Origin of the sequence: Nonomuraea mangrovi, from assembly GCF_042681425.1 — a bacterium.
In the GTDB taxonomy this organism is placed as follows: Bacteria; Actinomycetota; Actinomycetes; order Streptosporangiales; family Streptosporangiaceae; genus Nonomuraea; species Nonomuraea mangrovi.
In genome coordinates, this window is record NZ_JBHUFV010000015.1 from 1 (window position 1) to 54,167 (window position 54,167).

Consider the following 54,167-nt stretch of genomic DNA (forward strand, 5'->3'; position numbering starts at 1 on the left):
GGACGTCTTCAGGGCGGCCGAGGAGCTCGGTATCGATCTGTCGCGGCGCGAGCCGAGCAGCGTGGAAGAAGTCTGAGGGGGAGATAGCACATGCTGGACGTCAACTTCTTCGACGAGCTCCGGATCGGCCTTGCCACGGCCGACGACATCCGCCAGTGGTCGCACGGCGAGGTGAAGAAGCCCGAGACCATCAACTACCGGACTCTCAAGCCGGAAAAGGACGGACTCTTCTGCGAGAAGATCTTCGGCCCGACCCGCGACTGGGAGTGCTACTGCGGTAAGTACAAGCGCGTCCGCTTCAAGGGCATCATCTGTGAGCGCTGCGGCGTCGAGGTCACTCGCGCCAAGGTGCGTCGTGAGCGGATGGGCCACATCGAGCTGGCCGCGCCTGTCACTCACATCTGGTACTTCAAGGGCGTTCCCTCGCGCCTCGGCTACCTGCTCGACCTGGCCCCGAAGGACCTGGAGAAGGTCATCTACTTCGCGGCCTACATGATCACGCATGTCGAGACCGAACTGCGTGACCGTGACCTGCCGTCGCTGGAGGCGAAGATCTCCGTCGAGCGGCAGCACATCGAGCAGCGCCGTGACGCCGACATCGAGGCCAGGCAGAAGAAGCTCGAGGGCGACCTGGCCGAGCTCGAGGCCGCGGGTGCCAAGGGTGACCAGCGTCGTAAGGTCCGCGAGGGTGCCGAGCGCGAGATGCGTCAGCTTCGCGACAGGGCCCAGCGCGAGCTGGACCGTCTCGACGAGGTGTGGAGCCGCTTCAAGAACCTCAAGGTCCAGGACCTCGAGGGCGACGAGATGCTCTACCGCGAGATGCGCGACCGCTTCGGCCGCTACTTCAAGGGCGGCATGGGCGCGCAGGCGATCCAGGAGCGCCTGATCAGCTTCGACCTCGACGCCGAGGCCGAGAACCTGCGCGAGACCATCCGCAGCGGCAAGGGCCAGAAGAAGGCCCGTGCCCTCAAGCGGCTCAAGGTCGTGTCGGCGTTCCTCAACACGACCAACTCGCCGCGCGGCATGGTCCTCGACTGCATCCCTGTCATCCCGCCGGACCTGCGCCCGATGGTGCAGCTCGACGGTGGCAGGTTCGCGACCTCCGACCTCAACGACCTCTACCGTCGTGTGATCAACAGGAACAACCGCCTCAAGCGACTTCTCGACCTCGGCGCGCCCGAGATCATCGTGAACAACGAGAAGCGGATGCTCCAGGAGGCCGTCGACGCGCTGTTCGACAACGGCCGCCGCGGTCGTCCCGTCACGGGCCCCGGCAACCGTCCGCTGAAGTCCCTCAGCGACATGCTGAAGGGCAAGCAGGGCCGCTTCCGCCAGAACCTGCTGGGCAAGCGAGTCGACTACTCCGGCCGTTCGGTCATCGTCGTCGGCCCGCAGCTCAAGCTGCACCAGTGCGGTCTGCCCAAGCAGATGGCGCTGGAGCTGTTCAAGCCGTTCGTGATGAAGCGACTGGTCGATCTCAACCACGCCCAGAACATCAAGTCGGCGAAGCGCATGGTCGAGCGCGCCCGCCCCGTGGTGTGGGACGTGCTCGAAGAGGTCATCACCGAGCACCCGGTGCTGCTCAACCGTGCGCCCACGCTCCACCGTCTGGGTATCCAGGCGTTCGAGCCGCAGCTGGTCGAGGGCAAGGCCATCCAGATCCACCCGCTCGTCTGCACCGCGTTCAACGCGGACTTCGACGGCGACCAGATGGCCGTGCACCTGCCGCTGTCGGCTGAGGCCCAGGCCGAGGCTCGCATCCTGATGCTCTCGACCAACAACATCCTCAAGCCGGCCGACGGCAAGCCCGTGACGATGCCCACCCAGGACATGGTCATCGGCCTCTACTGGCTGACCACGCAGAAGGAAGGCGCGCAGGGCGAAGGCAGGGTCTTCGGCTCGGTGGCCGAGGCGCAGATGGCCTTCGACCGCAGCGAGCTGGAGATCCAGGCGAAGATCCAGATCCGGCTCGCCGGCGACGTCCAGCCGCCGCGCGGCTGGGCCGCTCCCGAGGGCTGGGAGCCGGGCGACACCATCCGCCTGGAGACGACCTTCGGCCGGTGCCTGTTCAACCAGACGCTCCCGGCGAACTACCCGTTCGTCAACTTCCAGGTCGGCAAGAAGCAGCTGTCCGCGATCGTCAACGAGCTGGCCGAGACCTACCCCAAGGTCGAAGTCGCCAACTCGCTCGACGCGCTCAAGGACGCGGGCTTCCGCTGGGCGACCCGCTCCGGCGTCACGATCTCCATCGACGACGTCGTCGCGCCGCCCAACAAGGCCGAGATCATGGAGAACTACGAGCGCAGGGCCGACAAGGTCCAGCGTGAGTACGAGCGCGGTCTGATCACCGACGAGGAGCGCCGTCAGGAGCTCATCGAGATCTGGACCCACGCCACGGCGGACGTCGAGACCGACATGGTCAACGCCTTCCCCGCGACGAACCCGGTCTGGATGATGGTCAACTCCGGCGCCCGCGGTAACAAGATGCAGGTGCGTCAGATCGCCGGTATCCGTGGCCTGGTGTCCAACACCAAGGGTGAGACGATCCCCCGGCCGATCAAGGCCTCCTTCCGTGAGGGCCTGTCGGTTCTGGAGTACTTCATCTCCACCCACGGTCAGCGGAAGGGTCTGGCCGACACCGCCCTGCGTACCGCCGACTCGGGTTACCTGACCCGTCGTCTGGTGGACGTCGCGCAGGACGTCATCGTGCGCGAGATCGACTGCGGCACCGACCGCGCGGTCCCGCTGCACGTCGGTGAGCGCGACTCGGCCGGCAACCTGGTCAAGGCGGAGAACGCCGAGTCCAACGTCCACGGCCGCATCCTGGCCGAGGACGTCGAGGTCGACGGCAAGGTCATCGCCTCGGCGGGTGTCGACATCAACGACAACCACGTCACGGCGCTGGTCGAGGCCGGCATCGAGACGGTCCGCACCCGCAGCGCGCTGGTGTGCGAGGCCAAGATCGGTGTCTGCGCGACCTGCTACGGCCGCTCGCTGGCCACCGGCAAGCTCGTCGACGTCGGCGAGGCGGTCGGCATCATCGCCGCCCAGTCGATCGGTGAGCCCGGCACCCAGCTGACGATGCGTACCTTCCACACCGGTGGTGTGGCGGGCGCCGACATCACCCACGGTCTGCCCCGTGTCCAGGAGCTGTTCGAGGCCCGCATCCCCAAGGGTGTCGCCCCGATCTCCGAGGCCGAGGGCAGGGTCCGCATCGACGAGACCGACAAGACCCGCAAGATCGTGATCGTCCCCGACGACGGGTCGGAGGAGGTCGCCTACCCGGTGTCGATGCGTTCGCGCCTGCTCGTGCAGGACGGCCAGCACGTGTCGGTGGGCACCCAGCTCATCGCCGGTGCGGTCAACCCGAACGAGGTGCTGCGCATCCTCGGCCCGCGTGCGGTGCAGCTGCACCTGGTGGCCGAGGTCCAGCAGGTCTACCGCTCGCAGGGTGTGTCGATCCACGACAAGCACATCGAGATCATCGTTCGGCAGATGCTCAAGCGCGTCAACGTGCTCGAGTCCGGCGAGACCGACCTGCTGCCCGGTGAGCTCGTCGAGCGTCCGCGCTTCGAGCAGATGAACCGCGAGACCGTCGCCGAGGGTGGCAGCCCCGCCTCCGGCCGTCCGGTCCTCATGGGCATCACGAAGGCCTCGCTCGCCACCGAGTCGTGGCTGTCGGCGGCCTCCTTCCAGGAGACGACCAGGGTCCTGACGGACGCGGCGATCCACGCCAAGTCCGACTCGCTCCTGGGCCTGAAGGAGAACGTCATCATCGGTAAGCTCATCCCGGCCGGTACGGGCATGCCCCAGTACCGCAACATCAGGGTCGAGCCGACCGAGGAGGCCAAGGCCGCGATGTACACCGTCGGCGGGTACGACGGCTCGGCCGCGGACTACACCTTCGGCACCGGCAGCGGCGAGGCCGTGCCGCTGGAGGAGTACGACTTCGGTCAGTACAACCGGTAGGCGATCAGCTCGTCGGAGCGCCCCGCGTCCTGTCTCACGACAGGGTGCGGGGCGCTCCCGTTTTTCCCGTCAGTTTCCGCAAGCGTCACCTGCGCCGTGAACGTTCCCGAAGATGTCACCGGCGGCTGATCCGCTGTCCGGTCCGTACGGCACGCCCCGCCACGCCCCACCCGAGGCGCGTGGCAGGGCTCCGTCCAGGGATACGCGTCACCGAGCGCGCGTGGCCGGCCGCCGAAACGGTAGGCCACGACGCGGGCTTGCCGTACAGAAGGGGAAATCGTGTGGCGCAGAAGGGCCGGAGAACTCGGGGGATGCGGGTAAGCTAGACGAGGGTCTGATAGGACCACGGCACGAATGTACGGTCGCATCAACAGTGACCGGGTCGCAGTCGTTTTGACGTGCTGCGCTGGGCTGGGTAGTCTTGCCCTTCGTGCCCGTGTGTTCACGGGCCCTCATGCATGCGCTCCGACAGGCGGCGCGGCATGGTCCCTCTCCGGCGTGCGACTGCGCAGGGGCTCGTGGCTCGGTAGAGCGCGACACGCCCGACCGCGTGGGTCGGCGGGAGGGGAAAACTAGCAGGTCATGACACCGGCAGCACCTGCGAAACGCTCAACCTGACGTATCACCGGCCAAGGCACGAACGGAGTGGCAGTGCCCACTATTCAGCAGTTGGTCCGCAAGGGCCGGCAGGACAAGGTCACCAAGACCAAGACTCCTGCCCTCAAGGGGAGCCCGCAGCGCCGCGGCACTTGCCAGCGCGTCTACACCACGACTCCCAAGAAGCCCAACTCGGCACTGCGCAAGGTGGCCCGTGTTCGGCTCACCAACGGCATCGAGGTCACGGCCTACATCCCCGGTGTGGGTCACAACCTGCAGGAGCACTCCATCGTGCTCGTGCGTGGCGGTCGTGTGAAGGACCTGCCGGGTGTTCGCTACAAGATCATCCGTGGCTCGCTCGACACCCAGGGCGTCCGTAACCGCAAGCAGGCCCGCAGCCGCTACGGCACGAAGAGGGAGAAGTAACCATGCCTCGCAAGGGTTCTCCTGGCCGTCGTCAGCTCATGGCTGACCCGGTTTACAGCTCGCCGCTGGTGACCGCTCTGATCAACAAGGTCCTCCTGGACGGCAAGCGCTCCATCGCGCAGTCGATCGTCTACGGGGCCCTCGAGGGCTGCAAGGACAAGACGGGCAACGACCCCGTCGTCACGCTGAAGCGCGCCCTCGACAACGTCAAGCCCACTCTCGAGGTCCGCAGCCGCCGTGTCGGTGGCGCGACCTACCAGGTGCCGGTCGAGGTGCGCGCCGCGCGCAGCACCACCCTGGCCCTGCGGTGGCTGGTGCAGTACTCCCGCGCCCGCCGCGAGAAGACCATGACCGAGCGCCTCATGAACGAGCTCCTGGACGCCAGCAACGGCCTCGGGGCGAGTGTCAAGAAGCGCGAGGACACCCACAAGATGGCCGAGTCCAACAAGGCCTTCGCCCACTACCGCTGGTAACAGCGGGTTCGACGAGACGACGAGGACGCGAGAGAAGTGGCCACCACGACCGCTCTTGACCTGGCCAAGATCCGCAATATCGGGATCATGGCCCACATCGACGCGGGCAAGACCACCACGACCGAGCGCATCCTGTTCTACACCGGCATCAACTACAAGATCGGTGAAGTCCACGAGGGCGCTGCCACGATGGACTGGATGGAGCAGGAGCAGGAGCGCGGCATCACGATCACGTCTGCCGCGACGACCTGTGAGTGGCTCGACCACACCATCAACATCATCGACACTCCTGGTCACGTCGACTTCACCATCGAGGTGGAGCGCTCGCTCCGCGTCCTCGACGGTGCCGTCGCCGTGTTCGACGGTGTCGCCGGTGTCGAGCCGCAGTCGGAGACGGTGTGGCGCCAGGCTGACCGCTATGGCGTGCCGCGCATCTGCTTCGTGAACAAGATGGACCGCGTCGGCGCGGAGTTCCACCGCTGCGTCGACATGATGATCAGCCGCCTGGGCGCGACCCCGGCTGTCATCCAGCTTCCCTGGGGCGTCGAGTCCGGTTTCAAGGGCGTCATCGACCTGGTGAAGATGAAGGGTCTGCTCTGGAGCGAAGAGGCTGCCAAGGGCGAGATGTACGACACCGTCGACATCCCGGCCGAGTACGCCGACGCTGCTCGTGAGTGGCGCGAGAAGCTGGTCGAGACCGTCGCCGAGAACGACGACGAGCTGATGGAGCTCTTCCTCGAGGGCAACGAGCCCACCGAGGAGCAGCTGGTCGCGGCCATCCGCCGCGCCACGCTGTCCAGCGCCATCAACCCGGTCCTGACCGGCACCGCGTTCAAGAACAAGGGCGTTCAGCCCCTGCTCGACGCGATCGTGGCCTACCTCCCCGCCCCGACCGACATCCCGGCCTTCAAGGGCCACGCGGTCAACAACGAGGACGAGGTCGTCGAGCGTCACGCGGACGTCTCGGAGCCTTTCTCCGCGCTCGCCTTCAAGATCATGAGCGACCAGCACCTGGGTCGTCTGACCTACATCCGCATCTACTCGGGCACGCTCGAGACCGGCACCGGTGTCATCAACTCGGTGAAGGGCAAGAAGGAGCGGATCGGCAAGATCTACCAGATGCACGCGAACAAGCGCGAGGAGCGCCCGTCCGCGCACGCTGGTCAGATCGTCGCCGTGATGGGTCTGAAGGACACCACCACGGGTGACACGCTCTCCGACTCGGCCAACCAGGTCGTGCTCGAGTCGATGACGTTCCCGGCCCCGGTCATCAACGTCGCGATCGAGCCCAAGACCAAGGGCGACCAGGAGAAGCTCGGCACCGCCATCCAGCGTCTGGCCGAGGAGGACCCGTCCTTCCAGGTCCGCCGTGACGAGGAGACCGGTCAGACGGTCATCTGGGGCATGGGCGAGCTTCACCTCGAGATCCTCGTCGACCGTATGCGTCGCGAGTTCAAGGTCGAGGCCAACGTCGGCCGCCCGCAGGTCGCCTACCGCGAGACCATCCGCCGCAAGGTGGAGAAGGTCGACTACACCCACAAGAAGCAGACCGGTGGTTCCGGTCAGTTCGCGCGGGTCATCATCGACCTGGAGCCGCTGGGCGACGGCAACGACGGCTACGAGTTCCAGAACAAGGTCTCGGGTGGTCGTGTCCCGAGGGAGTACATCCCCTCGGTCGACGCGGGCGCCCAGGAGGCGGCCGAGTTCGGCGTGCTGGCCGGCTACCCGATGGTGGGCGTGAAGGTGACGCTGACCGACGGTGCGGCGCACGACGTCGACTCCTCCGAAATGGCCTTCAAGATCGCCGGCTCGATGGCCTTCAAGGAGGCCGCTCGCAAGGCCGACGCCGTGCTCCTCGAGCCGATGATGGCCGTTGAGGTCACCACGCCCGAGGACTACATGGGTGACGTCATCGGTGACCTCAACGGTCGCCGCGGGCAGATCCAGTCGATGGACGAGCGCGCTGGCGCCCGTGTCATCGCCGCGCTCGTTCCGCTGTCCGAGATGTTCGGCTACGTGGGTGACCTGCGCAGCCGTACACAGGGCCGGGCGAGCTACAGCATGCAGTTCGACTCCTACGCGGAAGTGCCTCCGGGCATCGCCAAGGAGATCGTCGCGAAGGCCCGGGGCGAATAACTCCCGAGTCCCGATGGCAGGAGGGCGGGGATCGCCCATCTGCCAAAGGGGCCCGGGGCGAGTAAGTCCCCGGCGTCCGATGGCAGAGGGCTTGTTCCCTCTGCCGGAGGGCCGGGGCGATGCGCCCGGAGACTCGCCCGCGGTCCTGCCGCTGGAGAGGTCCGGGACACCCCGGTGGCCCTGGTGGAGCGGTGACGAGCCGCCCACCGCCCAGGGGCCGGGTTAAACCCCGGGCCCGAGTGTGAAGTAAGTCAGTCAGATTCTCTAAGGAGAGAACCAGTGGCTAAGGCCAAGTTCGAGCGGACTAAGCCGCACGTGAACATCGGCACCATTGGGCACATCGACCACGGCAAGACCACTCTGACCGCGGCGATCACCAAGGTGCTCCACGAGCGTTACCCCGAGCTTAACGAGGCGACCCCGTTCGACAAGATCGACAAGGCGCCCGAGGAGAAGGCTCGTGGTATCACGATCTCCATCGCGCACGTCGAGTACCAGACCGAGAAGCGCCACTACGCTCACGTGGACTGCCCCGGTCACGCCGACTACGTGAAGAACATGATCACCGGTGCCGCTCAGATGGACGGCGCGATCCTCGTGGTCGCCGCCACTGACGGCCCGATGCCGCAGACGAAGGAGCACGTCCTCCTGGCCCGCCAGGTCGGCGTCCCCTACATCGTCGTGGCCCTCAACAAGGCCGACATGGTCGACGACGAGGAGATCCTGGAGCTCGTCGAGCTCGAGGTTCGTGAGCTCCTGTCCGCTCAGGAGTTCCCCGGCGACGACCTGCCCGTCGTTCGCGTCTCCGCTCTGAAGGCCCTCGAGGGCGACCAGAAGTGGGGCGACAGCATCATCGAGCTGATGACCGCTGTCGACGAGAACGTCCCCGAGCCGCAGCGTGACACCGACAAGCCGTTCCTGATGCCGATCGAGGACGTCTTCTCGATCACCGGTCGTGGCACCGTCGTCACCGGCCGTATCGAGCGCGGTGTCGTCAAGGTCAACGAGACGGTCGACATCATCGGCATCCGTACGGAGAAGACCACCACCACGGTCACCGGCGTCGAGATGTTCCGCAAGCTGCTCGACGAGGGCCAGGCCGGTGACAACGTCGGTCTGCTCCTGCGTGGCATCAAGCGTGAGGACGTCGAGCGCGGCCAGTGCATCATCAAGCCGGGCACGACCACCCCGCACACCGAGTTCGAGGCCCAGGTCTACATCCTGAGCAAGGACGAGGGCGGCCGCCACACGCCGTTCTTCAACAACTACCGCCCGCAGTTCTACTTCCGTACGACGGACGTGACCGGTGTGGTGAACCTCCCCGAGGGCACCGAGATGGTCATGCCGGGCGACAACACCGAGATGCGCGTTGAGCTGATCCAGCCCATCGCCATGGAGGACGGTCTGAAGTTCGCGATCCGTGAGGGCGGCCGCACCGTCGGCGCCGGTCGCGTGACGAAGATCCTCAAGTAGCACGACCGCTGGGGCGGCGGTCGGCCCGGGAAGGGGCCGACCGCCGATCCGCGAACTGAGCACCACCGGCTCCACGCACCACCGTGATCTCGCAGTGGCTTCGGCAACGTGACCGAAGTAACTGCCGGATCACGGAAGAAAGTCGCAGATCGATTACGTCTGCTACGTGGGGTCAGCGGGCGGTCTCCGCCCGTACCAATAGCGGCAACAGGCCGCACGATACTTTTTCAGACGACAGCGAAGGACACCGAGGCCACTATGGCGGGACAGAAGATCCGCATCCGGCTTAAGGCCTATGACCACGAGGTCATCGACAGCTCGGCCAAGAAGATCGTCGAGACGGTGACGCGGACTGGCGCGAAGGTCGCGGGCCCGGTGCCGCTGCCGACCGAGAAGAACGTGTACTGCGTCATCCGCTCGCCGCACAAGTACAAGGACAGCCGCGAGCACTTCGAGATGCGCACGCACAAGCGGCTGATTGACATCATCGACCCGACGCCGAAGACGGTCGACTCGCTCATGCGACTCGACCTCCCCGCCGGCGTCGACATTTCGATCAAGCTCTGAGGGAACGCACTGACATGGCTAAGACGATCAAGGGCGTCCTGGGCAAGAAGCTCGGCATGACCCAGGTCTTCGACGCGGACAACCGGATGGTTCCGGTGACCGTGGTCGAGGCCGGTCCGTGCGTGGTGACCAGGGTCCGCACCGCCGACAAGGACGGCTACTCCGCCATCCAGCTCGGCTTCGGGCAGGTCGACCCCCGGAAGGTCAACAAGCCGCTCGGCGACTACCTGCGTAAGCACGACATCACCCCGCGCCGTTACTTTGCGGAGATCCGCACCGACGACGCGAGCGACTACACCCTCGGCCAGGAGCTGCTGGCCGACACCTTCGAGGCCGGCCAGTTCGTCGACGTGACGGGCAAGAGCAAGGGCAAGGGCTTCGCCGGTGTCATGAAGCGGCACGGCTTCGGTGGTCTGGGTGCTTCGCACGGTACGCAGCGCAAGCACCGTTCGCCGGGTTCCATCGGTGGCTGCGCCACCCCGGGCCGCGTTTTCAAGGGTCTCCGCATGGCCGGTCGGATGGGTAACGTCCGCACCACCGTGCAGAGCCTCAAGGTTCACGCCGTGGACGCCGAGAAGGGCCTCATCCTGATCAAGGGTGCGATCCCCGGCGCCAACGGCAGCCTGGTCCTCGTCCGCACCGCTGCAAAGAAGGGGGCTGCCAAGTGACCAGCATTGACGTCCTCGACGCCAGCGGCGCGAAGACCGGCTCCGTCGACCTGCCCGAAGACATCTTCGGCGCCAAGGTCAACGTCCCGCTGATCCACCAGGTCGTCGTGGCCCAGCTCGCCGCTCGCCGGCAGGGCACGCACAAGGCCAAGACCCGTGGTGAGGTCAGCGGTGGCGGTAAGAAGCCTTACCGCCAGAAGGGCACCGGTCGCGCCCGTCAGGGTTCGACCCGCGCGCCGCAGTTCACCGGCGGTGGCACCGTCCACGGTCCGCTCCCGCGTGACTACTCCCAGAAGACGCCCAAGAAGATGAAGGCGGCCGCGCTGCGTGGCGCCCTCTCCGACAGGGCGACCGGCGGTCGCGTGCACGTGGTCAGCGGCCTGGTCACCGGCGAGACGCCGAAGACCAAGGCGGCCCTCGAGGCCCTGCGCAAGATCACCGAGGCCAAGACCGTCCTGGTCGTGGTCGACGAGACCGACGAGCTCACCTGGCTGAGCCTGCGCAACGCGCCGGAGGTCCACCTGCTGGACGCCGGTCAGCTGAACACCTACGACGTGCTCGTGCACGACGACGTGGTCTTCACGCAGGAGGCCTACGACCAGGTCGTGGCTCGCCTGAGCAAGAGCGGGAAGGAAGAGGCCTGATGCAGAAGATCGCCGACCCGCGCGACATCATCATCAAGCCGGTCGTCTCCGAGAAGAGCTACGGCCTGATCGATGAGAACAACAAGTACACGTTCCTGGTGAAGACGACCGCGAACAAGACCCAGGTCAAGATCGCGGTTGAGCAGATCTTCGGCGTCAAGGTCACCAGCGTGAACACCATCAACCGGCAGGGCAAGCGCAAGCGCACCCGCGCCGGCTTCGGCAAGCGTCCCGACACCAAGCGCGCGATCGTGAGCTTGGCCGAGGGCGACAGGATCGACATCTTCGGTCAGATCGGCTAGCCGACAACTAACAAGAAACATGCTCGTCAGGCCGCCGGAACTGGTCGGTGCTCGCACAGGCAGGCGATGGCGGCCCACATCGCACGTTTCTCATTAGTAAGTAAGCGCGGGCCGTACGGCCCGCGGGGGATGAGACCGCCGTGCGAAAGCACGGCGGGCTCACCCATGTAACCGACGAAGGATGAACGAAAAAGATGGGCATCCGTAAGTACAAGCCGACGACTCCGGGTCGCCGCGGCTCGAGTGTCTCGGACTTCTCCGAGATCACCCGCAGCACGCCGGAGAAGTCGCTGCTTGCTCCCCTTCACAGCAAGGGTGGCCGTAACGTCCACGGCCGGGTCACCGCTCGCCACCAGGGTGGTGGACACAAGCGCGCCTACCGGATCATCGACTTCCGCAGGCACGACAAGGATGGCATTCCGGCGAAGGTCGCTCACATCGAGTACGACCCCAACCGCACCGCCAACATCGCGCTGCTGCACTACGCCGACGGCGAGAAGCGCTACATCATCGCGCCGACCGGCCTCAAGCAGGGCGACAGGATCGAGAACGGCCCCTCGGCCGACATCAAGCCTGGCAACTGCCTGCCGCTGCGCAACATCCCGACCGGTACCTTCATCCACGCGGTGGAGCTCCGTCCGGGCGGCGGCGCCAAGCTCGGCCGTTCCGCCGGCGCGCAGATCCAGCTGCTCGCCAAGGAGGGCCAGTACGCCACGCTGCGTATGCCTTCCGGCGAAATGCGCATGGTCGACGTGCGCTGCCGCGCGACGGTCGGCCAGGTCGGCAACGCCGAGCAGGCCAACATCAACTGGGGTAAGGCCGGCCGTATGCGGTGGAAGGGCAAGCGCCCGACCGTCCGTGGTGTGGCGATGAACCCCGTCGACCACCCGCACGGTGGTGGTGAGGGTAAGACCTCCGGTGGTCGCCACCCGGTCAACCCCAAGGGCAAGCCCGAGGGCCGTACCCGTCAGGCGAACAAGGCCAGCGACAGGCTGATCATCCGCCGTCGGTCCAAGAGGAAGAAGCGGTAGGAGCAGCCGAAATGCCACGTAGCCTTAAGAAGGGTCCCTTCGTGGACGACCACCTTCAGAAGAAGGTGGACTCCCAGAACGAGAAGGGCACCAAGAACGTCATCAAGACGTGGTCGCGGCGTTCCATGATCGTTCCCGACATGCTCGGTCACACGATCGCCGTTCACGACGGCCGCAAGCACGTCCCGGTGTTCGTCACCGAGTCGATGATCGGTCACAAGCTCGGTGAGTTCGCGCCCACGCGGACCTTCCGCAGCCACGTCAAGGAAGACCGCCGCAGCCGGCGGTAAGCGCCTTTCAGAAGCATCAGAGGAGTAAGCGATGGAAGCCAGGGCTCAGGCGCGGTTCGTCCGTGTCACGCCCCAGAAGGCCCGCCGCGTGGTGGACCTTATTCGCGGGCTGCCCGCTTCGGAGGCGCAGGCCGTGCTGCAGTTCGCCAGCCAGGCGGCTAGCGAGCCGATTTACAAGGTGCTCTCGAGCGCGATGGCGAACGCTGAGCACAACTTCAAGCTCGACCCGCAGACGCTCGTCGTGAGCCGCGCGTGGGTCGACGAGGGCCCGACGCTGAAGCGGTTCCGTCCGCGTGCCCAGGGTCGCGCCTATCGGATCAACAAGCGGACGAGCCACATCACCGTGATCGTGGAGTCCCGCGAGCCGAAGGGAAGGACCCGATAGTGGGCCAGAAGGTTAACCCGCACGGGTTCCGCCTCGGCATCACGACCGACTTCAAGAGCCGGTGGTACGCCGACAAGCTGTACAAGTCGTACGTCGCTGAGGACGTGGCGATCCGTCGCATGCTGCAGAAGGGCATGGAGCGGGCCGGCATCTCCAAGGTCGAGATCGAGCGTACGACCGACCGCGTCCAGGTCGACATCCACACCGCGCGTCCCGGCATCGTCATCGGTCGCCGCGGCGCCGAGGCGGACCGTATCCGTGGCGACCTCGAGAAGCTGACCAAGAAGCAGGTCCAGCTGAACATCCTCGAGGTCAAGAACCCCGAGATCGACGCCCAGCTCGTCGCGCAGGGCGTGGCCGAGCAGCTCTCCAGCCGTGTCTCCTTCCGCCGCGCCATGCGCAAGGCGATGCAGTCGGCCATGAAGAGCGGCGCCAAGGGCATCAGGGTCGCCTGCTCCGGTCGTCTGGGCGGCGCCGAGATGTCGAGGTCGGAGTTCTACCGCGAGGGTCGTGTGCCGCTGCACACGCTGCGCGCGGACATCGACTACGGCTTCTACGAGGCCCGTACCACCTTCGGCCGTATCGGCGTGAAGGTGTGGATCTACAAGGGTGAGGCTCCGACGAGCCGCGCCGAGCGTGAGGCGGCTGCCGCCGGCGCTCGCGCCGGCCAGCGTCGTGACCGCGACGACCGTCGCGGTGGCGGCGACCGTCCCCGTCGTGGTGGTGGCGCCGGTGGCGCTCGCCGCGGTGGCGGCCGTGGAGACCGTGCCCCCAGGACTGAGGCGGCCTCGCAGGCTGCCCCCGAGACCGGCCCGGCTGCGCAGCCGGGTGCTGAAGGGAGCTGACCATGCTGATCCCGCGCAGGGTCAAGCACCGCAAGCAGCACCGGCCCGACCGCAGCGGAGCCGCCAAGGGCGGCACCAGGGTCGTGTTCGGCGAGTTCGGCATTCAGGCGATTGAGCACTCCTACGTGACCAACCGCCAGATCGAGTCGGCTCGTATCGCCATGACCCGTCACATCCGCCGTGGCGGCAAGGTGTGGATCAACATCTACCCCGACCGTCCGCTCACCAAGAAGCCCGCCGAGACCCGCATGGGTTCCGGTAAGGGTTCGCCGGAGTGGTGGATCGCGAACGTCAAGCCTGGTCGCGTGATGTTCGAGCTGTCCGGTGTCGCCGAGCCCGTGGCTCGCGAGGCGCTGACGCGTGCGATCCACAAGCTTCCGATGAAGTGCAAGATTGTTAAGCGTGAAGTGGGTGAGGCGTGATGGCTAAGGGCCTGACCGCCGGAGAGCTGCGGCTCGAGGACCAGGACACCCTGGTTCAGAAGCTGAAGGAGGCGAAGGAGGAGCTGTTCAACCTCCGCTTCCAGTCGGCGACCGGTCAGCTGGAGAGCCACGGGCGGCTGCGCGCCGTCCGCCGCGAGATCGCCCGTATCTACACCGTGATGCGCGAGCGCGAGCTCGGAATCGTCACGGTCGAGAAGGAGACGAGCGATGTCTGAGGCAACCGAGAAGAGCGCGCGGAACTACCGCAAGACCCGTGAGGGCCTGGTCGTCAGCGACAAGATGGACAAGACCGTCGTCGTCGCCGTCGAGGACCGCGTGAAGCACCCGCTGTACGGCAAGGTCATCCGCCGTACGACCAAGTACAAGGCGCACGACGAGGCCAACAGCTGCGGCGTCGGCGACCGCGTTCTCCTCATGGAGACCAGGCCGCTGTCCGCCACCAAGCGCTGGCGTGTCGTCGAGGTGCTTGAGAAGGCCAAGTAAGGTCTTCCGCATAGATGCGCGCCTCGTGGGGGGTGGAGACACCCCCCATGACGGTGTCCAAGGACGCGGGGGCTCCGCGCGGTGGTCGTGCCTGAGGGCACGGCGCCCGGGACGAAGCCCTCGCGTCGCCTGCGGTGCGGCCCCTTCGGGGCTGTAGCCGGAGGACCAAGAAACCACAGAGTTCCGCCAGGCTCAGGGATGAGAACCAGCGGAGACCAACAGGAGTTGACGTGATTCAGCAGGAGTCGCGGCTCAAGGTCGCCGACAACACGGGTGCCAAGGAGATCCTTTGCATCCGCGTTCTCGGTGGCTCGGGCCGGCGCTACGCAGGAATCGGCGACGTCATCGTCGCCACGGTGAAGGACGCTCTTCCCGGCAGCACTGGTGTGAAGAAGGGCGACGTCGTCAAGGCGGTCGTCGTCCGTACGGTGAAGGAGCGCCGCCGTCCTGACGGCTCCTACATCCGTTTCGACGAGAACGCCGCCGTCATCATCAAGGACAGCGGCGACCCTCGCGGCACTCGTATCTTCGGCCCGGTCGGCCGCGAGCTGCGCGACAAGAAGTTCATGCGCATCATCTCGCTCGCCCCGGAGGTGCTGTGATGGCGAAGCTGCACGTGAAGAAGGGTGACCTGGTTCAGGTCATCGCCGGCAAGGACAAGGGTGCCAAGGGTCGTGTGATCTCGACGAACCCGCGCGAGGACCGCGTGGTCGTCGAGGGCGTCAACATGATCAAGAAGCACTCGAAGGAGAACCTCAACGGTCCTCGCGGCGCCAAGCAGGGCGGCGTCGAGACCATGGAGGCTCCCATCCACGTGAGCAACGTGAAGAAGCTCAAGGATGACGAGAAGCCTGCCAAGAAGGCCGACAAGGCCGACGAGTCGGGTGAGGACAACTGATGACTGCCACGACTACTGAGACCGAGCGTCCCACGCCGCGCCTCAAGACGAAGTACCGCGAGGAGATCATCGCGAAGCTTCGTGACGAGTTCGGTATCGAGAACATCATGCTGGTGCCCGGCCTGACCAAGATCAAGGTCAACATGGGTGTCGGCGAGGCGGCTCGCGACTCGAAGCTCATCGAGGGCGCTGTCCGTGACCTCACCACGATCACCGGCCAGAAGCCCGCGGTCGTCAGGGCCCGCAAGTCCATCGCGCAGTTCAAGCTGCGTGAGGGCATGCCGATCGGCGCGCACGTCACGCTGCGCGGCGACCGCATGTGGGAGTTCCTCGACCGTCTGCTCTCGCTGGCGCTGCCCCGCATCAGGGACTTCCGCGGCCTGTCGCCGAAGCAGTTCGACGGCAACGGCAACTACACCTTCGGTCTCACCGAGCAGGTCATGTTCCACGAGGTCGACCCGGACAAGGTCGACCGTCCGCGAGGCATGGACATCACGGTCGTGACCACCGCGAAGAACGACGATGAGGGCCGGGCGCTGCTGAAGCTTCTCGGTTTCCCGTTCAAGGAGGCCTGAGTATGGCTAAGACGTCTCTGAAGGTGAAGGCGGCGCGCAAGCCGAAGTTCGCGGTTCGCGCCTACACCCGCTGCTCGCGCTGCGGGCGTGCGCACGCCGTCTACAAGAAGTTCGGCCTGTGCCGGATCTGCTTCCGCGAGATGGCGCACCGGGGCGAGCTGCCGGGCATCACCAAGTCCAGCTGGTGACATCCTCCCGCGGGTGCTCCTTCACGTGGGGGGAGCACCACGCGGGAGATGGCATCCTTCTGTAGGGCGTTTCGCGCGTCCTGCGGAGGCTTCGGGGTTCGACCCCGCCGAGCCGTACAAGAAATATCAACCGGGCGCTCTTCAGAGCGCCCATGACCGCGCCGAAGGTCCACCGGTAGAGCTCAGCTTCACCGACTGGAAACCGCGGCGAGGAAGGCCGTTGGCCATGACGATGACCGACCCGATCGCAGACATGTTGACACGTCTGCGCAACGCGAACTCGGCGTATCACGACTCCGTGACCATGCCGTATTCGAAGATCAAGGCGCACATCGCCGAGATCCTCCAGCAGGAGGGTTACATCCAGTCTTGGACCGTCGAGGACGCCAAGGTCGGAAAGAACCTCGTGGTGGAGCTCAAGTTCGGGCCGAGCCGTGAGCGTTCGCTCGCGGGGCTGCGCCGGGTTTCCAAGCCCGGGCTGCGTGTTTACGCGAAGAAGGACAACCTGCCTCGAGTCCTGGGCGGACTGGGTGTCGCGATCATCTCGACGTCCGGTGGCCTCATGACCGACAAGCAGGCCGGCAAGCGTGGTGTGGGCGGGGAAGTCCTCGCCTACGTTTGGTAACGAGGGGAGGACTACAGCATGTCGCGAATCGGACGGCTGCCCATCCCTGTACCGAGCGGCGTCGACATCACGATCGACGGCCAGGATGTCCAGGTCAAGGGCCCGAAGGGCACGCTTTCGCACACGGTCGCTGAGCCCATCACGGTGGCTCGCGACGAGGACGGCACCATCGCCGTCTCCCGGCCCAACGACGAGAACAAGGTCCGCGCTCTGCACGGCCTGTCTCGGACGCTGATCGCCAACATGGTGTCCGGCGTCACCCAGGGTTACTCCAAGACCCTGGAGATCGTCGGCGTCGGTTACCGCGTCGCGGCCAAGGGCCCGACGCAGCTGGAGTTCGCTCTGGGCTTCAGCCACCCAGTGATCGTGGACGCCCCCGAGGGCATCACCTTCCGCGTCGAGAAGCCGACCCTGTTCCACGTGGACGGCATCGACAAGCAGAAGGTCGGCGAGGTCGCCGCCAACATCCGCAAGCTGCGCAAGCCTGACCCCTACAAGGGCAAGGGCGTGCGTTACCAGGGCGAAGTTATCCGCCGCAAGGTCGGAAAGGCTGGTAAGTAGGCATGGCTCCCAAGACTGCGTACAGCAAGCACACGGCTGCTCGCACCGTCTCGCGGGCCCGCCGTCACGGCCGCGTCCGCAAGAAGGTCGTCGGTACGTCCGCGCGCCCGCGTCTGGTCGTCAACCGCTCGACCCGTCACCTGTTCGTGCAGATCGTGGACGACACCGTCGGCCACACGCTGGTCAGCGCGTCCACCATGGACGCCAGCCTGCGCACTGCCGAGGGCGACAAGACCGAGAAGGCCAAGAAGGTCGGCGAGCTCCTCGCTCAGCGGGCCAAGGAAGCCGGGATCACCGCCGTCGTCTTCGACCGTGGCGGTAACCGCTACGCGGGTCGCATCGCGGCTCTCGCGGACAGCGCTCGCGAAGGCGGGCTCGAGTTCTAATGGCTACTGAGAAGAGGAACCACTGATGGCTGCAGCTCCGCGTCGCGGTGGCGGCACCGGTGGCGAGCGGCGGGACCGTCGTGACGATCGCCGCGGTGGCGCCGCCGACAAGGGCGTCTCGTACATCGAGCGCGTCGTAAAGATCAACCGAGTGGCCAAGGTCGTGAAGGGTGGTCGTCGCTTCAGCTTCACCGCCCTGGTTGTCGTCGGTGACGGCAACGGCCTGGTCGGTGTCGGCTACGGCAAGGCCAAGGAAGTACCCGCGGCCATCGCCAAGGGTGTCGAGGAGGCGAAGAAGCACTTCTTCCGCGTCCCCCGCATCCAGGGCACCATCCCGCACACCGTGCAGGGTGAGGAGGCGGCCGGTGTCGTCTTCCTGCGTCCGGCCTCCGCCGGTACCGGTGTCATCGCCGGTGGTCCGGTGCGCGCCGTTCTGGAGTGCGCCGGCATCCACGACGTCCTGTCCAAGTCGCTCGGCTCGGACAACCCGATCAACATCGTGCACGCCACGGTGGCCGCGCTGAAGGGCCTGTCCACGCCCGAGGCGATCGCCGCCCGCCGTGGTCTGGCGATCGAGGACGTCGCTCCGACGGCGATGCTCAAGGCTCGCGCCGAGGGCCTCGCCGAGGCCGCTGCGGCGGCTAAGGCGGTGAGCTAGTCATGGCACGCCTGAAGATCACTCAGGTTCGCTCGAAGATCGGTGGCAAGCAGAACCAGCGTGACTCGCTGCGTTCGCTTGGCCTGAAGCGAATCGGCGATGTCGTCGTCAAGGAGGACCGTCCCGAGATCCGTGGGATGGTCGCCGTGGTGACGCACCTCGTCGAGGTGGAAGAGGTCGACTAGTCATGACTGACAAGGCTCCGCTGAAGATTCACGACCTGCGGCCGGCCAAGGGCGCCAACAAGGCAAAGATCCGCAAGGGTCGCGGCGAGGCGTCCAAGGGCAAGACCGCTGGTCGTGGTACCAAGGGCACGACGGCGCGGAACAAGGTTCCTCTCGGTTTCGAGGGTGGCCAGGTGCCGCTGCAGCGCCGTCTGCCGAAGTACAAGGGCTTCTCCAACGCCCTGTTCAAGACGACCTACCAGGTCGTCAACCTGGACAAGATCGGTGAGCTGTTCCCCGAGGGTGGCGATGTCACCGTCGAGACGCTGGTCGCCAGGGGCGCTGTCCGCAAGAACCAGCCGGTCAAGGTCCTCGGCACCGGTGAGATCTCCGTCGCGGTGAACGTGCAGGCTCACGCCTTCTCGGGTTCCGCCAAGGAGAAGATCGCCGCGGCCGGTGGGTCCGTTACCGAGCTGTAAGTGTCATTACGAGGCACGGGGGTCCTGACAATGGGCTCCCGTGCCTGTAGTGCGTTAGAGTTCGCGAGACGGCAGGGTTCTGTCCTGCTCGACGCCTGACCTTGAGACTCAGATGGCTGATCCCCGCACCATCGCAGACCCATACCGCCATCACGGCGTGCTGGAGGGACCGTGCTGACCGCGTTTACCCGGGCGTTCCGGACGCCGGACCTGCGCAAGAAGTTGCTCTTCACTCTGGGCATCATCGCGCTGTTCCGCCTCGGCTCGGTTCTTCCGACTCCGGGTGTTCACACCGAGAATATTCGCACCTGTCTCGCACAGGCGCAGGCCGGTGACTCCGGCAACCTCTACGGCATGGTGCAGCTGTTCAGCGGCGGCGCTCTGCTGAAGCTGTCGGTGTTCGCGCTGGGCATCATGCCGTACATCACCGCGAGCATCATCCTGCAACTCCTCGTCGTGGTCATCCCGCGGCTCGAGGCCCTGAAGAAGGAGGGCCAGGCCGGGCAGACGAAGATCACGCAGTACACGCGTTATCTGACCATCGGCCTCGGCATCCTGCAGTCGACCGCCTTCATCGCGCTGGCGCGCTCCGGGCAGCTGTTCCCGCAGTGCAACCAGCAGATCCTGCTCGATCCCGACAACGTCTTCAGCATCGTGACGATGGTCGTCATCATGACGGCGGGCACCTCGGTCATCATGTGGCTGGGCGAGCTCGTCACGGACCGCGGCGTCGGCAACGGCATGTCGATCCTCATCTTCACGCAGGTCATCGCGGTCTTCCCGTCCGAGCTGCTGAACATCTACCGCGTCAACCCGTTCACCTTCGCCGTCGTGATGGTGGTCGGTGTCTTCATGATCGCCGCGGTGGTCTTCGTCGAGCAGGCTCAGCGCCGGGTCCCGGTGCAGTACGCCAAGCGCATGGTCGGCCGCAGGATGTACGGCGGCACCTCGACCTACATTCCGCTGAAGGTCAACCAGGCCGGCATCATCCCGGTCATCTTCGCGTCCTCGCTGCTCTACCTGCCGCAGCTGCTGGTGTCGCTGTTCGCGAACACGTCCACGGACAGCGTCAACCCCGTGGTCGAGTGGATCTCGCGGAACCTCGTCACGGGTGACACGCCGGTCTACATGATCACCTTCTTCGTGCTGATCGTGTTCTTCACGTACTTCTACGTGTCGATTACCTTCAACCCCGCTGAAGTCGCCGACAACATGAAGAAGTACGGTGGGTTCATCCCGGGCATCCGTCCGGGTCGGCCCACGGCCGAATACCTGAACTTCGTTCTGACCCGCCTGACCGCTCCCGGTGCGCTCTACCTCGGCCTCATCTCGATGGTGCCGATCATCGCACTGGCGATCTCGGGGGCCAGCCAGAACTTCCCGTTCGGAGGGACGAGCATCCTGATCATGGTTGGTGTCGGCCTTGACACGGTGAAGCAGATCGAGAGCCAGCTGCAGCAGCGTAACTACGAAGGCTTCCTGCGGTAGTGCGTCTCGTTCTGGTCGGGCCCCCCGGAGCGGGTAAGGGGACACAGGCCCAGTTCATCGCATCGAACCTGTCCATCCCGAAGATCTCGACAGGTGACATCTTCCGTGCCAACGTCTCGGGCGGCACGGAGCTCGGCAAGCTCGCCAAGACCTTCATGGACCGTGGCGACCTCGTGCCCGACGAGGTCACCATCGCCATGGTCCGCGACCGTCTGTCCGAGGACGACGCGCAGGACGGTTTCCTGCTCGACGGCTTCCCCCGTACCGTCCCTCAGGCGGAGATCCTCCGCGACATGCTGAAGGACTGGGGGCAGAAGCTCGACCTGGTCCTGGAGCTCGTGGTCGACGACGAGGAGGTCGTCCGCCGCCTGGCCGGACGGCGCACCTGCAGCCAGTGCGGCCGCATCTGGCACGTCGAGTTCGACGACAAGAGGGACGACGTCTGCGACGCCTGCGGCGGCACGCTGTTCCAGCGTGACGACGACAAGGAGGAGACTGTCAGGCACCGCCTGGAGGTCTACCAGCAGCAGACCGCGCCACTGATCCGCTTCTACGCCGACGAGGACATCCTGGTCGGGGTGGACGCGACAGGCCCCGTCGAAGAGGTCACCCAGCGGGCGATGAAGGAGATCCGGCCCTACGCCGGCTAGCACGAACCGATGACGCCGACCCTGTTGATCAGGGTCGGCGTTATTCATGCCAGGCGTGGTCGGGATCTTCCGCCATCCGGTCGCTCAGCCGCCTGGCCTGCTGTTCGGAGCCCTTTGAGCTGCTCTAACAGTGGAGGCGCGGTTCACATGAGTATTGCGTGATCAGGCCCACTGTGGGGGAATTGGGCTCCAGTGTTCGCCCGTTGAACCACCCTGGGGGGTGTCGAACTTGTTCAAGAAGAACAGACATGGAATCCAGATCAAGTCGCCGGAGCAACTGGAGAAGATGCGCGCGGCCGGTCTGGTGGTCGGGCGGACGCTGGACCTGTTGAGGCGCTCGGTTGAGCCGGGCATGACACCGCTCGACCTGGACGCGATCGCCGAGAAGGCGATCAGGGACGAGGGCGCGATCCCGTCCTTCAAGGGCTACCAGGGCTTTCCCGCGACGATCTGCGCGTCGGTCAACCACGAGGTCGTTCACGGGATCCCGTCGAACGAGCGCAAGCTGCGCGAGGGCGACATCATCTCGATCGACTGCGGGGCGATTCTCGAGGGGTGGCACGGCGACTCGGCGGTGACCGTACCGGTGGGAGAGGTCGCGCCCGCGCTCACGGAGCTGATGCGGGTGACCGAGGAGTCGATGTGGCGCGGCATCGCCGCGCTGGGCGTCGGCCGGCACCTGTCGGACGTCGGTTACGAGGTCGAGAAGTACGTCAGGTCCCAGGGCAAGTACGGCATCCCGCAGGAGTACGGCGGGCACGGCATCGGCACCGAGATGCACATGGACCCCTGGGTGGCCAACCACGGACGCCCGGGACGGGGCCCTGCCCTCGAGGCGGGCATGTGCCTGGCGATCGAGCCCATGGTCAACATGGGGACGGCCCGCACCCGCGTGCTGGACGACGACTGGACCGTCGTCACGATCGACGGCAAGGCCTCCGCACACTTCGAACACAGCGTCGCCGTGACACATAATGGTCCTTGGGTGCTTACCGCCCTCGATGGGGGCAAAGAGCGCCTTTCGCAACTGCTGAGCTGAAGCGGGAAGTGGTGGGGATGGCGCAGAGCCCCGAAATGCGTGCATCGGATGTCGACCGCGATCGGGTGGCCGCCGTCCTCCGCGAGCACACCGCCCAGGGCCGGATCTCCGTCGAGGAGTTCAACGAACGCCTGGAGCAGGTCTACCAGAGCAAGACCTACGGCGAGCTCGCCAGGGTGACCGCCGACCTGCCCGACGTCGACCTGCGGGCCCAGCCCGCCCGCGTTCCCGCCGCGAAGTCCCCGCAGCAGGGAATGCATCCCGGCATGAGGGGCGCCTGGGCGGCCTGGGCGTCGGCGGTCGCGGTGACCTCGGTGATCTGGCTGCTGACCGACTTCGGCGGCTACTTCTGGCCGATGTGGGTCGCGGGCCCCTGGGGCGCGTTGCTGCTGGTCAGCAGCATTTTCGGGACGAATCGGAAATGACCCCATCTGTGCAGTAGTGCACTGTGTGGATTTGTCCGCAGAAGGCTTGGCGGCGGCTTCCTAACGTGAGTGTCACATCACTCACAGGAGGAAGAAATGCGCAAGTTTCTCGCAGCAGCAGCCATCGCCGGCGCGGCCATCACCGGCCTGACCGTCGCCCCCGCCGCCCAGGCCGCCACCACTCAGGCGACCGCCACGGATAACTGGGGCAGGTACTTCTCCAGCGAAGGCAAGGCCTACACCTACGGCAAGACCTTCAGCTCCCACGGCAAGGTCTACACGAAGTGGTACGGGGTGGAGAAGTTCGGCGGCAAGCACGGCTACGTCTGGTTCGAGTACTACAAGGGCGGCAAGTGGTACAAGTTCTCCCACGGCTGGGACGGCAAGTCCAGCGACGCCTGGAGTGGCCACGGCATCAAGAAGATCTACACCTACACGTGCTGGGGCGACTCGAAGTTCGACAACTGCGGCAGCAAGCACCGCATCTACTGAGGTTCCCCGCGCGCGTGACGCGCGCTTCTGGGGGGCTCTGACATGGAAGGCCCGCCGGTGACACGGTCACCGGCGGGCCTTCGCGCTTCTCTGCCCTGGTACGGCAGGCAATAGACCCACTCTTTACCGCTGGTCGCAGTTGGCGGTGATCACGCCGGGTAGGTGATCTTTGACGATGGAACCATCGCAATGGGGGGACGATGGGCCTGAGGCGGTGTTGCGGGCTGTTGGCGTGGATCGCGGTCACCGGCATGGTGATCGGGTCGCTGACGGCGGGAGCCGTACCGCAGGGTGGGCGGTACGCTTCCGCGACGCCGAACCAGACCAGGCCCGGCATCGAACCGGCCGGACGGCGTCCGGCCGGGCCGCACCTCGGCGGGGGCGGCCCTGACATGGTGGGCCGGTCAGCCCGCGGCGCGTGGCTGGCCGGCGCGCTGGCCGTCCTCGTCGCGGTGGGCGGCACCGCGGCCTTCGTCGCAAGGAGGAGGCGCCCTCCAGGACGTGACAACGTCCCATGAGCACGTGCCCGCCCGCTCCCGCGTGTCGGCGGCCGCAGGGGCGGGCGGGCACGTCGCCCTCGGGCCGGCGCCTGGGCCCTCGGGCTGGCGCCTGGGTCCTCGGGCTGGCGCCTGGGTTCTCGCGCTGACGCCGGCGCCGTCGGCCCGGGCTGTGGCATCCACGGCGGATGCCGAGCGGCCTGAGTAGCCGCGGATCTGGGGTAGCCTTGCCTATGGTTGTGTCAGGACACCTGGCATGGGCGTTTCGCATTTTCCCGCTGGGTGTCGTACACTCCTTAGTCGGCTCACTATGGCCATCCTGTGTTGGCGGTCCTGCAGACCGCCGCTCTCATTCGATGCGGATGGCCGCGGCTGCTTAGTGATCCGATACCTCAGACGACCGATCAGTGAAACGCGAGGGACATGGCCAAGAAAGACGGCGCCATCGAGATCGAGGGCACTGTGGTTGAGTCGCTCCCGAACGCGATGTTCAGGGTGCAACTCGACAACGGCCATAAGGTCCTGGCCCACATCAGCGGACGGATGCGGATGCACTACATCCGAATCCTGCCGGACGACCGGGTAGTCGTGGAACTGAGCCCTTACGACCTGAGTCGTGGGCGGATCGTCTACCGATACAAGTAAAACGTCTGAGGAATCACGAAGGACTATGAAGGTTAAGCCGAGCGTCAAGAAGATCTGCGACAAGTGCAAGGTGATCCGCCGGCACGGTCGCGTCATGGTGATCTGCGACAACCTGCGCCACAAGCAGCGTCAGGGCTAGTCGCGAAGGCTTCTCCGAGTCCGCCCCTGCTGGGGAGCGGACTCGACGCATGAGAAGTCTGAATCAGTAATCGCGCGTCACACCCACGCGAGTGGGCCACCCCCGGTCGGAGGCCGGGGCCCTCACCCCGGGCATGGGGAGGGGAGTGGGGCGCAAGACCTCCGCCACAGTGAAGGAGAATGCCCGACCATGGCTCGCCTGGTTGGCGTCGACCTCCCCCGCGAAAAGCGGCTGGAGATCGCTCTCACCTACATCTACGGAATCGGCCGCACCCGCGCCCTGGAGATCCTCCAGGCCACCGGCGTCAGCGGCGACCTCCGCGTGCACCAGCTCTCCGACGCAGAGCTCGTCCCGATGCGTGACTACATCGAGGCGAACTACAAGATCGAGGGTGACCTGCGCCGCGAGGTCCAGGCCGACATCCGTCGCAAGATCGAAATCGGTTGCTACCAGGGCATCCGCCACCGCAAGGGTCTTCCCGTCCACGGCCAGCGCACGCAGACCAACGCGCGCACCCGTAAGGGCAAGAAGAAGACCGTCGCCGGTAAGAAGAAGCCCGGTAAGAAGTAGTCCTCGCAGCCGCGGGACCGATGAACTCAGGAGTGAAGGCAAAGAATGCCTCCTAAGAGCCGCCAGGGTGCGCCCAAGAAGGTGCGCCGCAAGGAAAAGAAGAACGTCGCTCACGGGCACGCCCACATCAAGAGCACGTTCAACAACACGATCGTCTCGATCACCGACCCGAACGGGAACGTGATCTCCTGGGCCAGCGCCGGCCACGTGGGTTTCAAGGGCTCCCGTAAGTCCACCCCGTTCGCCGCGCAGATGGCCGCCGAGAACGCCGCCCGCCGCGCCATGGAGCACGGCATGCGCAAGGTCGACGTCTTCGTGAAGGGCCCCGGCTCCGGCCGTGAGACCGCGATCCGTTCGCTGCAGGCGACGGGCCTCGAGGTCGGCTCCATCCAGGACGTGACCCCGGTTCCGCACAACGGCTGCCGTCCGCCGAAGCGCCGCCGCGTCTGACACCCAGGAGATAGTGAGAAATGGCTCGTTACACGGGTGCGGACTGCAAGCTCTGCCGTCGCGAGAAGACCAAGCTCTTCCTCAAGGGCAGCAAGTGTGAGTCCGCGAAGTGCCCCATCGAGATCCGTCCTTACCCGCCGGGTGAGCACGGTCGCGGCCGTCCGAAGGAGTCTGAGTACCAGCTCCAGCTTCGTGAGAAGCAGAAGACCCGCCGCATCTACGGCGTCCTCGAGAAGCAGTTCCGCAACTACTACGAGGAAGCCAACAAGAAGGGCGGCAAGACCGGCGAGAACCTTCTCCAGATCCTGGAGAGCCGTCTCGACAACGTGGTCTACCGCGCCGGTTTCGCCCAGTCGCGCGACGCCGCTCGCCAGCAGGTCCGTCACGGCCACATCCTGGTGAACGGCAAGAAGGTCGACATCCCGTCGTACCGCGTGCGCGAGCACGACATCGTCGAGGTCCGCGAGAAGGCCGTCAACCTGCTGCCCTACGAGGTCGCCAAGGCGACCGCGGGCGACAAGACGATCCCGGCCTGGCTGGGCGTCGTGCCGGAGAAGCTCCGCGTCCTGGTTCACCAGCTGCCGGTTCGCCAGCAGATCGACACCCAGGTCCAGGAGCAGCTGATCGTCGAGCTCTACTCCAAGTAGCCCTTCCGGGCGGCGCGCCCCTGGCGCGCCGCCACGGCTCGCCTTCTCGGGCGAGGGTTTCTTGGGGGAACCGGCGGCGGGCCCCGCGCGGGCGCGCCGGCCAGGGTTCGTGGAAGAGGCGTTCGGCCCCGGATTTCCGGGGTCGGGGCGCCGGCAGGCTTCCCCGACGGCTTGGGTTTCCTGGCCGGAGGGGGACGGATGGGGTACGGCATGCCGTACCCCATTTAGGCTGTTTATCGGAGTGGCGTCATATAGCGGGCGCCACACGACAAGGGGAGATCCCGAAGCATGCTGATCGCTCAGCGTCCGACTCTTCTGGAAGAGTCGATCGACGAGACCCGGTCCAAGTTCGTCATCGAGCCGCTGGAGCCGGGCTTCGGCTACACCATCGGCAACTCGCTGCGTCGCACGCTGCTGTCGTCCATCCCGGGCGCGGCCGTGACGAGCATCCGCATCGAGGGCGTGCTGCACGAGTTCTCGACCGTTCCCGGCGTGAAGGAAGATGTCACCGACATCATCCTCAACCTCAAGGAACTGGTCGTCTCCTCCGAGCACGACGAGCCCGTCGTGATGTACCTGCGCAAGCAGGGCCCCGGCGAGGTCACCGCAGCCGATATCGCGCCTCCGGCCGGTGTCGAGGTGCACAACCCCGAGCTGCGCATCGCCACCCTGAACGGCAAGGCGAAGCTGGAGATGGAGCTGACCGTCGAGCGCGGTCGCGGCTACGTCTCCGCCGCGCAGAACAAGCAGCCGGGCCAGGAGATCGGTCGTATCCCGATCGACTCCATCTACTCCCCGGTGCTCAAGGTCACCTACAAGGTCGAGGCGACCCGTGTCGAGCAGCGCACCGACTTCGACCGGCTGATCCTCGACGTCGAGACCAAGGCCGCGATGAAGCCCCGCGACGCGGTGGCCTCCGCGGGCAAGACCCTGGTCGAGCTGTTCGGGCTGGCCCGCGAGCTCAACGTCGAGGCCGAGGGCATCGACATCGGTCCCTCGCCGACGGACGCGGCCCTGGCCGCGGACCTGGCGCTGCCGATCGAGGAGCTCAACCTCACGGTCCGTTCCTACAACTGCCTCAAGCGCGAGGGCATCCACACCGTGGGTGAGCTCGTGGCCCGCAGCGAGCAGGACCTGCTCGACATAAGGAATTTCGGCGCCAAGTCCATCGAAGAGGTCAAGCAGAAGCTGCACGAGATGTCGCTGGCGCTCAAGGACTCCCCGCCCGGGTTCGACCCGAGCGCGGTGGCCGGCGGCGGCTACGACGACGACGACAGCGCGTACGTCGAGACCGAGCAGTACTAGATCGCGGCGCGGGGTCTCGTGGCGGTGTCCACGAGGCCCTCTCGCTCGATCCGTCCCGGGAGACCGGGACATCGAGACGCCCGGGGACGTCCCGGGCCGACGCAGCTGGATATCGCGGGCCGCCCTCGTGGCGGCCTGGCGGCTCGACTCCGGTACCTGACACGGCCGGGGCGGGTTCACTCTCAAGGAGAACGCAATGCCCAAGCCCACCAAGGGTGCACGTCTTGGCGGCAGCCCGGCTCACGAGCGGCTGATCCTGGCGAACCTCGCCACGGACCTGTTCCGCCACGGCCGCATCACCACCACCGTGACCAAGGCCAAGCGCGTCCGCCCGCTGGCGGAGCGCCTGATCACCAAGGCCAAGAAGGGCGACATCCACAACCGTCGCCAGGTGCTGACCGTCGTCAAGGACAAGGGCGTCGTCCACCACCTCTTCACCGAGATCGCGGTGACCTTCGCCGAGCGTCCCGGTGGCTACACCCGCATCACCAAGATCGGTAACCGTAAGGGCGACAACGCGCCCATGGCGGTCATCGAGCTGGTGACCGAGGCGCTGAACCAGGTCACCACCGGCCGTACGGCTCCCGCCGCCGCTGCGGCTCCGGCCGCCGCCCCGGCCGCCGAGGCCGTGGAGGAGGTCGTCGAGGAGAGCGCCGAGGCTCAGGCCGAGGAGAGCGCCGAGACCGCGGAGGCCGGCGAGGCCGCCGAGGCTCCCGCCGACGAGGCGAAGAAGGACGAGGCCTGATCTTTCAGGCCCACGGGCCCGGCACCCTTCTGGGTGCCGGGCCTTCCCCATTTCATCCAGGAGGGGTGATCGTGGTACGGCTTCGCCTCGACCTCGGCTACGACGGCACCGACTTCTCCGGTTGGGCCCGCCAGCCGGGGCGGCGCACGGTGCAGGGCGAGCTCGAGGACGCGCTCGGCAAGATCCTCCGGCTGGGAGAGGTCTCGCTCACCGTGGCGGGCAGGACGGACGCGGGCGTCCACGCACGCGGGCAGGTCGCCCATGTCGATCTGCCGGTGACCGCGCTCGGCGAGCTGGAGCGCAACCGGCGCAAGGGCGAGCCGCCCGCCGAGGAAAGCATCGATGAGCGGCTCGCCACGCTCCTCAGACGGCTGGCCGGGGTCCTGCCGCCGGATGTACGCGTTCATCGCGTCAGCGTGGCTCCTGAGGGCTTTGACGCACGGTTCTCCGCGCTCTCCCGGCGCTACGTCTACCGCGTTCACGACGCGCCCGGCGGCGTCGACCCGCTGCGGCGCGACGAGATCGTCTGGCACACGCGGCCGCTGGACCTCGACGCGATGATCGCGGGGGCCGCGCACCTGCTGGGCGAGCACGACTTCGCCGCCTTCTGCAAGAAGCGGGAGGGCGCCACCACGATCAGGGAACTGCAGCGGCTCGACTGGGTGCGCTCGCCCTCGGGCGTGCTGGAGGCGACCGTCGTGGCCGACGCGTTCTGCCACTCCATGGTCAGGGCGCTCGTCGGTTGCCTGCTCGCCGTGGGAGACGGCAGGCGACCCGTGGAATGGCCTGCGCGAGTGCTCGCGGGCGCCGTACGGGACTCGGGCGTGCACGTCGCGCCCGCGCACGGGCTGTGCCTTGAAGAGGTCAGCTACCCGGCGGACGACGAGCTGGCCGCCAGGGCGGCCGCGACCCGCAGGGTCCGCACCCTCACGGACTGACTCCCGGGATCGCCCGCCCGCGTGGTGGTGATCCAGCAGGGCCGAGGGGTCGGGGTGATCCAGCGGGGTCCGCGGGAGTCTCCCAGGGGGTCAGCAGGAGTCGTCCAGAGGGGTCAGCGGGAGTCGTCCAGCGGGTCCGCGGGAGTCGTCCAGCGGGGTCCGCGGGGTCGGGTGATCCCGCGGAGCCCGCGCTACTACTCGGTGATCCTGCGCTCCAGCACCAGCGAGGTGTGGTCGCGGAAGGCGCCGCTGACGTCGCCCAGGCCCTTCTCCTTGGCGGTCGGGGTGTGGCCGTCGGCGAACGTCGCGTAGCTGAAGACGATGTAGCGGCCCCACAGCAGCCCAGCGGCGTACCCGCCCGCGATGTGGATCCGGTCGGCGCCGCTGGACGTCGGGCCGGTCAGCGGACGGAACCACAGGTTCTTGTCGAGGTCCTTGGCCTGGTCGGCGGCCGCGGCCGCCTCCTTGTTCGGCAGGACGGCGATGCCCGTGCTGATCGCGTAGCGCTTCTTGTCGTCGACGTAGGTCGCCCGCAGTACGCGACTGCACTTCTGGTCCTGCAGGGCCGTGGCGAACGGGCCGGCGGCGGCCTGCCGGCAGTCGTCGGACATGTCGACCTTCACGCGCGTGTAGACGCGTCCGCCCAGGTCCACCTTCTGCTCGGGGAACGCCTCGTTGATCGACATCTTCTCGGGGTCGGTGCCCTCGGAGTTGAGCAGCGAGTTGGCCAGCGGGTCGTCGGTGTCCGAGACGGACGGCACGGCGCCGGTCGCCGTCGAAGCGCTCGCCTCGGCCGGCTGTCCTGTGCTCATCGACCGGTAGGCGAAGAAGCCGCCGGTGGCGACTCCCAGCACGACGAGGACGCCGACACCGGCGATCAGCGCCTTCCTGCCCGTGCTCGGCTCCTTGGCCGGCGGCTCGGGCGGGGGCGCGATGCCGCCCTGCGACACGGGCGAGAACGGGTCGAAGGTCGCGGCAGGCGTGCCGTGCGGCGGCGTCGGCAGGTCGGCGGGGGAGGCTCCGGCCGGTACGGCGGGGGCGCCGCCGGACGGGGCGGGAAGCGCGGGAAGGCCGGCTGGGGGCGGGATGGCGGGCAGCGGGATGGCTCCATCGGTCGGGAACGGGTGGTCGTGCGGCGCGTCGCTCCCTGTCGTGCCGCCGATGGGCGCGTCGTCCCCTGACACGTCGGTTCGTGACCCGTCGGTTCCTGGCGCACCGTCTCCTGGCGCACGGTTTCCTGCGGCGTCGTTTCCTGGAGCGCCGTCGCCTGGCAGGCCGTCGGGCTGCGTGTCGTTCGGCGAGGCCTGGGCTCCCCGGGCGTCCGAAGCGGGCGAGCCGTGGCCTGACGCGCCTGTAAGAGCGAGGTCGGTGCCGGGCGCGCCTGTAAGAGCGAGGTCGGTGCCGGGCGCGCCTGTAAGAGCGAGGTCGGTGCCGGGCGCGCCCGCGGCGGTGACGTTCGGGCTGGACACGCCTGCGGCGGTGACGTTCGGGCCGGACACGCCTGCGGCAGTGGCGTTCGGGCCGGGCGCGCCGGCGGCGCTGTTGTCCGTGCTGGGCGCGCCTGCGGCCGGGGAGGCGCCGAGTGCGGGTGCCTCCGGGGTGGCGGCGCGGTCGGCGGGAGGGTCGTCCAGCACGTCGGCGGGCGGTTGGTCGCCCTTGGCCCGCCCCCACGTGGCGCTGTCGAACGGCAGGTCGGGGATGCGTTCGTCAGCGTGGTCGGCGCCAGGAGGGTGCGGCGGCCAGACCGGCACGTCGCCGGGCTCGGCGCTGTGGGAGATCGGGACCGTCATGCTCGGATCGGTGGCCTGGGCCTCCTGCGGCCCGTCGTGGTCGTCGATCGGCTCACCGGTCGCGGCGGGCCACGGGGGCATGGCGGGCGCGTCCGTCGTGGAGGACGGCCAGACCTTCATGCCCGCGGCGGCCGCGGTGAAGGCCTGTGGGGGCTGCCAGCCGGCCTGGTCGGGCTCGGCCTGCCACGCCGCTGGGGACGGCTTCCACGGTTCGGCCTGCGGGCCCGGTGATGGCGGCCACTCGGCTTGCGTGCCGGGTGATGGCGGCCACTCGGCTTGCGTGCCAGGGGATTGCGGCCACTCGGCCTGCGGGCCCGGTGATGGCGGCCACTCGGCCTGGGGGCCGGGCGACGGCTGCCACTCGGTCTGCTGTCCCTGCGACGGCTGTCCCTCGGGCTGCGGGCCCTGTGGCGGCTGCCATCCGATCTGTGGCGACTGGCCTGGCGACCACGGGGGCGGCGGCGCCTGCCCTGGCGCGGGAGTCCATGAGGTCTGGGGCTGGTCGGGCGCCCATGGCGAGGGCGGGGTCCACGCGGCACCGTGCTGGGCAGCGGGCTCGCCGCCGAACGCCGGAGGCGGGGAAACACCGGGCACCGGAGCGCTGGGCATCGGAGCGCCGGGCATCGGAGCGCCGGGCATCGGAGCGCCGGGCACGGGGGCGTGCGCGGCGCCGGGTGCCGAGGGGTCGGGCGCGCCGGGTGCCGGGGGATGGGGTGCCGGGAGATGGGGTGCGCCGGGGGAAGGGGGCGCGGGCGGCTGCGGGGCCCCGGGCGGCGCCCACGTGCCCTGCGGCGGAGGCGGCGACGCGGGTACGGAGCCGGGCTGCGGTGAAGCGGGTACGGAGCCGGGCTGCGGCGACGTGGTCTCCGCGCCGGGCTCGGGGTCGGCGAACCAGTCGTAGGGCCGGCCGTCCTCCGTCTGCTCCCACGGCTGGGCCGCGGCCGACCAGGTCTCCGCGGGCACGCCGGGGAAGGCGGGCAGCGGCCTGTCGGGTCTGGGGCGCTCGATCGTCGCGCCCTCCACGGGCTGACCCGCGTCCTGTCCACCGGAAGGGTGCCCGCCGGAGAGCTCGGGCGCCCACGGGTTTCCCGCGTCCGGGGACGCGGGCGGCTCGGGCGTCCACGGGCTTCCCGCGTCCGCGGAGGCCGGCGGCTCGGGAGACCAGGGCGTGCCCGGCTCCGGAGCGGCCGATGGGCCCCATGGTCCCTGGGCGCCCGCCGGGGCGGCGGGCTCGGGGCTCCACGGACCGTCCGACGGGGCCGTGAGTTCGGAGCTCCACGGACCGCTCGACGGGGCCGCGGGCTCGGGGGCCCAGGGGCTGTTGACCGCGGGAGTCATGGGCTGACCCGCGTCAGGAGCCTGCGCGGGCTCGGGGGCCGGCAGGTCGGGCGGCGGCCCCTGGTAGACGGGGATGGGGGGCCGGGCCGGGACCGTATCGGAGTCGATCACCTGGCCGGCGGGGAGGTCGGCGTACGAAGGCGCCGCCAGCGCGTCGCCGTGCGACGCGCCGTAGGCGCCTTCCTGGAGGGCTGATGGGGCCTGCACCGTCGGCCTGCCGAAACTCGGCGGTGGCGTCGCCGGTGCGGCTGAGCCGTCCGTTTCGCGCTCGTGCTCAGACCCAGATTCCTGGCCACGCATAGGGGGAGCCTAACCATAGTCAGGAGATCGCCATGCCCGTATGGGTGTTCTCGGGCGGATCGGCCGGGAAGTTTGATCCCTTTCGGGATTGATTGGGCGGTTTCATCCTCCGCGGCGGCCGCTGAGCGAACGCGAGTCGAGCGCCGGGTACACCGTCGCCTTGGTCACGTCGACGCTGGCCTGGGAGAGCTGCTTGGCGTCCTTCTTGTCGGGCTTGTGGCCGTCCTTGAACTGGACGTACAGCATGACCGCGTAGTGGCCGTGGGTGGCCACGTGGACACTGGCCTCGCCCGCGCCGATGAACTTGGTGATGTCGTCCTTGCCCGCGAGCGGCTTCACGAACAGCTTGCTCTCGCCCTTGGCGCGCACGGAGGCGGCGACCTTGGCCGCCCCCTTGCCGTCGACCAGGTTGGCGACGCCGACGGTGCCGATGACCTTGCCGGACTTGTCCTTGAAGGTGGCCCGGATGAGCTGCGTGCACTTGGCTGACTTGAGCGCCTTGTCGAGCTTGTCGCCCTCGGCCGCGTCGCCGCACTTCTTGTCGGTCTTGAGGGTCGTCACCTCATAGGAGCGGCCGGAGACCGTGAACTTCTTCTTGGGGAAGAGCTCCTTCTGCGTGAGCGCGTCGGGGTCGGTCTCGCGGGCGGCGGCGAAGCCGTACTTGTCGGCGGGGGCCACGGGCTGGTCGGCGGGCGGCGCGCTCGCCCGTCCCACGGGGTCGGCCGTCGGGTCGGGACCCTCGGAGTTCCACATCACCACGAGACCCGCCACGAGCGCCCCGAGGACGAGCAGGCCGCCGAGGGCGAACCAGAGCGGTGTGCGCGAGCGCGGGCCCTCGTCATAGGGGCTCCACATCGCGCTGCGCTGCTGGGTGGGGGTTTCGTCGGTCTTCTTGGTGGAACCCATGGGCTGAGATTAGCCGGGGTTGACCGTCGGCGAGGTCACGAAAACCCGAAGTCCTGGGTCCACCAGGGGCCGCCGGGGCCCGACACGACGCCTACGCCGACCGCGCGATAGCCGCAATGCAGGAGGTTGCGGCGATGTGCGGGGCTGTCCATCCAGCCGCGCACCGCCTGTTCCGCCGAGACGTAGCCGCGGCCGATGTTCTCCGCCGCGCCGTCGCGGTAGCCGGCCCGCTCCATGCGCTTCCAGGGCGAGGCGCCGTCGGGGGAGTCGTGGGAGAACAGGCCCGACTCGGCCATCTCCAGCGAGTGGGCGCGCGCCGAACTCGTCAGCCGCCGGTCGACCCGCAGCGGGGCGCACCCCTTGCGGGCGCGGGCGGCGTTGGTGAGCCTGACGACCTGGGCGGCGAGGCCGGGGGAGATCTCCAGCAACGGCGAGCCCAGCACGGTGGTGGGATCGCCTGGCACCTCTCCAGGCACCTCGGTCAGCTTCTTGCGCGCCTGCGCCGTGGGCCTCGACGTCGGCGTGGTCTTGAGCGTACGGCGAGGGCGGCTCTCCAGGCGCGCGCTCGGCTTCTTCTGCGGCGCCGAGACCGAAGGGGTGGGGGTGACGGCCGGCGGGGCCGTGTTGTTGAGGTAGACCTGGTCGGAGGCGTCAAGGCGGTTGACCGACAGCCTGCCGATGAGCACGCCGGCGAACAGGACCGCGAGCAGGCAGGCGAGGAGACCCAGCAGGTTCCGGCGCCGCGATCTTGGCTGGGTGTGCCGGGTGTGAGGGGTCTGCCACATACCGCAGTCAACGATAGGGACGGTAGATATTGCTGGAGAAGGGGTTACAGCTAACCGAAACAGAACCGTGCCGCACGTAGACTGTCCCCCGGTGTCTCCGCTCGTTTTGACCCGTGTCCTCGAGTGGCGGTAACCTTAGCGTTCGTTGTATGCGAGTCGGTCCGTCTGTGACCGATGCGCGGCGCGTCCGGCGTCATCTCCCATCTGTTGGAGACGGAAGGTCCGGGCTGTCGTGCGCCCGCACCGACCGACCATAGAGCTGTCGCATCCGACAGCGCCGAAGACGCGATTAAAGAAGGCTACGACCGTGCGCACGTACACACCGAAGCCCGCCGACGTCCAGCGTCAGTGGTACGTCATCGACGCTACTGACGTGGTGCTGGGCCGGCTGGCCAGCCACGTCGCGACCCTGCTCCGCGGTAAGCACAAGCCGATCTTCGCCAACCACGTCGACACCGGTGACTTCGTCATCGTCATCAACGCCGACAAGATTGCGCTGAGCGGCAACAAGCTCGAGCAGAAGAAGGCCTACCGCCACTCGGGCTACCCGGGCGGTCTGCGTTCCGTGACCTACGGCGAGTTGATGGAGAAGCGGCCCGACCGCGCCGTCGAGAAGGCCGTCAAGGGCATGCTCCCGAAGAACGCCCTCGGCAGGAAGATGGCCAAGAAGCTGAAGGTTTACGCCGGGTCCGAGCACCCGCACCAGGCCCAGCAGCCCGTGCCGTTCGAGATCACCCAGATCGCCCAGTAGTAGTTCGAAAGATTTAGAGGAGAACCGTGGCTGAGCCCACCGGTGTCGAGACGGCCGTGATCGAGGCCGAGCTGGAGGACTTCTCCGGCGAGGACTTCCCGTCCGAGTACACCACCGAGACCGCTGCCAGCGCCGACGCTCCCGTGCGCAAGCCCGTCACCACGGGCAACTCGTACGGCACCGGCCGCCGCAAGGAGGCGATCGCCCGCGTGCGCATCGTCCCCGGCACCGGCAAGTGGACGATCAACGGTCGTTCGCTTGACACCTACTTCCCCAACAAGGTCCACCAGCAGATCGTCAACGAGCCCTTCGTGGTGCTCGGTGCCGAGGAGGCCTTCGACGTCATCGCCCGCATCGACGGCGGCGGCGTGACCGGCCAGGCCGGTGCCCTCCGCATGGGCCTGTCCCGCGCGCTGGCGATCCTCGACGTCGAGAACAACCGCCCGCCGCTGAAGAAGGCCGGCTTCCTCACCCGTGACGCCCGCGCCACGGAGCGGAAGAAGTACGGCCTCAAGAAGGCCCGCAAGGCTCCGCAGTACAGCAAGCGCTAAATTGGGGCGCCTTTTCGGCACCGACGGGGTACGTGGGGTCGCGGGTCGCGACCTCACCGCCGAGCTCGCCATGGACCTTTCGGTCGCGGCGGCTCATGTCCTCGGCGATGCAGGCGCTTTCACCGCCACAGGCCACAAGCGGCCTGTGGCGGTCGTAGGCCGGGACCCCCGCGCTTCAGGTGAATTCCTGGAGGCGGCGGTGGTCGCCGGCCTCGCGTCGTCCGGGGTGGATGTGCTGCGTCTCGGCGTGCTGCCCACTCCCGCCGTCGCCCACCTGACGGCCGCGCTCGGCGCCGATCTCGGCGTCATGCTGTCGGCCTCCCACAACCCGGCGCCCGACAACGGCATCAAGTTCCTGGCCCGCGGCGGCTTCAAGCTGTCCGACACGGTCGAGGACGAGATCGAGCGCCGGCTCGGCGAGCGGTGGCAGCGCCCCGTGGGCGCTGGTGTCGGCCGCGTGCGCGAAGCGTACGGCGAGGCCGACCGCTACATCTCCCACCTGCTCGACACGCTCAACGGGCGGCTCGACGGGCTCCACATCGTCGTCGACTGCGCCAACGGCGCGGCCAGCGTGGTGGCGCCCGAGGCGCTGCTGCGCGCAGGCGCCCAGGTCGAGGCCATCGGCGCCAGGCCGGACGGGCTCAACATCAACGCGGGCTGCGGTTCCACCCACCTGGACAAGCTGCAGCAGGTCGTCATCTCGCGCGGCGCCGACCTCGGCATCGCCTACGACGGCGACGCCGACCGCTGCCTGGCCGTCGACCACACGGGCGCGATGATCGACGGCGACCAGATCATGGCGATCCTGGCGCTGGCCATGCACGAGGAGAACCGGCTGGCCAAGAGCACCGTGGTCGCGACCGTGATGTCCAACCTCGGCTTCAAGCTGGCCATGCGTGAGGCGGGCATCGAGGTCGTCCAGACCGCGGTCGGCGACCGCTACGTGCTGGAGGCGATGAAGGCCGACGGCTTCAACCTCGGCGGCGAGCAGTCCGGTCACGTGATCCTGCTCGACCACGCGACGACGGGCGACGGCCTGCTGACCTCGCTGCACCTGCTGTCGGTGGTGGCCAGGTCGGGCAAGTCGCTGCGCGACCTCGCCGCGGTGATGACCGCGCTCCCGCAGATCCTGATCAACGTCAAGGACGTCGACAGGGGCAAGGCGGCCGCGCCGCAGCTCTCGGAGGCCGTGGCGGCGGCCGAGGCGGAGCTGGGCGAGACGGGGCGCGTGCTCATCAGGCCGAGCGGCACCGAGCCGATGATCAGGGTGATGGTCGAGGCGTCGTCGGAGGAGCAGGCCAGCAGGGTCGCGGGCCGGCTGGCCGACGTGGTCCGCACCGCCTGCGTCTGAACTCACCCGAACCGCCGGCGTCCGAGCTCACCCGAAGACCGAGCTCGCACGGCGGCTGAGCTCATGCTGAGGCTGAGCTCACACGAAGGGGTACGGCACGCTCGTGCCGTACCTCTTTATAGTGTCCGCGTGAATTCCTTACGCGCGCTCGCTGGAGCGCTTCTCGCCTCGACACTCCTTCTCGGCGCCGCCCCCGCGCAGGCCGCGTCGGCTTCGGCGGTATCGGCTTCGGAAGACTCGGCCGCGGCGGCCAGGCCCGGTAACGGCCGGGTGCTCTACGCCGGTCTCAGCGGCGGAGAGGGCCACCTCAAGGTCAAGAACGGGACGACGAGGGACGCGGTCGTCACGCTGGTCAAGGGTAAGAAGAAGGCGCTGAGCTTCTACATCCGCGCCAAGTCGACGGCGACGCTCAAGGACATCCAGGACGGGACGTACCGGGTGTTCTACACGAGCGGCTACCGGTTCAGCACGTCGAAGGGGCGGTTCACGCGCTACGCGGTGTACCGGCGCTTCGACGACACGCTGAGATACACGACAAGCTCGACGTCGGCGACGATCTGGACGCTCACGCTCAAGCCCGCGATCGGCGGCAACGCGACGACCAGTGGCGTCGACCCGAAGAACTTCCCCTCCTGAGGCCTTCCCTGCCAGAGAGGACGCCCGCTCCGCGCCCGCGGGATCGGGGCGCGGGGCGGGCGATGCCCATGACAGGGTGCTCGGCCCGGGCGGCGGGACTTCGGCGGGTCACTCGTCGCCGGTCAGGGAGAAGGCGCGCAGCCGCTGCCCCGCCCACACCACGGCGCCGACCGTGACCACGATCAGGGCGGGGATCGCGAACCCCGGCTTCACGTCCGTCGACAGGAACGGTGACGAGCTGATCTGGTCGGCGATCGACTTCGCCCACTGCTGGACCGAGAACTGCCGCGCCCCCGGCACCAGGTTGCCGATCAGCCCCTCCCACACCAGCGCGTAGATGATCCCGAAGGTGACCGCGTGCTTGGTGATGACCCCCAGGAGCAGGAACACCGCCGCGTAGGCGATCCCGCCGCACAGCGCTCCCACGGTGAAGCCGCCGGCGATGCCCGACTCCCCGCCCACCAGCAGCCACGCCGACAGGAAGGTGGGCACCCCGGCGAAGACGGCCAGCAGCGAGGCGGCCACGGCGAACTTGGTCTGGGCGATGACGGGGCGCGAGATCGGCTTGGACAGCAGGTGCAGGACGGTGCCGTCGTCGATCTCCGGTGCGATCACGCCGGTGCCGGCGATCAGGCCGAGCAGCGGCAGCATGGTCCCGATGGCGAAGCTCTGCATGAGCGTGACCGCCGAGCGCTCGTCCGTGTTGCCGACCAGCCGCAGCAGCACCGCCATCGCGACCAGGGCGACGGGGAGCAGGATGAGCAGCAGGATGCGGCGGCGGCCGAGTACCGCGCGGTAGGTGATGCCCGCTACGACGCCGTTCACTACGAGCTCCTTGTGATCAGGTAGGCGAAGACGCTCTCCAGGTCCTCGTCGGCGGGGGACACCTGGAGGAGGTGGACGCCCTCGTGCCGGGCCACGCGCGGCAGCAGCCAGGTGAAGCGGCGGAACTCCGCGGCCTGGACCTCCAGCCCGTTGGGAGTGAGCACCACGCCCGCCGCCGAGCTGTCCGCGATCAGCGCGGCGGCCAGCTTCCTGTCGTCGCTCGACCGGATCCTGAACAGGTGCGGCCTGTCGGTCATCAGACGGCGGATCTGGCGGAAGTCACCCGAGGCGGCGTGCCGTCCCGCGACGACGACCTCGATGTGCTGGGCGACGCGCTCGACCTCCTCCAGGATGTGCGAGCTGAACAGGATCGTCTTGCCCGCCGTGCCCATCGCGGTGATGAGGTCCATGAGCTGGAGCCGCTGGCGCGGATCCATGCCGTTGAAGGGCTCGTCGAGCAGCAGCACCTGCGGGTCGTGGACGAGAGCGGCCGCGACCTTGACGCGCTGCTTCATGCCCTTGGAGTACGTCTCGACGCGGCGGTCCTTCGCCGCCTCCATCTCGACCATCGCCAGGGCCTTCTTGGCGGCGTCCTCGGGTGCGGCCAAGCCGTGCAGCTTGGCCGCCGAGAGCACGAACTGCCAGCCGGTGAGGAAGCCGTAGATGCCCTCACGCTCGGGGACCAGGCCGATGTGTCGGTAGATGTGGTGGTTCTTCCACGTCTTGTCGCCGTCGAGGGTGACCGTGCCGCCGGAGGGGGCCAGGAAGCCGGCCATCATGTGCAGCAGCGTGGACTTGCCCGCGCCGTTCGGGCCGAGCAGACCCGTGACGCCAGGGCCGATGGTCATGGTGACGTCGTTGACGGCCACCACGTTGCCGTACCAACGCGAGGCCTGGGCGAGCTCGATCTTCACCGGGAGGCCGCCTTCCGGTAGCGGAGGATGAACGCGGCCAGGCTCGCCGCGATGAGCGCGACGATCGCGAGAGCGGCGACGGCGCCTGGCGGGTAGCTGAAGCCGCCGGCGGGCGGGGTGCCGAACAGCCACGACTGCACCACGTCGACGAGGAAGAACGGGTTGATCAGCCACGACCACTCGGCCAGGTCGGAACGGCCGAGCGACTCGAAGGCCCCGAAGAGCGCGGTCTGCACGGCCGAGGCGAGCAGGTACACCGCGATGACCGAGGCGACGCCCAGGCCGCGGCGCGGGGTGAAGGAGGCGAGCGCCAGCCCGAACGTGGACAGCAGCAGCGCCAGCACCAGCGCCGTGACGACGGACGCGACGTACTCCTTGATGTGCGGCGGGCCCGGCGGGTCGACGAGCAGCTCGCCGACGAACATCACCGTCAGCGGTATGGCGACCAGCGCGAACAGCGCGATCGTCATCGCCACGACCTTGGCCGCGACGTAGTCGAGCGAGGAGATGGGCCGCGACAGGTACAGCGGCAGCACCTTGTGCCGCAGGTCGGGCGCGGTGATCGTGGGCGACTGCGAGGCCAGGAAGATGGCGATCACCGGCTGCATGATGACGGCGAAGCCGGTGTAGCCGATGTCGCTGCGGCCCACCGTCGCCATCAGCGCGATCGAGATCACCGGCAGCAGCATCATGGAGCCCGCCAGCAGGAACGGCATGAGCTTGCTGCGGGCCCTGCGGCCGAGCCCGAAGACGCTGCGCAGGTTCTGGACGATCAGCGCTCGTACGGCATGGGCCCTGCCGAGCCGTACCCCTTCGTAGTGGCGGTAGCCGATGTCGTAGATCTCAGACACGGAACACGTCCTCGATTCGCTGCCTGCCCTGTTCGAGCCGGATGAGGCACAGGTCGAGATCGGACACCGCGTCGCGGATCGAGTCGTAGGTCTCGGGGCCGCTGACCTGGACCAGCAGGCCGCGGCCGTGCGCGGTGACGGACTGCCCGAGCTCGGCCAGCCTCGCGGCCAGCGGCTCGGCGCCCTCCTCGACCTCGACGGTGAGGGTCTGGGTCGCCTGGGTGAACTCGGTGATGGCGCTGGATCGCAGCAGCCGCCCGCCGTCGATGACGATGACGTGGTCGCAGACGCGTTCGAGCTCGCCGAGCAGGTGGGAGGTGACCAGGACGCTGATGCCGAACTCGGTGCCGATGCGCCTGATCAGCGTGAGCATCTCGTCGCGGCCCTGCGGGTCGAGCCCGTTGGTCGGCTCGTCAAGGAAGACGAGCTTGGGGTCGTGGACGAGCGCCTGGGCGAGCTTGACCCGCTGTTTCATGCCGGTGGAGTAGCCGCCGATGGCGCGGTAGCGCTCCTCGTACAGGCCGACGTGGCGCAGCACGTCGGCCGCGCGCTCGCGGGCGGCGGTGCGCGGCAGCCCGGAGATCTGTGCGAGGTGGACGACCAGCTCGGTGGCGGACACGTCGGGCGGCAGGCAGTCGTGTTCGGGCATGTAGCCGACGAGCCTGCGGATCTGGGGGCCCTGCGTGACCACGTCGAGCCCCAGGACCTCGGCGCGGCCGGCCGTGGGCGGCAGGAGGCCGAGCAGGATCTTGATCAGCGTCGACTTGCCCGCTCCGTTGGCGCCCACCAGGCCCGTGACGCCGTCGTCGACCGTGATGGACAACTGGTCCAGCGCGGTCACCGCAGGGAAGCGTTCGGTCAGCCCCTCGGTCGCGAGGATGTGCATGATCCGGACACTACCCGCGCGGGCCCACCTACGGCCTCGTCCCCGCGGACGAACCGCGGCTCATCCCCTGGGGCCAGATGCGGCGCTGCACGTACAGCACGGCCGTACCGGAGATGACCATGCCGGCGATGTTGACGGCGAGTTGCAGCGCGGACCCGCCGACCTCCGGCCAGTTGCCGAGAGCCATGGCGACGGCCGCGTAGCCCGCCGCGGGGATGGTGGTGACCGAGATGAAGACACCCACCAGCGCCGAGGACTTGCCCGCGGTGACGGACAGCACTCCGGCCGCTCCCGCGAGCAGGGCGACGATGAAGGACCAGCGGTCGGGCTTGACGATGAACTGGACCTCCTCGTGGCCGATGTCGAGGGAGCGCGCGTCGATCCAGCCGAGCCCCCTGGAGACGAAGGCGCAGGCGAAGGTGATGGCGATCGCGACCGCGAAGCCGATGGCGAGCGTGGTGATGGCCCTGCCGACCAGCCGCCAGCGCCGGGTCAGCAGGCCGAAGCAGGCGGCGGCGATCGCGCCGAACTCGGGGCCGAGGACCATCGCGCCGACGATGAGGACGAGGGAGTTGGTCACGACGCCGATCCCCGCGAGCTGCGCGGCGATCGCGATGAAGGCGAGGTAGGCCCAGGTGAGCCGGAGGTCGTCGTCGACGCGCTGGGCCAGCGCGGCCCACACCACCGCGTCGTCGCCCTCGCCCGGCGCGTCGGCCTCGGCCCGTTCGGCGGCCCGCGAGATCGACAGGTCGATGTGCTCGACGGCGATCGAGCCCTCCTGCTCCAGCCAGTTGACGCGGTCGATGACCTCGTTGGCGGACTCCCTGGCCATGTCGCAGAAGATCAGGTCGCCGCGCGGCGCGCGGGCCGCCCCGGGGAGGACGGCGATGTTCGTGACGCCCGTGCAGCCCTCCAGAACCTCGATCACTTCGTGGGTGCGGTCAGGAGGGCTGATGAGTCGCAGATGCAGCACGCGCCTCATTGTCGTCCATCGAACGTTGATAGCGCGTTGACAGCCTGTCGCCAGGATGCCGTCCATGATGATCAGCTGTCATGAGGAAGGCGAGCCCTGCTGGTTCGCCGACATCGACGATCTGGGGTGTCAGAGCAGGTTCGCGGCGTTCGTGATGGAGGAGGTCGTCGTCAGGTACGGCGCAGCCGTACCCGCTTGATGGCGTGGTCGGGGCCCTTCTTGAGCACCAGGCCTGCGCGCCCGCGGGTGGGGAGGATGTTCTCGACGAGGTTGCGCTCGTTGATGTCGCGCCACACGTTCTTGGCGAACGCGGTGGCCTCCTCTTCGGAGAGCTCGGCGATGTACTTGAAGTACGACTTGGGGTCCTCGAAGGCGGTGCGGCGCAGCTGGTGGAAGCGGTGGACGTACCAGGTGCGGATGTCCTCGACCTTGGCGTCGACGTAGATGGAGAAGTCGAAGTAGTCGTTGACGGCGAGCGCGGTGGGCGGGGCGGGCTGCAGCACGTTGAGGCCCTCGATGATGAGGATGTCAGGCTTTTTCACGACCTGGGTCGCGCCGGGGACGATGTCGTACTCCAGGTGGGAGTAGACGGGGGCATGCACCTCGGCCGCGCCCGCCTTCACCTCGGCGACGAAACGGACCAGGGCGCGGCGGTCGTAGCTCTCGGGGAAGCCCTTGCGGTGCATGATCCCCCTGGCCTCCAGCACCTGGTTGGGGTAGAGGAAGCTGTCGGTGGTGATCAGGGCGACCTGCGGGTGCTCGGGCCATCGGGCCAGCAGCGTCCTGAGCAGCCGCGCCGTGGTCGACTTGCCGACCGCGACGCTGCCGGCGATGCCCAGGATGTACGGCACGCGCTGCTCGTCGTTGCCGAGGAACGCGCTCAGCACGCTGCTGCGCTGCTTGGACCCGGTGAAGTGGAGGTTCAGCAACCGGGTCAGGGGGAGGTAGATGTCGGTGACCTCGGCGAGATCGATGGGATCGTCGACGCCACGGAGGTCTTCCAGCTCGTCTGCGGTGAGAGTCAAGGGCGTGTTCTTGCGGAGCTCGCTCCACTGCTCCCTGCTCAGGTCCACGTAGCCGTTGTTCACCCTGAAAGCCTATTGACCGTGAAAGCTTGGTCGGTTCGTGGGTGTCCCGGTCCATTGTGCACAGCCTGTGGATAACCGCCTGGGATTACGGCGAGAGGAAACCGGGTACATGATTCCTTTCCTCTCCGATCGCCCACCGGCGGGCCCGCCAGGCACGCCGCCAACGAGACCTGGAGCGGACGGCTCAGGCTCGTCTACGAGTCGCCGGGCTCGATGGTGCTCGACCTGCCCGACAACATCACCACCAGCCCCAGGGGCACGCTGGTGCTGTGCGAGGACGGCGGCGCCGACAACTACCTGCGCGGCATCACCCGGCGCGGTGAGATCTTCGACTTCTCCCGGCCGGCACCCGTCGACGGCGACCCCGGCGCGGAGTTCGCAGGCTCGACGTTCGGCCCCGGCGGCCAGACGCTGTACGTCAACGTGCAGTCGTCCGAAGGCCTGTCGATCGCCATCTGGGGCCCGTGGCACTGGGGAGCCTTCTGATCCTGGTTACGCTGGGTGAATGATTCTGGGCATCGGGGTGGACGTCGTCGACGTGGCCAGGTTCGAGGCGACGATGGCGCGCACGCCGGGGCTGCGCTCCCGGCTGTTCACCGAGACGGAGCGGACCCTCGGCCCGCAGTCGCTGGCGGCCAGGTTCGCGGCCAAGGAGGCCGTCGCCAAGGCGCTCGGGGCGCCGCCGGGCCTCAGCCACCTCGACGCCGAGATCCGCTCGGGCGACGACGGCAAGCCCGAACTGCACGTCAGCGGCCAGGCCGCCGAGGTCGCCTACGGTCTCGGCGTGAAGCGCTGGCACGTCTCGCTCACCCACGACGCGGGTATCGCCATGGCCTACGTGATCGCCGAGGGTTAGGTTCTGACACGTGCGCACCGCTTACACCGCCGACCAGATCAGGGCAGCCGAGCTCGCGCTGATGGCCACGCTTCCCGAGGGCACGCTGATGCAGCGCGCGGCCGCGGGCCTGACCTCCGTCTGCGCGAGCCTGCTCGGCAGGGTGTACGGCTCGCGGGTGCTGCTGCTCGTCGGCAGGGGCGACAACGGAGGCGACGCCCTCTACGCCGGTGAGCGGCTGGCCCGTCGCGGAGCCAGGGTGGAGGCGATCCTCGCCGGGTCGAAGACGCACGCCGAGGGGCTGGCGGCCTTCCTCGAGGCGGGCGGCAGGGTCGTCGAGGAGGTGGGCGCCCCCGAACTCGTCGTCGACGGGCTCGTCGGGATCGGAGCGTCGGGGGCGCTGCGCGAGCCGTACGCGTCGCTGGTCGCCGAGGCGAACGCGGTCGACGCGCTGATGGTCGCGGTCGACGTGCCCAGCGGCGTCGACTCCAGCACCGGCCGCGTCGCGGGCGTCGCCGTCGACGCGCACGTCACGGTGACGATGGGAGCCTGCAAGACCGGGCTGCTCGTCGACCCAGGGGCCGCCAAGGTGGGCCTGCTCGAAGTGATCGACATCGGGCTCGGCCCCTACCTGCCCGACCCCGACGTGGCCGCTTTGACCGCCGAGGACGTGGAGGGCCTGCTGCCGAGGCCGGGCGCGGAGTCCGACAAGTACCGCAGGGGCGTGATCGGCATCGCCGCCGGCAGCGACCGCTACACCGGCGCGGCGGTCCTCTCGGTCGGCGGGGCGCTGCGGGCGGGCGCGGGCATGGTCCGCTACGCCGGTACGGCCCCGCCGGTTCAGCAGGTGCGCGCGCGCTGGCCCGAGGCCGTCGTCACGGAGCTGGACCATCCCTCGATCGCCGGCGTCGGACGGGTCCAGGCCTGGGTGGCGGGGCCAGGGCTCGGCACCGGCGACTGGGCCCACGAACTGGTCGCCGGGGTGCTGGCCACCGACGTGCCCGTGCTCCTCGACGCCGACGCGCTCACGATCGTGTCCAGGGACCGCGGTCTGCTGCGCCGCGCCGCACCCGTGCTGATCACCCCGCACGCGGGGGAGCTCTCGCGGCTGATCGGCGTGCCGGGCGACAGGGTGGAGGCGAGCAGGCTCGAGCACGCGCGCAGGGCGGCCGCCGAGCTCGGCGTGACGGTGCTGCTCAAGGGGTCGACCACGCTGATCGCCGAGGATGAGAGGCCGGTCAGGGTCAACCTGACGGGCTCGTCGTGGCTGGCGACGGGCGGCACGGGCGACGTGCTGTCAGGGGTCGGAGGGGCGCTGCTGGCCGCAGGGCTCACACCGTACGACGCGGGCTCGTGCGCGGCCTTCCTGCACGGGCTCGCCGGGCGCATCGCCTCCGACGGCGCGCCGCTGGCCGCGGCCGACGTGGCCGACGCCGTGCCCTCGGCCATCCGATCTCTGAGAGGCGAATCACGCTCAGGTGGTCGGCGGAGCTGACAAACTGGGGGCATGAGCTTCCGTGAGGCCACGCCCGCGCAGGCGCGGGTGGACCTGGCCGCCATCAGGCGAAACGTCGAGCTGCTCAAGGATCGGGCGCCAGGCGCGGAGCTGATGGGCGCGGTCAAGGCCGATGCCTACGGCCACGGTCTCGTGCCCGTCTCGAAGGCCGTCATCGAGGGCGGGGCCACCAGGCTCGGCACCGCCTACGTCAGGGAGGGACTGGCGCTGCGCGCGGCCGGGATCACCGTGCCGGTGCTGTCATGGATCCTCACGCCGGGCGAGCCGCTGGAGGAGGCCCTGCTGGCCGGCATCGAGCTGTCGGCCTCCGGCGCGGGCCGCCTGGAGGAGGTCGCCGCGGCGGCCCGCCGTACGGGCAGGACCGCGAAGACCCACCTCGAAGCCGACACGGGCATGAGCAGGGGCGGCGCGCCCCTGGCCGCGTGGCCGGGGCTGCTCGCCGCGGCGGCGCGGCTGCAGGCCGAGGGAGCGATCGAGGTCGTCGGGCTCTGGTCCCACTTCGCCTGCTCCGACATCCCTGGACACGGTTCCATCGACCTGCAGATCGACGCCTACGAGGCGGCGCTGAAGCTGGCCGAGCAGGCGGGTGTCTCCGGCTCCCACGTGATCAGGCACCTGGCCAACTCGGCGGCCATCGTGTCGCTGCCGCGCACCCACTACGACCTGGTCAGGCCGGGCATCGCGATGTACGGCCTGAGCCCCATCCCCGAGCAGGGCGACTTCGGCCTGCGGCAGGCGATGACGCTGGCGGCGCGGGTCGCGCTGGCCAAGCGGGTGCCGGAGGGCTCGGGCGTCTCCTACGGTCATCTCTACACCACCGCGAGCGAGTCGACGCTCGGCCTGGTGCCGCTCGGCTACGCCGACGGCATCCTCAGGCACGCGACGGGCAGGGCCGAGGTCATGGCGGGTGGCAGGCGCAGGCAGATCGTCGGCAGGGTGTGCATGGACCAGTTCATGATCGACGTGGGCGACGACCCGCTGGACGACGGTGACGAGGTGATCCTGTTCGGCCCGGGTGACGGCGGCGAGCCGACGTGCCAGGAATGGGCCGACAATCTCGGCACGATCACGCATGAGATCGTGACCAGGCTGGGCGCCAGGGTGCCGAGGGTCTACGAGGGAGCGGGCGCATGACGACGACGACGCGCAGGAAGGTCGGCGTCGCGGGCGCGATCGTCGGCGCGGCCTCCGCGGGCCTGGCCGCCGCCGCGCTGGCCAAACGCTACGCGGTCGGCCGGATCAGGCTGCGCCCTGACCTGGAGGCCAACGAGCCGTTCGGCGAGCTGAGGGGCAGGGAGCGCACGCTCACCACCTCCGACGAGGTGGCGCTGCACGTCGAGATCGACGGTCCCGACGACGCGCCTGTGACGATCGTGTTCTGCCACGGCTACACGCACAATCTCGACTCCTGGCACTACCAGCGTCGCGACCTGCGGGAGAACTACCGGATCGTGCTGTGGGACCAGCGCTCCCACGGCCTGTCACAGCGCACGGAGAAGCAGGACAGCTCGATCGAACGGCTGGGCGAGGACCTGTTCGAGGTGCTGGAGACGTTCGTGCAGGGGCCGTGCGTCCTGGTCGGCCACTCGATGGGCGGCATGACGATCATGGCGCTCGCCGATCGCCATCCTGAGCTGTTCGGCGACAGGATCAAGGGCGTGGGCCTGATCTCGACCAGTGCGGGCAAGCTGGCCGAGATCACCCTCGGCCTGCCCGCCCTGCTGGCCAAGGGCCTGCACAAGGTGGCCCCGCTGACGGTCTCCATGCTGGGCAGGGGCGGCTCGCTGGTCGACAAGACCCGCCACGCCGGCAACGACGTGGCCTTCCTGGTGCTGCGCCACTTCGGGTTCGGCGACTCCAAGAACGTCAGCCCCACCCTGGTCGACTTCGTCGAGTCGATGATCCGCTCGACGCCGACAGAGGTGATCGCGGACTTCTATCCGGCGCTGATGAACCACGACAAACTGTCCGCGCTCGGCGTCCTCGACGACGTGCCGACCGCGATCATGGTCGGTGAGAAGGACTGGCTGACGCCGCCCGAGCACAGCAGGGCGATCGCCGCGGCGCTGCCCAGGGCACAGCTCACCGAGGTGCCGGAGACCTCCCACCTCGTCCAGCTCGAACGGCCGAGCGTGGTCAACGACGCCCTGCGTGATCTGGTGAAGAGGGTGGAGCTGTGACTGTCGTCGCGACGGCCGAGGAGATGCGCGCCCTCGGCGTACGGCTGGCCGCCGGGCTGAGGGGCGGTGACCTGATCATCCTGTCGGGGCCGCTCGGCGCCGGTAAGACCACGCTGGTGCAGGGCATCGCCGAGGGGCTCAAGGTGCGCGGCCCGATCACCTCGCCCACCTTCGTCATCGCCAGGGTCCACCCCTCCCTCGCCGACGGGCCTCCGCTCGTCCACGCCGACGCCTACCGGCTCGGCGGCGATCTCGAAGTCGACGACCTCGACCTCGATGCCTCGCTGGAGGAGTCGGTGACGATCGTGGAGTGGGGCGAGGGGCTCGTCGAAGGCCTGTCCGACGAGCGGCTCGAGGTCCACATCGACAGGTCGGGCGGTGACGACGCGCGCAGTGTCACCCTGCGAGGGGTCGGCGCGCGGTGGGCCGACACGCCGTCTGATCCCGCCTAACGGTCACGTCTTCGCCAAAGCCCGGTCAAGCCTGAGATCATTTCTTCATGGGTTCACCCAGATTTTCTGGGTATCAGGTGGGGTGCAGCCTCCGGATCCGGTGGATGCTGGGTGAAAACGGCGAAGTGGGGTGCGGCGGTGCTCACGGTCAGGCGATTCGCGTACGCGGGGGCCTTCCTCCTGTTAGGTGTGGCGGGATGCTCGGCCTCGGCGGATACGGCCACGCCGTCAGGCACTGCGACCACGACCGCCACCTCCACAGCCACCGCGACCGCGACGGCGACCACCACCCGGCAGAACATCGACGTGCGGCTCAACCCCGACAGGGTGACGGCCGGTGACACCTCCACGGTGTGGATCCTGGCCAACTGCCCCGTGCCGAACGACGGCCCCGAGCACAGCGGCACCGCCACGTCCAAGGCGTTCCTGGCCTCGGTCACGCTCGACCCCGTGCCGCCGCCCACGCCTACCGCGACGCCCAGCGGCACCGCCACTCCCGCTCCCGTGCCGTGGGTGCGCGGCGACGCCCAGATCTCCGGCACGGTCAAGCGCGGCAGCTACCCCGTGAACGTCAAGTGCGACGGCACCAACGACACCGGCAAGGCCACGCTGCGGGTGGTCGCCGCGGGTCCGACCGCCGAGCCGACGTCGACGAAGACCGTCGTGCCCACCAAGGCTCCCGGCGCGGGCGGCGGCGGTACCTTCGCCAAGGACGCCGCGGACGAGTCGGGCATCCCGCTCGGGCCCGCAGGGGTACTGCTCGGCCTGGCACTGGCCGGAGGCGTCGGTCTGGCGCTGCGGCGTCGCCGCGGCTGACGCATGGCCCGCTTTTCCCGGGTGGTCCTCGCGGGGGCCGCCACCGGCCTCGTGCTGGTCGCCTTCGGCAGGACCCTGCAGGTACGGCAGGAGGAGGCCACACCTTCGTCCGTCGTGCCCGAGAGCATCGAGGTTCCCGCCATCGACCTCGAAGCGCCGTTGATGAAGCTCGGGCTGACCAAGGGCGGCGAGGTGGAGCTGCCGCCGTACGAGAAGCCGAAGGTCGCGGGTTGGTTCAAGCACAGCGCGGTGCCCGGCGAGCGCGGTGCGTCGGTGATCATCGGGCACGTCGACACGAAGACGGCGCCCGCGGTGTTCTACAAGCTCAGGCAGCTGCGCAAGGGGCAGATCGTCAAGGTGTCCCGCAGCGACGGGAAGGTCGCCGAGTACAAGGTCGACTCGGTCGAGCAGGTCGACAAGGAGCGCTTCCCCGCCGAACGGGTCTACACCGAGGCGGGGCTGCGGCTCGTGACGTGCGGCGGGAACTTCGACTACGCCAGGCACGAGTACGAGGACAACATCATCGTCTACGCCTCGCCGGTAAAGCTCGCCTGAGGGATATCCGCTTGCGGGCGTGTGGATGATGGGGACATGAGCGACGAGTCGAACCCGCCCGCCTCGGGGGTGCGCCTGCCGTGGGAGCAGGTTCCGGCCGAGCTGCGCGGGCAGGTCGCGGAGTTCCTCGGCGGGCGCGTGGTCGAGGCGGTCACCCAGACGGGCGGCTTCTCGCCCGCGGCGGCCGTACGGCTGAAGCTGGACGACGGCAGGCGCGCCTTCGTCAAGGCCTGCGGTTCCTCCCCGAACCCCACCTCGATCGAGATCTACCGGGCGGAGGCCAGGATCGCGGCCGCGCTGCCCGGCCAGGTGCCCGCGCCGAGGCTGCTGACCTCGTTCGACACCGGCGACTGGGTGGTGCTGGTCTTCGAGGACGTGGAGGGGAGCCACCCCGCGATGCCGTGGCGCGACGGTGAGCTGCGGCGCGTGCTCGACGCGGTCGGCGAGCTGTCGGCCGCGCTCACTCCGTCGCCGATCGAGGCGCGGACCTTCGCCGACGTCCACGAGCAGAGTTTCACCGGCTGGCGGACGCTCATCCAGGAGGACACCACGGGCCTGGACCCGTGGGCGCTGCGCAACCTGGAGGCCCTGGCCGCGATGGAGGAGGGCTGGGCGGCGGCGGCCGAGGGCGACTCGCTCGTGCACGCCGACCTCAGGGCCGACAACCTGCTGCTCACCGAAGACCGGGTCTACGTCGTGGACTGGCCGTGGGCCTCCGTCGGCGCCCCGTGGATCGATCTGGTGTGCATGCTGCCGTCGGTGCGCATGCAGGGCGGGCCGCCACCGCAGGACCTCTTCGACGACGGCGACCCCGCCGTGACCGTGTTGCTCGCCGCGCTGGCGGGCTACTTCGTACGGCACGGCCGCCTGCCGGACCCGCCGGGTCTGCCGACGGTCAGGGCCTTCCAGCGGGCCCAGGGCGTCGAGGCGCTCGCGTGGCTGCGGCACAGGACAGGCTGGGACTGACGCTTTCCGTACCACGGGCTGGTCCGAGCCCGCCCGTGCGTCGGGCAGCACCGCCGGGGACGCACTAGGCTAAATATTCGTGCTGGTCCTGGCCTTTGATACCGCGACCCCCGCCGTCACAGCAGCGCTGCACGACGGCGCGAGGGTGCTCGCCGAATCCACCGTGGTCGACGCCCGTCGCCACGGTGAGCTGCTCGTTCCCACGATCGAGAAGGTGCTGGACGAGGCGGGCGCCTCGCTCCGGGACGTCACCGCGATCGTCGCCGGCTCGGGCCCCGGCCCCTACACGGGGCTGAGAGTGGGCCTGATGACCGCGCAGGCGCTGTCCACCGCGGTCGGCGCGCCCGCGTACGGCATCTGCAGCCTCGACGCCGTGGCCTACGGCAGCGGGCTTGCGACCGAGTTCCTGGCGGCCACCGACGCGCGGCGCAAGGAGGTCTTCTGGGCCCGCTACGCCGACGCGCGCACCCGCCTGGAGGGGCCGTTCGTCGACAAGCCCGCGGACGTGCCGCGCACCGGCGCGCTCCCGGTCGTGGGGGCGGGCGCCGCGCTCTATCCTGCCGTCCTCGGCGAGTCCGACGCGCCGCCGTACCCCTACGGCGGGTTCATGGCCGCGCTGGCGGCCGAGCGGCTGGCGGCCGGCCTGCCCATGGAGGAACCGCGGCCGATCTACCTGCGCAGGCCCGACGCGGTGATCCCGAAGCCGCCGAAAAAGGTGACGGCGTGAAGCTCAGGCGGATGACCGAGGCGGACCTGCCCGCGGTCATGGCGCTGGAGCGGGCGACGTTCCCCCTCGACGCGTGGAGCGAGGGCATGATGCGCGGCGAGCTGGCCGACCAGCCGCGCACCAGGCATTACGTCGTCGCCGTCGACGACGACGACCTGATCATCGGCTACGCGGGTCTGGCCGTCGCCGCCGACCAGGCCGACGTGCAGACCATCGCGGTGCTGACCGAACGGCAGCGCGAGGGCGTCGGCAGCGCCATGCTGACCGAGCTGCTCGACGAGGCGCGGCGGCGAGCGGCCCAGGAGATCTTCCTCGAGGTGCGCGCCGACAACCCGCGAGCCAGGTCGGTCTACGAACGGTTCGGATTCGAGGAGATCGGGGTGCGCCGCCGGTACTACGACGACGGCACCGACGCGATCATGATGAAGAGGAAGCTGGATGGCTGACGAACCCCTGGTCCTTGGCATCGAGACCTCCTGCGACGAGACCGGCATCGGCATCGTCAGGGGGCACACGCTGCTGGCCAACACCATCGCCTCCAGCATGGAAGAGCACGCCCGCTTCGGCGGCGTGGTGCCGGAGGTCGCCTCGAGGGCGCACCTGGAGGCGATGACGCCGACCATCGAGTCGGCGCTGGCGACGGCGGGCGTGAAGCTCACCGACATCGACGCCATCGCCGTCACCGCCGGTCCGGGCCTGGCGGGCGCGCTGCTGGTCGGCGTCGCCGCGGCCAAGGCCTACTCGCTCGGCCTCGGAGTGCCGCTCTACGGCGTCAACCACCTGGCCGCCCACGTCGCCGTCGACCAGCTCGAGCACGGGCCGCTGCCCAAGCCGTGCATCGCGCTCCTGGTCTCGGGCGGGCACTCCTCGCTGCTGCTGGTACCCGACGTGTCAGAGGACGTCATCTCGCTCGGCTCCACCGTCGACGACGCCGCCGGTGAGGCGTTCGACAAGGTGGCCCGCGTGCTGGGGCTGCCGTTCCCCGGCGGGCCGCACATCGACAAGGCGGCCGTCCAGGGTTCGGGCACGGCGGTCGCCTTCCCGCGCGGGAAGATCGACGACGGCACGTTCGACTTCTCCTTCTCGGGGCTCAAGACCGCGGTCGCGCGCTGGGTGGAGGCCCGCGAGGCCTCGGGCCAGTCGATCCACGTGCCCGACGTCGCGGCCTCCTTCCAGGAGGCGGTCGTCGACGTGCTGACGCGCAAGGCGCTCCAGGCCTGCAAGAAGTACGGCGTGCACGACCTGCTCATCGGTGGCGGCGTCGCGGCCAACTCGCGGCTGCGCGCGCTGGCGCAGGAGCGGTGCGACAAGGCCGGGGTACGGCTGCGCGTGCCGCGTCCCGGGCTGTGCACGGACAACGGGGCGATGGTGGCGACGCTGGGCTCCGACCTGGTGGCGGCGGGAATAGCGCCGTCGTCCCTGGAGATCCCCGCCGACTCGTCGCTCCCGATCACGACGGTGCACGTGTAGGGGAGCGGCTGGGGTCGGCCATCGGCTCCGGGATCCCGCCCGATTCGGCCGGCGGTCGATGTCGGGTCCGCCAAGAACCTGCGCGATCAGGTCAAACCCAGATCGCGCAGGCGACGCCGTCGGTGAAGGTCTGCGGCGGGCAAGGCATGCAGCCGGCTTGACCGGTGACGACGCGTCTCGCTGTCCAGGCGGCGACGGCCGCGTCGAGGACGTCGTCGACGCCCGCCATCGCGCCGGCGGCGCCTAGGTCTCGGGGAACCACGATGCCGGCGCCTTCGAGGAGAGCGCGTCGGCGCTCCACGCCTGCCCAGGTGGTCTTGCGGACCGGCAGAGGAGCGCCTGCCAACCGGGCGAAGCACACCTCGGGATGGACCTCGACGACACGCTGACCCGTCTGGCGGACCCACCGGTCGACCTGCAGGAGTTTCTCCCGCAGAGCGAACGCCTGCCGGGAGATTCCTTCACCGGCCAGCTCCTGGTTGATCGCGACCGCTGTCACGTAGTCCTCGGCCTCCAGTGCGGCCCGAGTCGGCGTCATGAACACCGAGGGCCAGCGTGCGCCCGCTGCCCGCCGAGCCAGGACGTCGGCCTCCCTCCGCCCGCGATCGGGCAGGCCGATCGGGATGTCGATGGCCACGACCTCAAGCTCACCGTCCATGGCCGCGAGGGAGACCAGCTCGACGATCTGGGCCGCGGAGTACGCGCGCACGGGCTCCTCGCCGACGGCGATGCCTATCCAGCCTTGCCTGCATCCGTCGACGCCGAGCACTCGCCTGTGGTCCATGACGTCATAGTCCACCGATTCGGAGTCGCGGTACGGAGATCCGTACGACACGCCGAGCGGCGAGGTCACGGGCGAGCCGCTCGCTGGCGGGAATGCCGCCATAGGCGCCGGCCGGAGGAGCGCGACCGGCCCTGCCGCGGAGAACACAGGAGGATCATCCTGTGCGGCGGCCTCCGGGATGACGGCGCGAACGAAAGCCCTGCGGCGGACCGCTCGGGGAGGCCGGCGAACTGCCGGCGCGGCCTCCCCGAGCGTGCGGGCCTAGGGACGATACGACCTGGTCATACGGACCCGAGGGGCCGCGGTTCAGCTGCCCCAGGCCTCGAACTCGTAGACGCGGGCGGCCGGGTCGGCGTTCTGGGTGGGCTTGGTGATCGTCAACCTGGCGTAGCGGGCCGTGGCCGTGACGGGGTGCGTGGTCGTGGCGGCGGTGTTGCCGGTGACGGTCACCGCCGTGGTCCACGCGTCGGACGCCGCGGCGCGCACCTGGATCGTGAAGTCACGGGTGTTCCAGCTGGGTGACTCCCCGCCCGCCTGGGCGTGCTTGACGACGAACCGGGTGAGCGTCTTGACGGAGCCGAGGTCGACCTCCAGCCACTTGGTGGCCGCCAGAGCGCACCACTTG

General features: G+C 68.6%; 68 protein-coding genes (1 of these 68 running past the window's edge). 57 read left to right on the plus strand and 11 right to left on the minus strand.

The features are described 5' to 3' along the window. Positions 1-90 precede the first annotated feature (90 nt). From ACFSKW_RS07455 to truA, 40 genes are all read left to right on the plus strand, one after another. On the plus strand, positions 91-3,969 hold the full coding sequence (locus tag ACFSKW_RS07455; protein ID WP_379570550.1) for a DNA-directed RNA polymerase subunit beta': 3,879 nt from the start codon (positions 91-93) through the stop codon (positions 3,967-3,969). A gap of 651 nt (positions 3,970-4,620) precedes the next feature. Beyond that, positions 4,621-4,992 carry a 30S ribosomal protein S12 gene (rpsL, locus tag ACFSKW_RS07460; protein WP_183650908.1) on the plus strand — a complete coding sequence of 124 codons (372 nt, stop codon included), beginning with the start codon at positions 4,621-4,623 and terminating at the stop codon, positions 4,990-4,992. A gap of 2 nt (positions 4,993-4,994) precedes the next feature. Continuing rightward, positions 4,995-5,465, plus strand: coding sequence for a 30S ribosomal protein S7 (rpsG, locus tag ACFSKW_RS07465; protein ID WP_358143269.1), 471 nt, complete (start codon positions 4,995-4,997; stop codon positions 5,463-5,465). A gap of 87 nt (positions 5,466-5,552) precedes the next feature. Then, positions 5,553-7,601, plus strand: coding sequence for an elongation factor G (gene fusA / locus ACFSKW_RS07470; RefSeq protein ID WP_379571497.1), 2,049 nt, complete (start codon positions 5,553-5,555; stop codon positions 7,599-7,601). A 279-nt stretch (positions 7,602-7,880) separates the two neighbouring features. Beyond that, on the plus strand, positions 7,881-9,074 hold the full coding sequence (gene tuf / locus ACFSKW_RS07475) for an elongation factor Tu (protein WP_379570553.1): 1,194 nt from the start codon (positions 7,881-7,883) through the stop codon (positions 9,072-9,074). A gap of 258 nt (positions 9,075-9,332) precedes the next feature. Continuing rightward, positions 9,333-9,641: a 30S ribosomal protein S10 gene (gene rpsJ / locus ACFSKW_RS07480; RefSeq protein WP_012887830.1), complete on the plus strand. Its 309-nt coding sequence runs from the start codon at positions 9,333-9,335 to the stop codon at positions 9,639-9,641. Positions 9,642-9,655: 14 nt separating this feature from the next. Continuing rightward, positions 9,656-10,309: a 50S ribosomal protein L3 gene (gene rplC / locus ACFSKW_RS07485; RefSeq protein WP_354906485.1), complete on the plus strand. Its 654-nt coding sequence runs from the start codon at positions 9,656-9,658 to the stop codon at positions 10,307-10,309. Further along, positions 10,306-10,953, plus strand: coding sequence for a 50S ribosomal protein L4 (gene rplD / locus ACFSKW_RS07490; protein ID WP_379570555.1), 648 nt, complete (start codon positions 10,306-10,308; stop codon positions 10,951-10,953). Before rplC ends, rplD begins: the two co-directional genes overlap by 4 nt. After that, on the plus strand, positions 10,953-11,255 hold the full coding sequence (rplW, locus tag ACFSKW_RS07495) for a 50S ribosomal protein L23 (protein ID WP_379570557.1): 303 nt from the start codon (positions 10,953-10,955) through the stop codon (positions 11,253-11,255). The genes rplD and rplW overlap by 1 nt, the downstream gene beginning before the upstream one ends. Positions 11,256-11,449: 194 nt before the next feature. Further along, positions 11,450-12,286, plus strand: coding sequence for a 50S ribosomal protein L2 (rplB, locus tag ACFSKW_RS07500; protein ID WP_379570559.1), 837 nt, complete (start codon positions 11,450-11,452; stop codon positions 12,284-12,286). Positions 12,287-12,297: 11 nt separating this feature from the next. Next, positions 12,298-12,576, plus strand: coding sequence for a 30S ribosomal protein S19 (gene rpsS, locus ACFSKW_RS07505; RefSeq protein WP_179819692.1), 279 nt, complete (start codon positions 12,298-12,300; stop codon positions 12,574-12,576). A gap of 31 nt (positions 12,577-12,607) precedes the next feature. After that, positions 12,608-12,961: a 50S ribosomal protein L22 gene (gene rplV, locus ACFSKW_RS07510; protein ID WP_192779597.1), complete on the plus strand. Its 354-nt coding sequence runs from the start codon at positions 12,608-12,610 to the stop codon at positions 12,959-12,961. Further along, positions 12,961-13,806 (plus strand): 30S ribosomal protein S3, encoded by an 846-nt coding sequence (gene rpsC / locus ACFSKW_RS07515; RefSeq protein ID WP_379570562.1) that lies wholly within the window; start codon positions 12,961-12,963, stop codon positions 13,804-13,806. The genes rplV and rpsC overlap by 1 nt, the downstream gene beginning before the upstream one ends. Positions 13,807-13,808: 2 nt before the next feature. Then, positions 13,809-14,228, plus strand: a complete 420-nt coding sequence (gene rplP / locus ACFSKW_RS07520) for a 50S ribosomal protein L16 (protein WP_379570564.1) — start codon at positions 13,809-13,811, stop codon at positions 14,226-14,228. Beyond that, positions 14,228-14,464, plus strand: a complete 237-nt coding sequence (gene rpmC / locus ACFSKW_RS07525) for a 50S ribosomal protein L29 (RefSeq protein WP_379570566.1) — start codon at positions 14,228-14,230, stop codon at positions 14,462-14,464. Before rplP ends, rpmC begins: the two co-directional genes overlap by 1 nt. After that, positions 14,457-14,732 carry a 30S ribosomal protein S17 gene (rpsQ, locus tag ACFSKW_RS07530; RefSeq protein WP_379570568.1) on the plus strand — a complete coding sequence of 92 codons (276 nt, stop codon included), beginning with the start codon at positions 14,457-14,459 and terminating at the stop codon, positions 14,730-14,732. The genes rpmC and rpsQ overlap by 8 nt, the downstream gene beginning before the upstream one ends. A 230-nt stretch (positions 14,733-14,962) precedes the next feature. After that, positions 14,963-15,334 carry a 50S ribosomal protein L14 gene (rplN, locus tag ACFSKW_RS07535; protein WP_043623452.1) on the plus strand — a complete coding sequence of 124 codons (372 nt, stop codon included), beginning with the start codon at positions 14,963-14,965 and terminating at the stop codon, positions 15,332-15,334. Positions 15,335-15,342: 8 nt separating this feature from the next. Then, the gene (gene rplX, locus ACFSKW_RS07540; RefSeq protein WP_379571499.1) at positions 15,343-15,630 is read left to right on the plus strand and encodes a 50S ribosomal protein L24; all 288 of its coding nucleotides are present in this window, start codon (positions 15,343-15,345) and stop codon (positions 15,628-15,630) included. Beyond that, the gene (rplE, locus tag ACFSKW_RS07545) at positions 15,630-16,205 is read left to right on the plus strand and encodes a 50S ribosomal protein L5 (protein WP_358143246.1); all 576 of its coding nucleotides are present in this window, start codon (positions 15,630-15,632) and stop codon (positions 16,203-16,205) included. Before rplX ends, rplE begins: the two co-directional genes overlap by 1 nt. Positions 16,206-16,207: 2 nt before the next feature. Next, complete coding sequence (locus tag ACFSKW_RS07550) at positions 16,208-16,393, plus strand: type Z 30S ribosomal protein S14 (protein WP_358143244.1); 186 nt, start codon at positions 16,208-16,210, stop codon at positions 16,391-16,393. Between the two features lie 226 nt (positions 16,394-16,619). Then, on the plus strand, positions 16,620-17,018 hold the full coding sequence (rpsH, locus tag ACFSKW_RS07555) for a 30S ribosomal protein S8 (protein ID WP_157252527.1): 399 nt from the start codon (positions 16,620-16,622) through the stop codon (positions 17,016-17,018). 18 nt (positions 17,019-17,036) lie between these two features. After that, the gene (gene rplF, locus ACFSKW_RS07560; protein WP_379570572.1) at positions 17,037-17,579 is read left to right on the plus strand and encodes a 50S ribosomal protein L6; all 543 of its coding nucleotides are present in this window, start codon (positions 17,037-17,039) and stop codon (positions 17,577-17,579) included. Between the two features lie 2 nt (positions 17,580-17,581). Next, complete coding sequence (gene rplR / locus ACFSKW_RS07565; RefSeq protein ID WP_379570574.1) at positions 17,582-17,965, plus strand: 50S ribosomal protein L18; 384 nt, start codon at positions 17,582-17,584, stop codon at positions 17,963-17,965. A gap of 25 nt (positions 17,966-17,990) precedes the next feature. Then, positions 17,991-18,623, plus strand: coding sequence for a 30S ribosomal protein S5 (gene rpsE / locus ACFSKW_RS07570; RefSeq protein WP_354906473.1), 633 nt, complete (start codon positions 17,991-17,993; stop codon positions 18,621-18,623). A 2-nt stretch (positions 18,624-18,625) separates the two neighbouring features. Next, on the plus strand, positions 18,626-18,808 hold the full coding sequence (gene rpmD, locus ACFSKW_RS07575) for a 50S ribosomal protein L30 (protein ID WP_020542293.1): 183 nt from the start codon (positions 18,626-18,628) through the stop codon (positions 18,806-18,808). A 2-nt stretch (positions 18,809-18,810) separates the two neighbouring features. Further along, complete coding sequence (gene rplO / locus ACFSKW_RS07580) at positions 18,811-19,266, plus strand: 50S ribosomal protein L15 (protein WP_379570577.1); 456 nt, start codon at positions 18,811-18,813, stop codon at positions 19,264-19,266. A 171-nt stretch (positions 19,267-19,437) separates the two neighbouring features. Further along, positions 19,438-20,754, plus strand: coding sequence for a preprotein translocase subunit SecY (gene secY / locus ACFSKW_RS07585; protein WP_379570579.1), 1,317 nt, complete (start codon positions 19,438-19,440; stop codon positions 20,752-20,754). Next, the gene (locus ACFSKW_RS07590; protein ID WP_379570581.1) at positions 20,754-21,404 is read left to right on the plus strand and encodes an adenylate kinase; all 651 of its coding nucleotides are present in this window, start codon (positions 20,754-20,756) and stop codon (positions 21,402-21,404) included. The genes secY and ACFSKW_RS07590 overlap by 1 nt, the downstream gene beginning before the upstream one ends. Before the next feature lie 229 nt (positions 21,405-21,633). Next, a complete protein-coding gene (gene map, locus ACFSKW_RS07595; protein ID WP_379570582.1) occupies positions 21,634-22,443 on the plus strand; it encodes a type I methionyl aminopeptidase in 810 nt (269 codons plus the stop codon). Between the two features lie 35 nt (positions 22,444-22,478). Further along, the gene (locus ACFSKW_RS07600; protein ID WP_379570584.1) at positions 22,479-22,868 is read left to right on the plus strand and encodes a DUF1707 SHOCT-like domain-containing protein; all 390 of its coding nucleotides are present in this window, start codon (positions 22,479-22,481) and stop codon (positions 22,866-22,868) included. Positions 22,869-22,964: 96 nt separating this feature from the next. Further along, positions 22,965-23,360 carry a hypothetical protein gene (locus ACFSKW_RS07605; protein WP_379570586.1) on the plus strand — a complete coding sequence of 132 codons (396 nt, stop codon included), beginning with the start codon at positions 22,965-22,967 and terminating at the stop codon, positions 23,358-23,360. Positions 23,361-23,587: 227 nt separating this feature from the next. Then, the gene (locus ACFSKW_RS07610) at positions 23,588-23,878 is read left to right on the plus strand and encodes a hypothetical protein (RefSeq protein WP_379570588.1); all 291 of its coding nucleotides are present in this window, start codon (positions 23,588-23,590) and stop codon (positions 23,876-23,878) included. Between the two features lie 402 nt (positions 23,879-24,280). Continuing rightward, positions 24,281-24,502 carry a translation initiation factor IF-1 gene (gene infA, locus ACFSKW_RS07615; RefSeq protein ID WP_012887858.1) on the plus strand — a complete coding sequence of 74 codons (222 nt, stop codon included), beginning with the start codon at positions 24,281-24,283 and terminating at the stop codon, positions 24,500-24,502. 25 nt (positions 24,503-24,527) lie between these two features. Next, positions 24,528-24,641, plus strand: a complete 114-nt coding sequence (gene rpmJ, locus ACFSKW_RS07620; RefSeq protein WP_003956441.1) for a 50S ribosomal protein L36 — start codon at positions 24,528-24,530, stop codon at positions 24,639-24,641. 189 nt (positions 24,642-24,830) lie between these two features. After that, a complete protein-coding gene (gene rpsM / locus ACFSKW_RS07625; protein WP_183650839.1) occupies positions 24,831-25,211 on the plus strand; it encodes a 30S ribosomal protein S13 in 381 nt (126 codons plus the stop codon). Positions 25,212-25,256: 45 nt separating this feature from the next. Further along, positions 25,257-25,661, plus strand: a complete 405-nt coding sequence (gene rpsK, locus ACFSKW_RS07630; RefSeq protein WP_020542285.1) for a 30S ribosomal protein S11 — start codon at positions 25,257-25,259, stop codon at positions 25,659-25,661. A 20-nt stretch (positions 25,662-25,681) separates the two neighbouring features. After that, the gene (gene rpsD, locus ACFSKW_RS07635) at positions 25,682-26,308 is read left to right on the plus strand and encodes a 30S ribosomal protein S4 (protein ID WP_358143225.1); all 627 of its coding nucleotides are present in this window, start codon (positions 25,682-25,684) and stop codon (positions 26,306-26,308) included. A gap of 288 nt (positions 26,309-26,596) precedes the next feature. Next, positions 26,597-27,613, plus strand: a complete 1,017-nt coding sequence (locus ACFSKW_RS07640) for a DNA-directed RNA polymerase subunit alpha (RefSeq protein ID WP_358143223.1) — start codon at positions 26,597-26,599, stop codon at positions 27,611-27,613. A gap of 196 nt (positions 27,614-27,809) precedes the next feature. Further along, complete coding sequence (gene rplQ / locus ACFSKW_RS07645) at positions 27,810-28,358, plus strand: 50S ribosomal protein L17 (RefSeq protein ID WP_379570591.1); 549 nt, start codon at positions 27,810-27,812, stop codon at positions 28,356-28,358. 71 nt (positions 28,359-28,429) lie between these two features. Beyond that, positions 28,430-29,296, plus strand: a complete 867-nt coding sequence (truA, locus tag ACFSKW_RS07650; protein ID WP_379570593.1) for a tRNA pseudouridine(38-40) synthase TruA — start codon at positions 28,430-28,432, stop codon at positions 29,294-29,296. A gap of 194 nt (positions 29,297-29,490) precedes the next feature. On the opposite strand, the gene ACFSKW_RS07655 is transcribed toward truA, so the two are convergent. The 3 genes from ACFSKW_RS07655 to ACFSKW_RS07665 all read right to left on the minus strand — a co-directional run bounded on the left by ACFSKW_RS07655 (position 29,491) and on the right by ACFSKW_RS07665 (position 34,415). Next, positions 29,491-32,631, minus strand: a complete 3,141-nt coding sequence (locus tag ACFSKW_RS07655) for a hypothetical protein (RefSeq protein ID WP_379570595.1) — start codon at positions 32,629-32,631, stop codon at positions 29,491-29,493. Between the two features lie 195 nt (positions 32,632-32,826). Then, positions 32,827-33,630, minus strand: a complete 804-nt coding sequence (locus ACFSKW_RS07660) for a hypothetical protein (protein WP_379570596.1) — start codon at positions 33,628-33,630, stop codon at positions 32,827-32,829. Between the two features lie 35 nt (positions 33,631-33,665). Continuing rightward, positions 33,666-34,415, minus strand: coding sequence for a CAP domain-containing protein (locus ACFSKW_RS07665; RefSeq protein WP_379570598.1), 750 nt, complete (start codon positions 34,413-34,415; stop codon positions 33,666-33,668). Between the two features lie 307 nt (positions 34,416-34,722). On the opposite strand from ACFSKW_RS07665, the gene rplM reads away from it, so the two are divergent. From rplM to ACFSKW_RS07685, 4 genes are all read left to right on the plus strand, one after another. Then, positions 34,723-35,166: a 50S ribosomal protein L13 gene (gene rplM, locus ACFSKW_RS07670; protein WP_379570601.1), complete on the plus strand. Its 444-nt coding sequence runs from the start codon at positions 34,723-34,725 to the stop codon at positions 35,164-35,166. A 26-nt stretch (positions 35,167-35,192) separates the two neighbouring features. Next, on the plus strand, positions 35,193-35,717 hold the full coding sequence (gene rpsI / locus ACFSKW_RS07675) for a 30S ribosomal protein S9 (RefSeq protein WP_379570603.1): 525 nt from the start codon (positions 35,193-35,195) through the stop codon (positions 35,715-35,717). A 1-nt stretch (position 35,718) separates the two neighbouring features. Then, positions 35,719-37,068 (plus strand): phosphoglucosamine mutase, encoded by a 1,350-nt coding sequence (glmM, locus tag ACFSKW_RS07680; RefSeq protein WP_379570605.1) that lies wholly within the window; start codon positions 35,719-35,721, stop codon positions 37,066-37,068. A 129-nt stretch (positions 37,069-37,197) separates the two neighbouring features. Further along, the gene (locus tag ACFSKW_RS07685; protein ID WP_379570607.1) at positions 37,198-37,704 is read left to right on the plus strand and encodes a hypothetical protein; all 507 of its coding nucleotides are present in this window, start codon (positions 37,198-37,200) and stop codon (positions 37,702-37,704) included. A gap of 108 nt (positions 37,705-37,812) precedes the next feature. Here the strand turns inward: ACFSKW_RS07685 and ACFSKW_RS07690 are convergent, their stop codons facing one another. The 5 genes from ACFSKW_RS07690 to ACFSKW_RS07710 are packed head-to-tail and all read right to left on the minus strand — an operon-like array spanning position 37,813 to position 42,153. Further along, entirely contained in the window at positions 37,813-38,529 is a 717-nt protein-coding gene (locus tag ACFSKW_RS07690) for an ABC transporter permease (RefSeq protein ID WP_379570609.1), read from the minus strand. Continuing rightward, positions 38,529-39,443, minus strand: a complete 915-nt coding sequence (locus ACFSKW_RS07695) for an ABC transporter ATP-binding protein (protein ID WP_379570611.1) — start codon at positions 39,441-39,443, stop codon at positions 38,529-38,531. The genes ACFSKW_RS07690 and ACFSKW_RS07695 overlap by 1 nt, the downstream gene beginning before the upstream one ends. Further along, complete coding sequence (locus tag ACFSKW_RS07700) at positions 39,440-40,294, minus strand: ABC transporter permease (protein ID WP_379570613.1); 855 nt, start codon at positions 40,292-40,294, stop codon at positions 39,440-39,442. The genes ACFSKW_RS07695 and ACFSKW_RS07700 overlap by 4 nt, the downstream gene beginning before the upstream one ends. After that, on the minus strand, positions 40,287-41,180 hold the full coding sequence (locus ACFSKW_RS07705; RefSeq protein ID WP_379570615.1) for an ABC transporter ATP-binding protein: 894 nt from the start codon (positions 41,178-41,180) through the stop codon (positions 40,287-40,289). Before ACFSKW_RS07705 ends, ACFSKW_RS07700 begins: the two co-directional genes overlap by 8 nt. 28 nt (positions 41,181-41,208) lie before the next feature. Further along, complete coding sequence (locus tag ACFSKW_RS07710; protein WP_379570617.1) at positions 41,209-42,153, minus strand: DUF389 domain-containing protein; 945 nt, start codon at positions 42,151-42,153, stop codon at positions 41,209-41,211. A 64-nt stretch (positions 42,154-42,217) separates the two neighbouring features. Between ACFSKW_RS07710 and ACFSKW_RS07715 the strand changes: the two genes are divergently transcribed. Next, on the plus strand, positions 42,218-42,352 hold the full coding sequence (locus ACFSKW_RS07715; RefSeq protein WP_379570619.1) for a hypothetical protein: 135 nt from the start codon (positions 42,218-42,220) through the stop codon (positions 42,350-42,352). Here the strand turns inward: ACFSKW_RS07715 and coaA are convergent. Next, positions 42,324-43,226, minus strand: coding sequence for a type I pantothenate kinase (coaA, locus tag ACFSKW_RS07720; protein ID WP_379571501.1), 903 nt, complete (start codon positions 43,224-43,226; stop codon positions 42,324-42,326). The two genes, ACFSKW_RS07715 and coaA, sit on opposite strands and share 29 nt — an antisense overlap. Before the next feature lie 99 nt (positions 43,227-43,325). On the opposite strand from coaA, the gene ACFSKW_RS07725 reads away from it, so the two are divergent. The 12 genes from ACFSKW_RS07725 to tsaD all read left to right on the plus strand — a co-directional run bounded on the left by ACFSKW_RS07725 (position 43,326) and on the right by tsaD (position 52,758). Continuing rightward, positions 43,326-43,727 carry an alkaline phosphatase PhoX gene (locus tag ACFSKW_RS07725; protein WP_379571503.1) on the plus strand — a complete coding sequence of 134 codons (402 nt, stop codon included), beginning with the start codon at positions 43,326-43,328 and terminating at the stop codon, positions 43,725-43,727. Positions 43,728-43,746: 19 nt separating this feature from the next. Next, complete coding sequence (locus ACFSKW_RS07730; RefSeq protein ID WP_379570621.1) at positions 43,747-44,097, plus strand: holo-ACP synthase; 351 nt, start codon at positions 43,747-43,749, stop codon at positions 44,095-44,097. A 10-nt stretch (positions 44,098-44,107) separates the two neighbouring features. Continuing rightward, positions 44,108-45,571, plus strand: coding sequence for an NAD(P)H-hydrate dehydratase (locus ACFSKW_RS07735; protein WP_379570623.1), 1,464 nt, complete (start codon positions 44,108-44,110; stop codon positions 45,569-45,571). 12 nt (positions 45,572-45,583) lie between these two features. Next, on the plus strand, positions 45,584-46,726 hold the full coding sequence (gene alr / locus ACFSKW_RS07740) for an alanine racemase (protein WP_379570625.1): 1,143 nt from the start codon (positions 45,584-45,586) through the stop codon (positions 46,724-46,726). Then, on the plus strand, positions 46,723-47,772 hold the full coding sequence (locus tag ACFSKW_RS07745) for an alpha/beta fold hydrolase (protein WP_379570627.1): 1,050 nt from the start codon (positions 46,723-46,725) through the stop codon (positions 47,770-47,772). The genes alr and ACFSKW_RS07745 overlap by 4 nt, the downstream gene beginning before the upstream one ends. After that, a complete protein-coding gene (tsaE, locus tag ACFSKW_RS07750) occupies positions 47,769-48,224 on the plus strand; it encodes a tRNA (adenosine(37)-N6)-threonylcarbamoyltransferase complex ATPase subunit type 1 TsaE (protein ID WP_379570629.1) in 456 nt (151 codons plus the stop codon). The genes ACFSKW_RS07745 and tsaE overlap by 4 nt, the downstream gene beginning before the upstream one ends. 111 nt (positions 48,225-48,335) lie before the next feature. Further along, positions 48,336-49,040 (plus strand): hypothetical protein, encoded by a 705-nt coding sequence (locus tag ACFSKW_RS07755; RefSeq protein WP_379570631.1) that lies wholly within the window; start codon positions 48,336-48,338, stop codon positions 49,038-49,040. A 3-nt stretch (positions 49,041-49,043) separates the two neighbouring features. After that, complete coding sequence (locus ACFSKW_RS07760) at positions 49,044-49,595, plus strand: class F sortase (RefSeq protein WP_379570633.1); 552 nt, start codon at positions 49,044-49,046, stop codon at positions 49,593-49,595. A gap of 36 nt (positions 49,596-49,631) precedes the next feature. Further along, a complete protein-coding gene (locus ACFSKW_RS07765) occupies positions 49,632-50,561 on the plus strand; it encodes an aminoglycoside phosphotransferase family protein (protein ID WP_379570635.1) in 930 nt (309 codons plus the stop codon). 79 nt (positions 50,562-50,640) lie between these two features. Further along, positions 50,641-51,288: a tRNA (adenosine(37)-N6)-threonylcarbamoyltransferase complex dimerization subunit type 1 TsaB gene (gene tsaB / locus ACFSKW_RS07770; RefSeq protein ID WP_379570637.1), complete on the plus strand. Its 648-nt coding sequence runs from the start codon at positions 50,641-50,643 to the stop codon at positions 51,286-51,288. Positions 51,289-51,299: 11 nt separating this feature from the next. Next, the gene (rimI, locus tag ACFSKW_RS07775) at positions 51,300-51,734 is read left to right on the plus strand and encodes a ribosomal protein S18-alanine N-acetyltransferase (protein WP_379571505.1); all 435 of its coding nucleotides are present in this window, start codon (positions 51,300-51,302) and stop codon (positions 51,732-51,734) included. Further along, positions 51,727-52,758: a tRNA (adenosine(37)-N6)-threonylcarbamoyltransferase complex transferase subunit TsaD gene (gene tsaD / locus ACFSKW_RS07780; RefSeq protein WP_379570639.1), complete on the plus strand. Its 1,032-nt coding sequence runs from the start codon at positions 51,727-51,729 to the stop codon at positions 52,756-52,758. The genes rimI and tsaD overlap by 8 nt, the downstream gene beginning before the upstream one ends. Positions 52,759-52,849: 91 nt before the next feature. Here the strand turns inward: tsaD and ACFSKW_RS07785 are convergent, their stop codons facing one another. Together ACFSKW_RS07785 and ACFSKW_RS07790 are read right to left on the minus strand one after the other, a co-directional pair. Further along, positions 52,850-53,542 (minus strand): DUF429 domain-containing protein, encoded by a 693-nt coding sequence (locus tag ACFSKW_RS07785; protein ID WP_379570641.1) that lies wholly within the window; start codon positions 53,540-53,542, stop codon positions 52,850-52,852. Between the two features lie 306 nt (positions 53,543-53,848). Continuing rightward, positions 53,849-54,167 carry the end of an endo-beta-N-acetylglucosaminidase gene (locus ACFSKW_RS07790; protein WP_379570643.1) on the minus strand. 2,183 nt of this gene lie beyond the right edge of the window, so 319 of the gene's 2,502 nt are visible here — the last part of the coding sequence; its start codon lies off the right edge, out of view — the gene reads right to left on this strand; its stop codon occupies positions 53,849-53,851.

What these genes read in the sequence shown, in the direction of transcription:
- rpmJ (WP_003956441.1), top strand. Translation starts at nt 24,528, where the DNA reads ATGAAGGTTAAGCCGAGCGTCAAGAAGATCTGCGACAAGTGCAAGGTG.
- ACFSKW_RS07705 (WP_379570615.1), bottom strand. Translation starts at nt 41,180, where the DNA reads ATGCACATCCTCGCGACCGAGGGGCTGACCGAACGCTTCCCTGCGGTG.
- ACFSKW_RS07715 (WP_379570619.1), top strand. Translation starts at nt 42,218, where the DNA reads ATGATGATCAGCTGTCATGAGGAAGGCGAGCCCTGCTGGTTCGCCGAC.
- rpsK (WP_020542285.1), top strand. Translation starts at nt 25,257, where the DNA reads ATGCCTCCTAAGAGCCGCCAGGGTGCGCCCAAGAAGGTGCGCCGCAAG.
- rplF (WP_379570572.1), top strand. Translation starts at nt 17,037, where the DNA reads ATGTCGCGAATCGGACGGCTGCCCATCCCTGTACCGAGCGGCGTCGAC.
- ACFSKW_RS07745 (WP_379570627.1), top strand. Translation starts at nt 46,723, where the DNA reads ATGACGACGACGACGCGCAGGAAGGTCGGCGTCGCGGGCGCGATCGTC.
- alr (WP_379570625.1), top strand. Translation starts at nt 45,584, where the DNA reads ATGAGCTTCCGTGAGGCCACGCCCGCGCAGGCGCGGGTGGACCTGGCC.
- ACFSKW_RS07455 (WP_379570550.1), top strand. Translation starts at nt 91, where the DNA reads ATGCTGGACGTCAACTTCTTCGACGAGCTCCGGATCGGCCTTGCCACG.
- rplE (WP_358143246.1), top strand. Translation starts at nt 15,630, where the DNA reads ATGACTGCCACGACTACTGAGACCGAGCGTCCCACGCCGCGCCTCAAG.
- rimI (WP_379571505.1), top strand. Translation starts at nt 51,300, where the DNA reads ATGACCGAGGCGGACCTGCCCGCGGTCATGGCGCTGGAGCGGGCGACG.
- ACFSKW_RS07730 (WP_379570621.1), top strand. Translation starts at nt 43,747, where the DNA reads ATGATTCTGGGCATCGGGGTGGACGTCGTCGACGTGGCCAGGTTCGAG.
- rplC (WP_354906485.1), top strand. Translation starts at nt 9,656, where the DNA reads ATGGCTAAGACGATCAAGGGCGTCCTGGGCAAGAAGCTCGGCATGACC.
- rpmD (WP_020542293.1), top strand. Translation starts at nt 18,626, where the DNA reads ATGGCACGCCTGAAGATCACTCAGGTTCGCTCGAAGATCGGTGGCAAG.
- ACFSKW_RS07550 (WP_358143244.1), top strand. Translation starts at nt 16,208, where the DNA reads ATGGCTAAGACGTCTCTGAAGGTGAAGGCGGCGCGCAAGCCGAAGTTC.
- ACFSKW_RS07605 (WP_379570586.1), top strand. Translation starts at nt 22,965, where the DNA reads ATGCGCAAGTTTCTCGCAGCAGCAGCCATCGCCGGCGCGGCCATCACC.
- rplB (WP_379570559.1), top strand. Translation starts at nt 11,450, where the DNA reads ATGGGCATCCGTAAGTACAAGCCGACGACTCCGGGTCGCCGCGGCTCG.
- fusA (WP_379571497.1), top strand. Translation starts at nt 5,553, where the DNA reads ATGGCCCACATCGACGCGGGCAAGACCACCACGACCGAGCGCATCCTG.
- rplQ (WP_379570591.1), top strand. Translation starts at nt 27,810, where the DNA reads ATGCCCAAGCCCACCAAGGGTGCACGTCTTGGCGGCAGCCCGGCTCAC.
- ACFSKW_RS07600 (WP_379570584.1), top strand. Translation starts at nt 22,479, where the DNA reads ATGCGTGCATCGGATGTCGACCGCGATCGGGTGGCCGCCGTCCTCCGC.
- rpsD (WP_358143225.1), top strand. Translation starts at nt 25,682, where the DNA reads ATGGCTCGTTACACGGGTGCGGACTGCAAGCTCTGCCGTCGCGAGAAG.
- rplW (WP_379570557.1), top strand. Translation starts at nt 10,953, where the DNA reads ATGCAGAAGATCGCCGACCCGCGCGACATCATCATCAAGCCGGTCGTC.
- rplP (WP_379570564.1), top strand. Translation starts at nt 13,809, where the DNA reads ATGCTGATCCCGCGCAGGGTCAAGCACCGCAAGCAGCACCGGCCCGAC.
- rpsH (WP_157252527.1), top strand. Translation starts at nt 16,620, where the DNA reads ATGACGATGACCGACCCGATCGCAGACATGTTGACACGTCTGCGCAAC.
- rpsS (WP_179819692.1), top strand. Translation starts at nt 12,298, where the DNA reads ATGCCACGTAGCCTTAAGAAGGGTCCCTTCGTGGACGACCACCTTCAG.
- rpsQ (WP_379570568.1), top strand. Translation starts at nt 14,457, where the DNA reads ATGTCTGAGGCAACCGAGAAGAGCGCGCGGAACTACCGCAAGACCCGT.
- rpmC (WP_379570566.1), top strand. Translation starts at nt 14,228, where the DNA reads ATGGCTAAGGGCCTGACCGCCGGAGAGCTGCGGCTCGAGGACCAGGAC.
- rplR (WP_379570574.1), top strand. Translation starts at nt 17,582, where the DNA reads ATGGCTCCCAAGACTGCGTACAGCAAGCACACGGCTGCTCGCACCGTC.
- tsaD (WP_379570639.1), top strand. Translation starts at nt 51,727, where the DNA reads ATGGCTGACGAACCCCTGGTCCTTGGCATCGAGACCTCCTGCGACGAG.
- ACFSKW_RS07665 (WP_379570598.1), bottom strand. Translation starts at nt 34,415, where the DNA reads ATGTGGCAGACCCCTCACACCCGGCACACCCAGCCAAGATCGCGGCGC.
- ACFSKW_RS07760 (WP_379570633.1), top strand. Translation starts at nt 49,044, where the DNA reads ATGGCCCGCTTTTCCCGGGTGGTCCTCGCGGGGGCCGCCACCGGCCTC.
- ACFSKW_RS07640 (WP_358143223.1), top strand. Translation starts at nt 26,597, where the DNA reads ATGCTGATCGCTCAGCGTCCGACTCTTCTGGAAGAGTCGATCGACGAG.
- rplV (WP_192779597.1), top strand. Translation starts at nt 12,608, where the DNA reads ATGGAAGCCAGGGCTCAGGCGCGGTTCGTCCGTGTCACGCCCCAGAAG.
- rpsM (WP_183650839.1), top strand. Translation starts at nt 24,831, where the DNA reads ATGGCTCGCCTGGTTGGCGTCGACCTCCCCCGCGAAAAGCGGCTGGAG.
- rplO (WP_379570577.1), top strand. Translation starts at nt 18,811, where the DNA reads ATGACTGACAAGGCTCCGCTGAAGATTCACGACCTGCGGCCGGCCAAG.
- ACFSKW_RS07765 (WP_379570635.1), top strand. Translation starts at nt 49,632, where the DNA reads ATGAGCGACGAGTCGAACCCGCCCGCCTCGGGGGTGCGCCTGCCGTGG.
- infA (WP_012887858.1), top strand. Translation starts at nt 24,281, where the DNA reads ATGGCCAAGAAAGACGGCGCCATCGAGATCGAGGGCACTGTGGTTGAG.
- ACFSKW_RS07660 (WP_379570596.1), bottom strand. Translation starts at nt 33,630, where the DNA reads ATGGGTTCCACCAAGAAGACCGACGAAACCCCCACCCAGCAGCGCAGC.
- rpsG (WP_358143269.1), top strand. Translation starts at nt 4,995, where the DNA reads ATGCCTCGCAAGGGTTCTCCTGGCCGTCGTCAGCTCATGGCTGACCCG.
- ACFSKW_RS07785 (WP_379570641.1), bottom strand. Translation starts at nt 53,542, where the DNA reads ATGGACCACAGGCGAGTGCTCGGCGTCGACGGATGCAGGCAAGGCTGG.
- rpsE (WP_354906473.1), top strand. Translation starts at nt 17,991, where the DNA reads ATGGCTGCAGCTCCGCGTCGCGGTGGCGGCACCGGTGGCGAGCGGCGG.
- rpsJ (WP_012887830.1), top strand. Translation starts at nt 9,333, where the DNA reads ATGGCGGGACAGAAGATCCGCATCCGGCTTAAGGCCTATGACCACGAG.